Below are 57,671 nucleotides of genomic sequence, written 5' to 3'. Positions count from 1 at the left end.
ATCTTTTCCAGGGCGTACTCCAAAACCTGGTCGATCCACTTCACGGGTTTGATCACCAGGTCCTGCTGAATATTATCGGGAATATCCTTCAGGTCGCGTTCGTTGTCCGCCGGAATCAGCACAGTCTTGATCCCACCCCGGTGTGCTGCAAGCAGCTTCTCTTTCAGGCCACCGATGCGCAGGACCTCACCCCGCAGGGTAATCTCCCCGGTCATGGCGACATCTGAGCGAACCGGAATGTTGGTCAGCACCGACGCCAGAACCGTACACATGGCAATACCCGCAGAAGGGCCATCTTTAGGCGTAGCCCCTTCTGGCACGTGGATGTGGATATCACGGGTTTCATGAAAGTCCGGGGGGATACCCAACGCCTGTGCCCGGGCGCGAACCACCGTCAACGCCGCCTGAATCGACTCTTGCATCACATCACCAAGAGAGCCGGTCTTGATCACACGACCCTTGCCAGACACGGCAGAAGATTCAATTGTCAGCAGCTCACCACCCACTTCGGTCCAGGCGAGGCCCGTAACCTGACCAATCTTGTTCTCTTCCTCGGCGCGGCCGTAATCGAACTTACGCACGCCCAGTAGCTCTTCCAGCTGTTCCGGCTTGACCACCACCTTGTTGGTTGTGGCCTTCCGCACATGCTCGGTGACGACTTTGCGGCAGATCTTTGCCATCTCGCGGTCCAAACCACGAACACCCGCCTCGCGCGTGTAGTACCGAACCACATCACGCACGGTGTCATCCGCCAGCTCCAACTCTTCCGGTTTTAATCCGGCGGCCTTGCGCTGCTTCGGAATCAGGTAACGCTGCGCGATGTTCAGCTTTTCATCCTCGGTGTAACCGGGAATGCGGATGACTTCCATCCGGTCAAGCAGAGGCCCAGGGATATTCATTGAGTTGGACGTACATACGAACATCACGTCAGACAAGTCATAGTCCACTTCGAGGTAGTGATCATTGAACGACTTGTTCTGTTCGGGGTCCAGAACCTCCAGCAGTGCCGACGCAGGGTCACCGCGATGATCCATCCCCATCTTGTCGACTTCATCCAACAGGAACAGCGGGTTTTTTACCCCCACCTTGGAAATTTTCTGCACCAACTTACCAGGTAACGAACCGATGTACGTACGGCGATGGCCCCGAATCTCAGCTTCATCGCGCACACCACCAAGGGCCATGCGCACATACTTGCGATTGGTGGCACGCGCAATCGATTCACCCAGCGAGGTTTTACCCACACCGGGAGGCCCTACCAGACAGAGGATCGGACCCTTGACCTTTTTCACACGCTTCTGCACGGCGAGGTATTCGAGGATGCGTTCTTTCACCTCTTCCAGACCGTAGTGATCCTTGTTAAGAATCTCCTCAGCCTTGATCAGGTCGTGGCGCACACGGCTGGTCTTCTTCCACGGGACACTGAGCATCCAGTCGATATAGCTGCGCAGTACCGAAGCCTCGGCAGACATGGGCGACATCATTTTCAGCTTGGCGAGTTCCGCGCGGGTTTTCTTTTCCGCTTCGGCCGACATACCGGAATCGGCAATCTTCCGCTCAAGCTCTTCGATTTCGTTGGGTTCTTCGGTGATTTCCCCCAGCTCTTTCTGAATGGCCTTCATCTGCTCATTCAGATAGTACTCGCGCTGGCTCTTTTCCATCTGCTTTTTAACGCGGCCACGGATCCGCTTCTCTACCTGAATCAGGTCGATTTCTGAATCCATCAGGCCAAGAAGATGCTCCAGCCGCTCCTTTACGCTGACTGTCTCCAGCAACTCCTGCTTCTGGGGAAGGTCCAGGGACATGTGCGCGGCAATGGTATCCGCCAGGCGACCCGGCTCATCAATGCCAGACAGAGAGGTCATCACCTCGTTCGGCACCTTCTTGCTGACACTCACGTACTGCTCAAATTGCGACATGGCGGAGCGCACCAGCGCCTCCGCTTCCGCCTCAGGGAGGTCTTCGGACTCGAGCGGAGAGACACTGGCGCGGTAATGGCCGTCACCCTCCTGAATCTCCTCGACTTTCACCCGATGCCCACCTTCAACTAGCACCTTGACGGTGCCGTCAGGGAGCTTGAGCAACTGCAGTACGCTCGCGACAGTGCCCACTCGATAGACGTCATCGGCACCCGGGTCATCTTCCGATGCCTGGCGCTGAGCCACCAGAAGTACCTGCTTGTCGCTGCGCATGGCCTCTTCCAGCGCATCTATAGACTTCTCCCGCCCAACGAACAGCGGAATCACCATATGGGGATACACCACCACGTCACGCAGTGGCAAAAGGGGGTATTCGTTCAAGGTCTCGGATGGCTGGTCCATAAAACTCCTCTCGGCCTTCAAGCGGCTCTCGGCCACCAGTTTGGCGACTTATTCGTCATCGGGTGCATCCTGTGCCGGCTACCCGTGCGCGCCAGTTCAGTTCCTAACTTGGGGGCAAGCCTCAGAATAACAAGCCCGCCCTCTCCGGCGTAGCAAAATTAGTTTAATTCAAGGGGCACGTAGATGGTCATGGAACATGCATATTCCGCGGCAACCCTACCTTCTAGCACAGAAGTCTACGATCGGAGCACTCGCTTCGGATTAATGCGCGCAGGCACCATAAAGAGGCAGTTACAAAAAAAGCCCCGGAAGCGGAGCTCTCGGGGCTTTTTCGTGAAGGGTGTCTTGCGCCAGCGCAATTACTCCTCGGGGGCGGCCTTCTGGGGTTTCTCCGCCTGCTCGTAGACCAGTAGCGGGGCTGACTCGCCGTTAATCACCGCCTCATCAATCACCACTTTGGCCACATTGTCCAGGCTGGGGATATCGTACATGGTTTCCAACAACACGGACTCCATGATCGACCGCAGGCCGCGGGCACCCGTTTTACGCTCCATCGCCTTGGAAGCCACAGCGTCCAGGGCATCGGGACGGAAGTCGAGTTCTACCCCTTCCATATCAAACAGCTTTGAGTACTGTTTGGTCAGGGCGTTGCGTGGCGCGGTAAGAATCTGCACCAACGCCGCGCGATCCAGCTCCTCGAGGGTAGCGGTAACCGGCAGACGCCCCACAAACTCGGGGATGAGGCCATAGCGGACCAGATCTTCCGGTTCGAGATCCAACAAGACTTCACCGAAGTTGCTGGCACCGTCTTTGGATTTCACCTCTGCAGAGAAGCCAATACCGCCTTTCTCGGACCGGTCGCGAATCACCTTGTCCAGGCCGGCGAAGGCACCACCACAGATAAACAGGATGTTCGAGGTGTCCACCTGCAGGAATTCCTGCTGTGGATGCTTGCGGCCGCCCTGCGGAGGTACCGAGGCAACGGTCCCCTCAATCAGTTTCAGCAGCGCTTGCTGTACGCCCTCACCCGACACATCGCGAGTGATCGACGGGTTATCAGACTTGCGGGAGATTTTGTCGATCTCATCGATATACACAATCCCCTGCTGGGCTTTCTCTACATCATAATCACACTTCTGCAGAAGCTTCTGAATGATGTTTTCAACGTCTTCCCCCACATAACCTGCTTCTGTCAGGGTGGTGGCATCTGCGATGGTAAAGGGGACGTTCAGCAGTCGCGCCAGGGTTTCCGCCAGCAGTGTCTTACCGCTACCGGTCGGGCCGACCAACAGAATATTGGATTTCCCCAGCTCGACGTCATCCTTGCCTTTTACGCTCTTGCTGCTGCGCAGGCGCTTGTAGTGGTTGTAGACCGCGACTGCCAGCACTTTCTTGGCACGGGCCTGACCAATCACGTACTGGTCGAGGATTTCAGTAATTTCCTGGGGGGTGGGCAAGCGGGAATCGTCGCCATCAACGGACTCCTGAACTTCCTCGCGAATGATATCTGTGCAGAGCTCGACGCACTCGTCGCATATGTAAACTGATGGACCCGCGATCAGCTTGCGTACTTCCTGCTGGCTTTTGCCACAGAAGGAACAGTAAAGGAGCTTGCCGTTGTCTTCTCCGCTGTTCTGATCAGTCATCTATGTACTCCGTGGTCTGGCAGCCAGCCGAAATGCGGCGGCAAATTGGGTTCATAAGCAAGATGCGGCCTTTTGGCAGGTTTTTCAAGTTTTTTTATCCGTCCCGCCAGAAGTCGGGACAACGCTGTTCTGGCGCCGGGGCAATGCCTACCGATCCCGGAGAACAAGGCTCTGGGTTTATCCGGGTTCTTAGGCGAATGGTGCCCCGTTGCGGGTTTTGCGGGGTTTACTGCCCCGGAGCCTGACGACGGGCCAATACCTCATCCACCAGACCGTACTCCTTTGCCTCATCCGCGCTCAGGAATCTGTCCCGATCGGTATCCCGCTCAATGTCTGCGACACTGCGGCCAGTGTGGTGCGCCATCAGTTCGTTCAAACGGGAACGGATTTTGAGGATTTCCTGCGCCTGGATATGGATGTCCGACGCCTGCCCCTGCGCTCCACCGCTTGGCTGGTGGATCATTACCCGGGAGTTCGGGGTCGCATAGCGTTTTCCTTCAGCACCCGCGGTCAACAGGAATGCACCCATACTGCAGGCCTGACCGATACACATGGTGCTAACGTCCGGCTTGATGAACTGCATGGTGTCATAGATGGACATGCCCGCGGTCACCGAGCCACCCGGTGAATTAATATAAAGATGGATATCTTTGTCGGGGTTTTCCGCCTCAAGGAACAAGAGCTGAGCAACAACCAGGTTGGCCATGTGATCTTCCACCGGCCCCACCAAGAAAATCACGCGCTCTTTCAGAAGGCGAGAGTAGATATCAAAAGAACGCTCCCCTCTCGCGGTCTGCTCTACCACCATAGGTACCAGGCCGCCGGTGGCGAGAATTTCTTTGTTGTTCAGGGAATTATCAATATATGCCATGGATACGGTGCTTCCTTTTTCGGCGTACAGGCGACTACAAAACGGGCGTGCTCAAAAAAGGCACAACCCTGAAAAATATGGTCATTCTGAGCTTAACTGCTCAGCGAAGATAAAGCCAGTTGGGAGCAGCGGGATCAGAATGGGAAAGATTGGCAGCAGGCGAGAGAAAAAACAGGCGACTCTGGGCGGCGGTTCATCGGGAGAACATCACCCGTGTCAGAAAAACATACTGGTGAATAAAAAACGGCCACCGTAGGTGGCCGTTTTCTGCAATCAAGCCTGTTTTTGCGGCTTGATTACGTCGTCGTAGGTGCTTTCCACTTCGCTGACCTTGGCCTTGTCCAGCACAAAGTCTACTACCTGGTCTTCGAGCACAACGGACTCAACGCCTGCCAGCAGCTCGCGATTGTTGAAGTAGTATTCAACAACTTCTTCAGGCTGCTGATAGGTCGATGCCAGCTCTTCCACCTTCGCTTTTACGCGATCAGCGTCCACAGCCAGTTTGTTTTCCTTCACGATCTCGCCAACGACCAGACCGAGAACGACACGGCGCTTGGCCTGATCTTCGAACATGGTGTCCGGCAGCATTTTCGCTGCGTCTTCCGGATTGATCTGACCGCCAAACTGCTGAACCATCTGACCACGCAGAGTTTGAACTTCACCCTGAACCAGCGCCGCCGGGATTTCTACCTGGTGCTTTTCAAACAGCTGGTCCATAACCTGGGTCTTGACCTTGTTCAGGGCTGCGTTTTTCAGTTCGCGCTCCATGTTGCCACGGACTTCTTCGCGGAACTTTTCTTCGCCACCTTCTTCAACGCCATACCCTGCAAAGAACTCATCGTCCAGCTCAGGCAGCTCAGGCTTCTCGGAAGCGGTCACTTTGATGGTGAACACAGCTTCGGCGCCCGCCAGGTTTTCCGCCTGGTAGTCTTCCGGGAAGGTAACGGTCACTTCCTTTTCTTCGCCAGGCTTCATGCCAATGATGCCATCTTCGAAACCGGGAATCATGCTGCCAGAGCCCAGCACCAGCTGCTGACCTTCTGCCTTGCCACCATCAAACTCTTCGCCGTCCTTACGGCCAACGAAGTCGATAGTTACACGGTCGCCTTTCTGGGCTTTGCGCTTGGTTTCTTTCCAGCCAGACTGCTGTTTGCGCAGCACGTCGATCATGTTGTCAACGTCGGCGTCAGTCACTTCAGCCTTCGGACGTTCAACCTCAACTTCAGACAGGTCAGTCAGGGTTACTTCCGGGTAGACTTCAAACGTGGCCACGTATTCCAGGTTTTCACCCGGGGTCACGTTTTTCGCTTCAATGCTCGGCTGTCCAGCCGGCTTTACCTGCTCTTTCTGAACCGCTTCGTAGAAAGAGCGGCTCATCACTTCACCCAGGACTTCCTGACGCACACCGGCACCAAAACGCTGGCGTACCACTTTCATCGGCACCTTGCCCTTGCGGAAGCCGTTAATGCGCACGGTCTTGGACGCTTGCTGAAGGCGCTTGTCAACTTCCTTCTCGACGACTTCTGCCGGCAAATTGACCGTTAAGCGACGCTCCAGACCGGAAGTTGTTTCAATGGAAACCTGCATGATAATCCTCGTGAGACTTTTCTCTTCACAGATACCGGGCTACGGGAAGCCCCGGCACCGGCGATTAGCGTTTTGCCGGCAGTCATTCGCCGACCGCCAAATACAAACAGCCCGCGCCGCACACGTTTCCCGCCGGGAAAATGTGCGTCTGGCACGGACTGCAAAAACTTGTTTGGTGGGGACGGGGAGACTTGAACTCCCACACCTTGCGGCACCAGAACCTAAATCTGGCGTGTCTACCAATTCCACCACGTCCCCGCAACCTTGTGTGCTAAGCCGTTGATTTGCCTAAGTTTTTACGCAAAAACCAGACCGACCTGCAACAAGGGGAGCAGATTGTGCCACAGCGGACACGGGGCTTCAACAATACCGCACCGGTTATGCTGCAGCTGACCGAAAAAACAACGGGGCGCCGATCCCGGCGCCCCGTGCTCATCGAGACCAGTGGGCGTTAGACCCGCTCAACGATGGTGGTAATGCCCTGCCCCAGGCCGATACACATGGTAGAAACCCCAAGGTCTCCGCCCTCATTCTGAAGTACGGACAGCAGAGTGCCCGTAATACGGACACCGGAGCAGCCGAAGGGATGGCCGAGCGCAATGGCGCCGCCATACAGGTTGACCTTCTCGTCCATCACATCCAGCAGGTTGAGGTCCTTCAGCACCGGCAGTGCCTGCGCCGCAAAGGCTTCGTTCAGCTCGACCTTGTCGATGTCCTCGATGGTCAAGCCTGCACTTTTCAGCGCCTTCTGGGTGGATGGCACCGGGCCGTAACCCATGATGGACGGATCAACACCAGCCAGTGCCATCTCGCGCACTTTTGCAATCGGCGTCAATCCAAGGGCTTGTGCGCGCTCGGCAGACATGACCAACATCACAGATGCGCCGTCGGTAATCTGCGAAGAGGTGCCCGCAGTCACCTGACCGTGCTTCGGATCAAACGCCGGCTTCAATTTGGACAGTGCTTCCGCGGTCGTTTCCGGGCGGATGGTCTGGTCCGTTTCCACCAGCATTGGCACGCCATCTTCATCGTGACCCTCAATCGCAATAATCTCACGATTGAACTTGCCCTCTGCCGTCGCCTTGGCGGCGCGCTGGTGAGACCGGGCCCCAAACTCATCCATTTGCTGGCGCTGGATACCGTGCATCATCGCCAGGTATTCCGCAGTCATCCCCATAGAACCCGCGGCCTTCGCCATATAGCGACCAAGCATGGGGTTCGGGCTGACGTGCTCCATCATGTTCAGGTGGCCCATGTGCTCGACACCACCTACCACATAGACATCGCCAACGCCCGCCTGAATGTTCGCAGCAGCGGTGTGCAACGCTGACATGGAGGAACCACACAAGCGGTTGATGGTTTGCGCCGGGATCGTATGCGGAAGACCGGCGCGCAGCAAAATAAAGCGAGCAACATTAAAGCCCTGCTCATCGCGCTGCATGACGCAGCCCCAGATCAGGTCATCAATTTCTTTCGGGTCCAGCTTTTCGTTGCGCTGCAGGAATTTTTTCAGCAACTCTGCAGACATATCGTCCGCACGCACATTGCGATACACGCCGTTTTTGGATCGCCCCATGGCGGTACGCGCATAGTCGACGATTACGGCATCTCTAGGATTCAGACTCATGGAAACTCTCCTTACTTGTCGCCGTAGTAGGTTTTGCCGCTGGCGGCCATTTCGCGCATGCCATCGGTGGGCTTGTACAGCTCGCCCAGATCACTGTGCTTCTCAGCCATCTTCACGAAGTTATCCAGGCCGATGCTATCCAGCCAGGCGAAAATGCCACCACGGAAAGGCGGGAAGCCGATACCGTAGATCAGTGCCATATCCGCCTCAGCCGGGGAGTCGACAATACCTTCCTCCAGGCAGCGGGCCAGCTCGGTGGCCATGGGCACCATCATGCGCTCGATAATTTCGTCAGTTTCAAACTCGCAACGCTCGGCGACGTGCGGCTTAAGCAGATCGTAGACCTCTTCCGCCACCACTTTCTTCGGGCGACCTTTCTTGTCTTCTTCGTATACGTAGAAGCCTTTGCCATTTTTCTGGCCATAGCGCCCGGCTTCGTACAACACGTCGGAGGCCGCGGTAAAGGTTTTACCCATGCGCTCAGGGAAGCCTTCCGCCATGACTTTTTCTGCATGCACACCAGTATCGATGCCCACCACGTCCATCAGGTAAGCCGGCCCCATTGGCCAACCCCAGCGCTCCATCACCTTATCGACCTGCTGGAAATCCGCGCCATCACGCACCAGCATGGCAAAGCCGGCAAAATATGGGAACAACACACGGTTCACGAGGAAACCGGGGCAGTCGCGCACCACAATTGCTTTCTTACCCATTTTGTTGGCATAGGCCACAACGCGGGCAATCGCCGTTTCAGACGTTTTCTCACCGCGAATCACTTCCACCAGCGGCATTTTGTGCACCGGGTTAAAGAAGTGCATGCCGAGGAAGTTTTCCGGGCGCGACAGCGGCGCTGACAGAGTGTCGATGGAGATGGTGGAGGTATTGGAGGCGATCACCGTGTCTTCTGAGACCTTGGTTTCGACTTCTTTCAATACCGCATGCTTTACCTTGGGATTTTCGACAACCGCTTCCACCACGATATCGACATCGTTGAAGCCATCATAGCTCAGGGTGGGCTCAATTCGGTTGAGTGTCTCCGCCATTTTCGCGGGAGTCATACGACCGCGATCCACCAGCTTGGTCAGCAGCTTACCGGCCTCTTTCAGTCCCAGGTCAATACCGTCCTGGTTGATATCCTTCATCTTGATGGGCGTGCCTTTGTAGGCAGACTGATAGGCGATACCGCCACCCATGATGCCCGCGCCCAGCACTGCGGCACGTTCAATTTCCTTATCGGACCTTTTCTCCCAGCTCTTGGCGACCTTGCTGACCTTCTGATCATTCAGGAACAGTCCGACCAGAGACGCGGCGGTTTCTGTCTGGGCACTGGCAATAAACTGTTGCTGCTCGATCTTCAGCGCTTCGTCGCGATTGAGCTTGTAGCCCTGCTCGATCGAAGTCACCGCGTTAACCGGGGAAGGGTAATTGCGCCCGGCCTGCTGGCCAACGAAGGCCTTGGTGGTGAAAAAGGCCATCAGGGCTTCGGTGTCGTTCAGCGGGATCGGAGACTTCTTGGTCTCCCGGCGCTGCTTGTAGTCCAGCTCGCCATCAATAGCGCGGGCGAGCAACTTCAATGCGGCGTCTTTCAGTTGTTCCGTCGGCACCACGGCATCTACGGCATGCGCGGTCAGTGCGGCATCCGGACGCTGCTCCTTACCGGCAGCGATCCACTCCGCTGCCACATCCACGCCAACCACGCGCGGCAGGCGCACAGTGCCACCCCAGCCTGGGATCAGGCCAAGCTTCACTTCCGGTAAGCCCACTTTGGCTTTATCGCCCATCACGCGGAAGTCACAGCCGAGGCAGACTTCGAAGCCGCCACCCAGTGCATAACCATTGATGGCAACCGCTGTCGGGAAAGGGAGGTCTTCCAGGCGGTTGATGTTCTCATTATTTTTGTTCATCAGCTCGGCAATACCTTCTGGCCCGGAGGAGAAAGCTCTACCAAACTCGGTAATGTCCGCGCCAACGATAAACACACTTTTTCCGCTGGTCAGCAACAGGCCTTTGATATCACCAGCCTTTTCAATCGCATCCAGGGCCTCGGAAAACTCCGATACGGTGAGACGGTTGAATTTGTTGACGGACTCGCCTTCCAGATCGAATTTCAGTTCCGCGATGCCGTTGTCAAGCATCTGCACGGATAGCGCTTTGCCACTAAATAACATTATTGACCTCATTGATTGGTGACCGGGACGCAACAGTAGGGTTTACACCGGTCCGGGGGGTCGGGTTGTGCAAGACAGATTTCGGGTTGCCTCTCGGCCAGCATACATCGATACCATAACCAGTCGATGACGCATTCACCAAAATCGGTCAAGGCCCAAGTATAGCCAGATTAAAACGCTCGTTTGAATACCATTTCCGCCATATCCACTGGCCGGTTTGATGCTCGCCGGCCAACTACCCCAGGCACAAGATCAAAGAATGAACAAATTGCCGCAAGAAACAGCAAATGACCGGATCATCAGAACGGTGGAGCTTTGGGCGAGCGCCGCAAAAAGGAATATAGAAAAGGGCTCAGACACTCGGCGGATTATTGGCGCTTACCAGCACGCAGTCGCAATCGCCAATATTGCGAAAACGGTGCGGCCGGCGGCTGCGAAAGTAATAGCCATCACCAGGCCCGAGTATGGTGATCTCGCGGCCGACCGTCACCTCCAGTTGCCCGGACACGACTATCCCCCCCTCCTCGCCCTCATGGCTCAGGAGCTCGGGGCCGGTATCTTCGCCCGGCGGGTACACTTCATAAAGAATGGACATAGTGCGATGGGAGTTGCCGGCGCCGAGTAATCGATATTCGATCGGGCCCGGACCAACGTTGGGCATCTCGCTGGCGCGAAAAAAAACCTGAGGCTGGCTATCAAATTCGAAGGTGAAAAAGTCTGCCAGCGACATCGGGATGCCGTTCAGCACCTTTTTGAGCGATCCCACGGAGGGGCTGACACGGCCCTGTTCGATAAGGGAAATAGTGGCGTTGGTGACACCGGCGCGCTTGGCCATCTCTCGCTGGGACCAACCGTGCATTTGACGCACAGATTTCAGGCGCGCGCCCACATCGTCACCGGTGGCGCCGGTAGTGGGCGACGGCTTCTGATCCTTTTCGGTCATCCGATTCTTCCTGCTGAGGGAAACCTGCAGGAAGTCTACCGCCTGAACCTCATGCTCGAAAGTACCCCCACACCGCGAGAGGAAATCCGATCGCTTTGCGACTGTCGTGCGGTCACACCATATCGGCGAAGGGGTTTTCCTCCGGCAGCGACACAGAGCCCGCCACACCGGGCAGGGTCATGCGTCCATCCTCCAGGGAAATGCCGGTTTCGTCAATCAGCCCCTCCCCAAAGCGGTAGATCGCGTTCAGGTCTCCACGGCTGGCTCGGGCATCGTATTCGGCTGCACGCTCAGCCGGTGCTTCACTGCGCTTGCGGTAGGCTGTCATCGCCTGTTCGCCGTGGCGCTTGGCGAGCATTTTTTCGGTAATGTGCGGCGCCAGAACACTGGCGGTTGCATTGTTACCACCGAAGCCTTTGGAGTTCAGGAAGGCAACATCCAGGGACTCGGGATCACGCTCAACATGCGACATGGATAGATTGAGGTGTTCGTGGTGCACATCATCGGCCACACGATCAATGGTAGTAATGCCCGGCAGAATCCCGCGATTAAAGATACCCAGACTGGAGATCAGCTGATCACCACTGGCCGCGGCCACGGTATGGCCAACAAAGGCCTTCACCGCACACACCGGCCAGTCCTCGATGCCAAACGCACCGGCAAGCCGATCGAAAATTGCTGATTCGGTCACGCGATTCTGCGGAGTACTGGAGCCGTGCGCCTGAACGAAGCTGCGTTGCCGCAGGCTTTCCTCACCGAGAATCGCGCGCGCTTCCGACATGGCGCGGGCCACCGTGAGGTAGTTACCCGGCCCGGGCGCAGAAATCGATTTTTTCGGCCCGTCGGCGTTCACAAACACGTTCGCTACGGCGCCATGAATTGGCGCTCCAAGCTCCAGTGCCAGTTCGTCGTCCATCAGTACAGCCCACTGTGTACCTTCACCCAGGGTGAAACCACAGTTATCACCAAATGGGCGGCTGGCGCGACGGAAATCAATCTCATCGCCAAAAATTTTGCGCAGCCCATCCAGGTTGGCCAGCGCCCCCATGGTGGTATAACCATCAACCACCTCCGGAACCAGCGGCGCCTCCGCAGCGCCCACGACGGCAACCCGTGCGCGGCCACAGCGAATATCCTCCACCGCAGCCCGCAGGTTATACAGGTAGGTGGCGCAGGCGCCGGCAACAGCGCCGGTGGTGCCTACGCTGCCAAGCACATAGGCGTTCACGAAATCCGCCGGCATGCTGGTGAGCCCCAGGGCCAGCTGCTTGGAGCTGACACGCCCCCCGCGCAGCCGGGATTGCAGCAGCCCACCGTTGCCGTTGACATCCAGCTGACTCATGGCGGAGCTGGCATACACGGAAATTTTTTCCGGCCCTGCCTTTTGTGCCACCAGGTCCCAGTCGATTCCCAGGGATTGCACCGCATCGGATGCGCCGAGAATCGCCAGTTGCAAACCGCGAGGGTGGAAACGGGAGTTGTATTGCTGCCCCGGCTCAAAGCCAGTAGGAAGCTGCCCTGCAGACGCAACGGCGATTTCGCGGTGACTATCCAGCATCACGGAGAGACTGGCGGCGTGAACGCGCACGCGCCCGTTGTCGAGCGTTTCGACGGACCAATCCTGCGGCAGCGGCACCGGAAGCTGGCGCGCAGACATCTCGAAGGTAAAACCGCTATCGCTCTTGAGATCCGCGGCCTGATGAAAATGGCAACGACGGTAGTCGTAGAAACGCGACTCCAACTCGCGCACCAACGTCCCCTGCAGAACCTGCTGCTCTAGCTCTACACTCAAAGGACCTTGAGCGGCATCACCGGTGCGCAGGCCCATCAGTGCGGCGAGGTCAGACAACACATCCGTACGCTCGGATGCACCAAGGCTGTCGAGCACCAGCCGCTTGTAGCCGCGATGGAACGAACTGCGACCGGCGGGGTTAAATCCACCAAACGCGGTAATTACGGGTAGGCGCTGCATCCTGACCTCCAGCCTGATTCAGAAACGGGGCGAATTTCTTGAGTAAATCCGATGGTGCGCCAGTGTATGGGCTGGCGATTCGGCCTTGTTATGGGCATACTGGCCAGCAAATTTGATCATCTGGCCAACCAGGCCCGATACCCCATCTGTCGCCCATGACCCCTGCGGATTCAGCGGGCCGACATCGCGTCCGCGCAGCGGCCGCCAGACGTATGCAGAGAGTTACCCAATGCCCACCGTCACATTTATGCTCCTCGACCAGATGCTTTCCACCGGAACCGTGTTGCCACTGGAAATGCTGCGCGGCGCCGAGAGCCGCGCGCGAGTTGAGCGCAAGCGCAACGAAGGCTCGAAAGTAGAGAAAGTGGGCAGTACCGAAAGCAAGCCCGACAGCGGTGCTCTGAACCTGATTACCGTCAGTGTCGACGGCAAGCCGGTGAAATCCCGCTCTGGCTTTTCCCTGGCGCCGGATATGGCTCTGGCAGACGCACCCGATAGCGACATCATCTACCTGCCCGCCCTTTGGCGAAATCCCCGCCCGGCACTGCGCCGTAGCGAACAACTGCTGAAGTGGCTGTGTGAGCAGGCCGAAAAAGGCGCAGCCATCAGCGCGGTCGGCACCGGCGTCTGCTTTTTGGCGGAAGCCGGGTTGCTCGACGGCAAACCCGCCACTACGCACTGGCACTACTTCGACCAGTTTGCGGCGGATTACCCGGACGTAAAACTCAAGCGGCAGTACTTTATCACCCAGGCGAACAAGCTGTTCTGCGCCGCCAGCGTCAATGCACTGGCCGATGTTACCGTCCACCTGATACGCCAGCTGTATGGCCCTGCGATCGCCAGCCATGTAGAGCGCAACTTTTCCCATGAGATCCGCCGCCCGTTTGAGGAAATTGCCTACTCGGAAGGCGCGGTCCACCTCCATCCGGATGAGGAAGTGGTGCAGGCACAGACCTGGCTGAAGCAGCACTGCAGCGAAGATGTAAAGCTCAGCGAAGTGGCGAAATACTTTGATATGAGTGTGCGCTCATTCAACCGCCGCTTTAAACTCGCAACCGGCCAGACCCCACTGCAGTATTTGCAAAATGTCCGTATCGATGTGGCGCGCGAGCTGCTTCAGTCGAGCAACTTATCGGTTAACGAGATTGCCGAGAAGGTCGGCTATCAGGATATGGGCCACTTTACCGCGCTGTTCAAGAAATTTCTGTCGACCACTCCGAGCGAGTATCGCACCACCGTGCGTGCGAAGTTGTTCAGGGTCAACACTTAATTCAGCCAACCACCCGACTGCAGTTCGCCGCACTGATGTAACGCCGACGTCACGCTGGTCGGGTTAGAAAAATGACGTCATCGCCACTGAATTCCACTGCCGCGGACCAGTGTCCGGCAAGCCAGTGGAAAGTTTCACGGCTAAAGAAAACAATATGTGTCGGGTCGCGGATGTAATGCCAGTTAGCAAAACGCTCCTGCGAAGCAACCAGCTTGGTCATTAGTGCCAGCACACCACCTGCGTTGATACGGCCCCACAACATCTCGAGAGCCGTCATCGGATCCGCCAGATGCTCGACAACTTCCGTACTGACCACAAAATCAAAGCGATCATCCAGAACTGACGTATCCTGCTGAAAGAACAGGTCGTAGATCGCCACCTGGTGCCCCTGCTCCTCCAGTATTCTGGCAAGCAACGGCGCGGGACCACATCCGAAATCAAGCCCGCGGGACCCCGGCGCCAAGCGATTCAGTAAGGGCGTTGCACAGCGCTGCAGGAATCGCCGGTATCCGGCATCCTCGAGATTGTTTTCATGCAGTTCGTAATAGGCCTTTTCGGCCTGCGCGGAGAGGTGGAACTCGGGCGGAACAAACACCAGGGCACATCGAGTGCATTGGTAATACTCGCGAAGCTGGTCGCGGTGATAAGGCTGTGCCGCCTGGTGGCGGCACAGTGGGCATGAACCCGGTTGCCCGGACACTTCAGGTCCGGGCTTTACGGAGAACAATGGACAATCAGGCAGCTTGCTCACCTACAGGCACGCTTTTTTGACCTGAACCACGTTCGCCCGCCTGGGGTTCATCTGCCTGGGTTGACTGCAACAGGTTGCCACTGGAAATTTCGATCTTCCGCGGCTTCATCGCCTCTGGAATTTCACGCACCAGTTCGATGTGCAGCAACCCGTTGACCAACTGCGCATCGGTCACTCGGACATGATCGGCAAGCTGGAAGCGTCGCTCAAAATTACGCGCTGCAATGCCGCGATGCAGGAAATTCCGTTTTTCTTCGTCAGCAACTTTTTTACCACTGACGGTCAAGCGATTCTGCTCCATCTGAATATCAAGTTCAGACTGGTCAAAACCTGCGACGGCCATAGAAATTCGGTAGGCATCCTCGCCGGTCAATTCGATATTGTACGGGGGATACGCTGGCTGGTTCTGCTCACTGGTGGTCATGGTATCCAGCAAGCTGGCCAGACGATCGAAACCAATGGCTGAACGGTAGAGTGGAGAAAGGTCTAAGTTACGCATTGTCATATCCTCAATTCAGAGCAATATTAATAAGAGCGCCTGTACAACATGCACCAGGCTATTTTACCCCGGCGATACACGACAATCGCTCGTCGTGACTCTCCGGGCTTGGGGGAGGCATCTCTGTCGAGCCTGCCCCCCTCACACTCAGATATAGGGGCTGCACAACCGGCTTCAAGGGATCGAATTGAAAAAATGAAAAATTTTTCTGCCTGCCCAGACAAGTCCTCGGCGAACACTGCCAGTGGCACATCGGAGCGACTGTTTATTGGCATTGCGCCTGACGCGGCCACCCAGCGTTTCCTCGGTGCCACCTGTACACACCTGGCGAGCCTGCGCCTGCCACGGAATTGCCGCTGGATTGGCGACGCAAATCGACACCTGACCCTGGCGTTCCTCGGCGATACCGCGCTTGACCACATGGCGACTATCGAGCAACACCTCGAGGAAATCGCTCAATCTACACCGGCATGCACCGGGCACATCGTCAGCACGCACCCATTCCCCAGGGACAGAGCCAAAATGCTCGCCGCGGAGCTGCTGCCCAATCCGGCACTTGCGACGCTGCATGCCCATTGTCGCAACCTAATGACCGCCATCGGTAAACAACCGGAGCGCAAACAGTTTCGCCCGCATTTCACCCTGGCCCGAAGCCGCAGCGGTTTTTCCCGGATCCCCGCGGTACCGGCAGACTTCATCTGCACGCTGGACAACATCACCCTTTACCACAGCCTGCTCGCCCCCGGCGGTAGCCAGTACCAGCCGCTGCTATCACTTCGGCTGGCTGGCTAGCGTCGTAACTACCGCTAGTTTGACGATTGCCACCAGCGCAGGCTCAGGCATAAAACAGGCATAAAAAAAGCCCGCTAAGCGGGCTTTTCTAAACAACAGGAAGGCTTAGTCGAGTCTCGACAGGACATACTCCGGGTACATCACCAGACGAGGGCGAGCCAGACGCCTTGCATCAAAGATAAACACATAGCGAGCGCCATCATCGTCGGCGGGAATGGTCCGACGGAAACGCCAGGAATTGATCTTGTAAGTCTGGCGACCGGCGCTCACTGGCGCAACCAGGCGATATTGGTTTTGCCCCAGGAACTCGAATTCCATCGCATCCCCGCCGGAAGGGCGCAGGGTCAGGCTACGGAACGTCTGCTTGCCCTGATCACCCTCTTCGAGCTCACCCAGCAGCTTTTCCAGCCGATCGCGCTCACCGCGAACATAGTCCAGCAGCTCCGGATCTACTTCCGGCGCCACAGCCGTGCCCTGCGGCGCTACTGCGGCTTGCTCAGGGAGAGCAGGTGCAGAGGGTTGCAGTCCGGCAAGGCTGGGCTCAGGCATTTCCGGCGCAGACACTGGCGGCGCCAGTGCAGCGGACTTCTCCGCCGCCTTTTGCTGTTCAGCCTCAACCAGCATCGCCTTGACCAACTTGTCCACGAGGACCTGCTGATTGGCCAGACGGGATTCACCAGAGGTGACCGCGTCGCGAGCCGTCTTCAGGCGCTCCTCCAGCTCGGCGAAGGTCGACTGGACGATCTCGACCCGACGGCTGCGGCTATCCACACCGCGCTCCGCCATCGCGTGGGCGTGCTTCGCCTTGTGCAACGCGCGCTCTGTATCGGTTGATGCAGACAGCTTGTGCTCACGCTCTGCGGCCTTGAGGGCCATCAGGCTTGATTCGTAATTGGCGCGGGCCTTTGACAGTGATTCCTGAGCACGCTGAAGCTTGTAGTCATAAGCAAGCATTTCGTTCTCAACATCTTCCAGTTCGACCAACCGGTTTTCCTGAGACTGCTCCATTCGCGCCAATTTGTTTTGCTCGACCGTAAGGGATGATGCCCCCTGCACCAATCCGCACCAGCCAAACACCCCCAACACGCCCGCCAAAAACAGGGCGCAGCCACGGTTTACCGCCATAGTCAAAAGTCCGTTGTTTGATTTTTTACTTCAGAAGTCGCACGAGGCCCTATCGAAGATCGACCGATGCGCTGATTACCCCGAGGAACACCGGGAAAGCACGGGCCACATGCCAGGGGAGCCAATGTACCCCAGACGTATATGCTCAGCAATGACCATGCCAACAAGATTCATTCACCTCAGTGATCCGTGCCTCAAAACAGCACATTCTGCGCCCCGAAAAAGTTCCCCACGCATTACCAAATTTTTATGACATTTTATTGATCCAGGTGCTTGATTTTTTTTCTGAGAATCGCATTATGACCTACAGGGAGTTACTCCTGACCCAGTTGGGAAACCGGCCCGGGCGCAAAACACACTCATTGCCACCACGGCAAATATTGATACTGCGACCTCTGGTGATCCGATTTTCCTTCTGAGCAGAGACTCTCTACAGGGCGCCCTACCTTCTTTCAGCAAACCGCACTTTGCGGCCTGCATGGACCCTTTATAACCGGAGGTATGTGCCCATGAAATCTGCGCCTTACGATAACATTGTGTTCCGTGATATCGACAAATCTGCCGCTCTGGCCAACACGGTCTCCCGGAAGTTACACAAACTCGAACGTTATTGTGGCGACATCATACGTAGCCGTGTGGTCCTAGAAGCCCCCCACCAACACAAGCACAAAGGGAAGCAATACAAAGCTTCCGTGGAACTCGCCCTGAGCGGAAACCCGGTCACCATTACCAATGAAAGCGACTCCATTCATCGCGCGGTTACCGGTGCCTTCAATTCAGTGGAACGCTGCCTCAAGGAGCGTGGAGATCGCCGCAAGTCACGCCGGCACCAGATGCCGGTATTGGACAGTATCGAGGATACCGAGCTAGACCCGACCGACCAGTCCTCAATTTGAAGGATACCTGTCACTGACAGGGTCAGGAGCACCGCGGGAACCACACCCTGTGGTGCCCGATGTGGGGCAACGCCCCAACCTGAATGAGCCAACTGCCCCAGGCCACCGGGCGAGGAGACGTACAGAATACGCAAAAGGCGGTGTCGGATATTCCGACACCGCCTTTTTTAATGGCGCCTGCAGCGCCCTATCCAAACTTTGGGTTATTCCGCCACCGGCGTGCGCATGGTGACAAACTCTTCGGCTGCAGTGGGGTGGATACCAATAGTCTGGTCGAACACGCTTTTGGTTGCCCCCGCCTTCATCGCCACAGCAATCCCCTGAATAATCTCTCCCGCATCCGGGCCCACCATGTGCGCACCAATCACTTTGTCATTGCCCTTGTCGACAATCAGCTTCATCAGGGTACGCTCATCCCGACCACTGACGGAATGGCGCATGGCGCGGAAATCGGACTTGTAAATCTCCACCGGAATACCCGCCTGACGCGCTTCCTCTTCGGTCAAACCAACGGTGCCAATGTTTGGCTGGCAGAAAACTGCCGTCGGAATATTGTTGTAATCGATCTCCGCGGTCTTACCGGTTTGCCAGTGCCTGACCAGCGCCATGGCCTCTGCCAGCGCAACCGGAGTGAGCTCGGGCCCACCGGTGACGTCACCCAGCGCATAAATCGATGTGACACTGCTGCGGAAGTTGTCATCAACACCGATGGTGCCATCCTTGTGTAACACGACACCCAGCTTCTCCAGGCCAAGCCCCTGAGTGTTCGGCCTGCGCCCGGTAGCGTACAGAACGGCATCTACTTCGAGTATGCTCCCGTCCGCCCCATGTACCTTGAGCGAGCCATCCTCCTGCTTTTCGATGGAAGTCACCACATGATTAAAATGCAGGTCTACCTGCTTTTTGCCCATTTCGTCGCGCACAAACCGACGCACGTCGTTATCAAACCCGCGCAAAAAGAGTTCGCGACGGTAAGAAAGATGTGTTTCCGCGCCCAGCCCTGCAAAAATGCCCGCGAACTCCACCGCGATATAGCCGCCACCAACCACGAGCACCCGACGCGGGAACACTTCCAGCGCAAAAACCTCGTTCGACGTGATCACATACTCACTGCCCGCAAAGTCGGGCACATAAGGCCAACCACCTGTGGCCACCAGTATGCGTTCCGCGCTGTAGGTGGCGTCACCCACGGTGACCTGTTGTCGCCCGCTCAGGGTGGCTCTGCCATCAATCACCTGCACACCCGCATTGCTCAGCAGGTTCCGATAAATACCGTTCAGGCGAGTGATTTCCCGCGCATTGTTATCGCGCAGCGTCGGCCACACAAAGGTCGCACCGGTCTGACCCTCCCAGCCGAACGCTTCCGCGTCTTCAAATGCTTCCCGGTAACCACTGGCGTAGACAAAAAGTTTCTTGGGTACACACCCGACATTCACGCAGGTGCCACCCATGTAACGATCTTCGGCCACGGCAACCCGCATACCAGTGGCAGCCGCCATACGTGCAGCACGTACCCCACCGGAACCGGCACCAATGACAAATAGATCAAAATCAAATTCAAATTCAGACAAAACTCTCTCCTTTCGCTGGCAGCAAACGACCATCCCCGTTCGCACCAGATTCATACTGCGCCAAAGCGCTCAAAAAACCCGCACTCAACCTGTTCATAACGGCCAGAACAGGTCATGCCTACACCCAAGTCGTCCGAAAAAAAGCGTACTGTTTCCGCAATTGGACCATTAGTGACAAATCATACTTAAAAGCCGTTGACAGAAGATTGGCGTTTCGTTATTCATGTGATGTTTATCACAATAACAAGCCTGATAGCGAAAACAACACTAGGGCATTCAACAATGAAAACCCAGAAAACTTCAAAACTACGGTTAGTAAAAACAACTTTTCTTCGTAAGGCTTTTGGCATGGATGTGGATGTGTATTTGTCATCGCTCAGGGCGACCCTGTTAACAGGCCTGTTCGCCATCTTCGCGACCACCACTGCAACCGCCAAAACCCATCCCTCCTATCTCACCGACAGCTATTGCAATTCCCTGGTCGAGCAATTTGTCGACTCCGGTATGCGGAGCCTGGGCAAGTACGTCAATGAGAACTTCAAGCCCCAGTACAAAGGTGGCATCCGCAATACCATCAACTTTCTGAATCAACGTGCAGAGTGGCTGGGGGAGTGCGACGCTTATTGGGCAGACACCGCCAGCTCTCGCGTGTTTCATGATGAAAAAAATACCAAGGCGATCTTTGATGCCATGCAGGCACTGGCGAAGGAACTGCAAATGGTCAGGGAGGGCGTTGAATACCCGGATGAAACCGGCGCAAACAACCCCCGCCCATTTATCAAGAGCCGATACGATACCCTCGCCCAGCTGGTCGATCAGCATCACACCCGCATGCTGATGAAGAAACAGTTCCAGTAAGTACCCGCCCCTGTCACACAGTCGCCGGGCCGCTGTTATTCTGCGCCCGGTGACGACTTCCTTTCAGCACCCACTGCATCACGCCCACCACCAGCCGCACCAGCGGACCACTGCTGCGAGTCTCGCCCAAGCAGGCGCTCCTTCAGGCTGCCCGCGATGCGCTTGGTTAGCGCCCCCAGACGTGGCCGCTGCTTCTCGGAAAACGGTATCGGGCGGCAGCTGTGCACGGCGGCGAGACCGATGCGCGCCATAAACAGGCTCGCGCCCATACCCTGCCCCAGTCGCGCAGACACCGTACTCAACATACTGTCCCCTACTAGCTCCGGCCACAGTTCACTGACCGCGTACTCACTGGCTCCACTGTAGGCCACCAGCGCGAGTATTTTCTTGAACAGCCGCCAGCGCACCACGATCGACGGGCGCACGCCATAGATCTGCGCCACATCATCGATCATACGCATGGATTGCCGCAAAGCGACAAGCACGTCGAGGGTAGTAAACGGACTCAGGCCAACCAGTGCGCCGGTAGTGGTGGCATGTCGCACAATACGACGCAGCGCCTCCTGGTCCAGCGCCTCGAAAAAATTCAGCTCGAGGTGACGGAGCAACTCGCTGTTGTCGTAGTAATCGGGGGTTTCTGCCTGCACCCGCGCTAATAGCGCCCCCTGCGGCTTACCCGCAAACAGTGCGCGCAGTTGCTGATTCAGGGGCTCTACCGCATCCGTCGCTCGGCTATCCCGCACCTCGGCAGCCAACTCCTGGGTTTTCTGGAGCTTCCGCAGCGGTTTGCCCGCGCGAAAATACTCCCACACCGCACTGGCCATGGTCGCCACCAGCGCGAGGATGATGACAGCCGCCAGCAGCCCCAGGCTCCAGTGCATATCCGACGCCCAGTAAAAGAACTGTCGCAGCTCCCAAAATACCGCACCAAAGGCCAGCGCCAGTGCCGCCAGTAACGCGGGCTTCCACATGCGCAGGCGGAACACCGGCAGCCGCAGCTCCGAGAACGATATTTTGTCCGGCAGGGATTCACCGGTGGTGATGGAGCGCGGCAGCTCCGCCGGCTCTTCCGCGAGAGACTCCACCCGGGTACTGGCCCGGTCGTGTAGCGCCGGTTCTTCCACCTCCAGGTTTTCGATCCGGGTCTGGCGGCGCGGCTTTGCCCCGCTATCGCGGGCGGGGGCCTTGTCGAATTGATTGTCAGAAGTAGCCATTACACCTTGTCTCCCAGCAACAGGTTCAATAGCGCATCCATACGGATATGCGGCAGGTACCCTTCCCGCCCTATGCCCGCAGGCGGTCGCAGCTGCGGCGGCAACCCACCCGTGTAGTGCTGCCACTCCCGATCTTGCGGCAAGTGCGCCATGATCTCGGCGTTTTCAAACCCCAGGTAACGGCCATCCATACCGTGCCCGACCAGCATGCGGCGACCATCACGCACACTTTCATTGGAGCAGCGCACGGCAGCGATAGCCTCACAATAGAGTGGCAAGCCGCGATGTCGCGCACCGGAAAATACCTGCTGCAGCTGCTGGCCCAACAATTGGCGCAGGGCGTCATGGTCAGCGGCCAACACTTGATCCACCTTGGTCGCCGCAAACAGCAGGCGGTCGATGCGGGGGCGCCACAATTTACGCAGCAGACCATTGCTGCCATAGCGGAACGTGTCCGCTATATGCCCGAACGCCTTGCGCATATCCTCCAGTGACTCCTCACCGGCAAACAGCGTGCTGATCAGGTCCACCAGCACCAGCTGGCGATCCAGGTGTCGGAAGTGGGTCTCCACGAAAGGTGCGACCTTTTCCTCCACATAGGCTCGATAACGTGCCTCCAGAACCTTGTACACGCTGTCATCCGGAAGTGCTCGTAACTCCTGCTCCGATTGATGGTGCAATGCGGGCAGCGGGAAAAAACCGTATTCGTCGTTGTCGAGTAGCGCCCTGCCTGGCTGCAGATAGCTGAGCTTTCGCTCACTGCGGCAATCCCGGAGAAACTGCCGGTAGTTCTGCCAAAGGCTGTCGAGCCGTCCTGCCTCTATCACCGCCTCCGGCGCAATACCCCGCAGCTGCCCCAGCAATTCCGGCGCCAGATCCGCACGGGGGGCGCCCTCCAGGAGGTCCCGCTGGTGGCGGCACCAGGTGGCGAAGTCCATCTGCAACAGTGGCAGGTCCATCAGCCACTCACCCGGGTAATCGCGCAGCTCCAGAATCAGCTTCTGCCGATAATCGCGCCCCAGCCGTCTGCCCCGTAGATGGACGTGTAGCTCCAGGGCGGACAGGTCGCGGGTGGACTCGGGCCAGCGCGGGGGATTGGCGGTCAGTGCTTCCAGGCAACGCGGGTACTCAAACAGCGGTAGCCCGGTATCCAGGGCGGGGTGTAGTTCCGCGCCGAGCAGGCGCCCGTTCAGCGCAGGGGCAAAACCGGGCAGCTGGGCCTGGTCCGGGTGGCTGAGCTGATAAATCAGGCTGGTGATGAGGGTAGACTTGCCGGCGCCGCTCAGGCCAGTGATGCCGATGCAGATACGCTTGTCCAGAAGGCGCTCCGCGGCCCAATGGGACTTATCCCGCGCCTCGTTACGGAATTGCTTCCAGTGTCGCCGGAGGGACCGCAAGCGGCCCTCGCTTTTCATTCGCGTATCCTGTTGGCCGTCGTCGTCCGAAGCGCTCATAGGTTCTCCCTGCACCTGCCAGCGCGCAATGCGCGGCGATCTAAGCATTGTGGAGGTCGAAATGACCGTTTCAACCCCTTAAGTCTATATCCCATTGGTTGCCATCACTGTTACTACTAACGAAAAACGCGGATCCCACTGTCTTTGAAAAACAGCGGGATCCGCGCTTTTGGGGCCTTTCGCTAGTTGCGCGTGGGGGCAACGACTACTCCACCAGAGCGACATCTCCCGAGCCCATGACGGAGAAGGACTCACTAACGGGACGCTTCAGCACGATATCACCGGAGCCCATAATCGAGCCGCCTGCGGTATTGGCCACCAGATTGCGCCCCATAAAGTCGCCAGATCCCATGACCGTCACATTCAGGCTGGCCACCTTGCCGCCGACTGCGATATCCCCGGAGCCCTTGATCTGGGCGGAAAAGTCCTCGCCGACAAAGTTCTCCATGCGGATATCACCAGAGCCAGTGATACCTGCTGATCCGTGAACCGCGAGTACGGTGCCCAGCAAGACATCCCCAGACCCGGTCACGCCGGTGGACAGCGTCTCGGCAGCGACTTTGTTCACCCGAATCATGCCAGAGCCGGTCACCCGCAGGTCGAGTTTCTCGCTCTCCAGGGTATCCGCGGTCGCGTCACCAGAGCCGGTCACCCGAAGGCTGTCGATCACCGGAAGAGTGACCCGGTATTCCACGACAGGCTCGCTGCTGACGGTAACGATCCCGAACAGGCTCTTACTTTCCTGCTCCACGGACAGCTCCAGGGTGTCGCGCTTCACCTCGGCTTTGGCGTGTATCAGGTCCGCCTCTTCACCGTGGGCCGTCACGGAGAATGTGTCTCCCTGAATAACCTGGAGGTTAGAGCCGCCTTTCAACGCAATGGCGGTAAAGCCGTTCAGCGGGAAGGTTCTGCTGCTTTGCTGGGCATGCACGGCGCTTGCCATCAGGGAAAGCGCCACCATCAGTGATACGAAAATATTCAATCTGCGAAACATGAGCCGGTTACCTGTTGTTTTGTTCAATACCAGTGAGACTGCACCAGCGGGGGGTTTGGATGCATCTGTTGATGCAGATTCTCAATAGACCCCTCGCGCCCTCAGTTGGCATCGGCACGGTAACCGAGTTCCTCCAGAGCCTGGCGTAGCTTCGCCGCCTCCGCGGCCAGCGCTTCAGGCTCCGCCGGCTTCTGCAACGCGAAGTCCAGATCGGCGATTTCATTGATCGGTACCAGATGATAATGGGTATGTGGCACCTCGATACCGGCTACCATGACCCCGACGCGCTTGGGCGAATACACCTTCTTCTGCGCCTTGGCCACTTTACTCGCCACCGCCAGCAGATGGGCAGTCACCTCCTCAGGCACATCATCCCAGTGATTGATCTCCTCCACCGGAATCACCAGGCAATGCCCGGGTTTAATGGGGGCGATGGTCATGATCGCCACGGCCACCTCGTCGCGCCAGATAAAGTGCCCCGGCAGATCGCCATTGATAATCTGGGTAAAAATACTCGCCATAATGCCCTGCCTCTGCTTGATTACTGCCTGACCTCGCCGCTGGTCATCCCGCTGGGTGGCGGGCTGCCGGGGCGGACCTGTTCATTGTTAATACTGAAAAGCCCGCTAGTCTAACAGCGCGCCTTCGATGCGCGCCAATGGTCGCGAGCTTGCCCACAAACCCGCGCCGCCCTGACCCGTAACGAGCAAAAAATGCCTCAAAAGCCGGCAGCGGAAGTAACTCGCGCCCGGTTTTGCACCTGTTTAAACCATCTCATCACAACCCGTGGAAGAGTGTGACAATTTTCTGCCGCTTCGTTGGCAGCCGTATTCCCATCCCGTAATCTTGCGGCCGATATCGCGACAGGCAGCCACACGCCCTCACCCGGGATTCCTCAGCGCACGATCGCTCCCCGGGTGACTGTTTATAAATGAGGCAATTCAGGCGCAAGCGAAATCGGGCAAACGCTATGTCAATGGGGGATCAGCAATGTCAAAACCAGTGCCTGCACGCACAAATTTCACACCCGCCAGTGGGCACCCGCCCTCTTCTGGCGCTGCTTCCGAGCTCGTAGAAGACGGGCTGCTGGCCCAGCTTGGCGGCCGTCACTTTATCCAGGAAACCGTGAGCGAGTTTTACCACGCCATCGGCAAGCACCTGGTCGCAGAAGACTGCACAGACCACGGCAAGCAGCGCACCCGCCAGGCCCAGTTCCTGAGCCACGCTCTCTCAAACCAGCCGGAGCCGTTGCGCAGCGCTCGCGCCAGCTTCCTGGCACGGGGCATGAACCCGGCGCTGTTCGAGGCGCTGCTCGAGTACTTCGAAGGGCGGCTGCTGGAACTTGGCTTCTCCGCCGCCATTTGTGACCGCCTGGTACGCACGGCCGGCAACCTGTACGACACCAGCCAGGAGCCACTGTCGATCGCCTGCTGACTTCCCACTACACCCCGCCCCGCCCTTCCCGGGTAAGCGCCGCTCAGGCCACCTGGCCCCGCGGCCGATCCCTGTGTGCAACCGAGCTGTCCCCGTCACTCGGTTGCGACGGCCGGGGCCGCCCCATACAATGCCCCCTCACACAGCCTTTATTCCCCCGTTTGCTTTTCCTTGTGTAAGCGGTAAGCGCTACAACTCACTCTCAAGATACAAGAGATTATCAATGAAAATTGCTAACCACAGTGTGGTGGAGATCAACTACACCCTGAAAGATGCCGAAGGCACCGTGATTGACTCCTCCGAAGGTGGCCAGCCGCTGAAGTACCTCCAGGGTGTAGGCAACATCATCCCCGGCCTGGAAAAGGAAATGCTGGACAAGAGCGCCGGTGACAAGTTCACCGTGGTGATCGCACCGGAAGAAGGCTACGGCCCGCAGAACCCGGAGCTGATCCAGACCCTGCCAAGCAGCGCTTTCGGCGGTGTCGAGAAGCTGGAAGTGGGCATGGCATTCCGCGCCCAGAGCACCGAAGGTCAGCCGATTGAAGTAGAGATCATCGATATCGATGGCGATCAGGTCACCATCAATGGCAACCATCCGCTGGCGGGCGTAGAGCTGCACTTTGACATCGAAGTGGTCTCCGTACGCGAAGCCACCGCTGAAGAAGTCGACCACGGCCACGTGCACTAAGTGACTAAGTGATCGACACGCGCAGGGCCGCCCGGCCCTGCCGCGCGCTAACGGCTCCCTGACCTGTTGAACCGAGAACGGTCAGGCAAGATTCAGCTCCTATTACCTCCACGCAATCATCAAACCCGACCAGTTCCCGCTCAATCACAGACCGACTTCAAGCTGCAACTCCGGATTACACCCATGCCTCTCAGCGACTCCTATCTGCAACGTTTTGGCGGAATCGCCAGACTCTATGGTGAAAAGGCGCTGCCCGTGCTGTGCGACGCCCACGTGGTCATCATTGGTATCGGCGGCGTGGGAAGCTGGACGGCAGAAGCACTGGCCCGCAGCGGCGTGGGTAAACTGACTCTGATTGATCTGGACGACATCTGTATCACCAATACCAATCGGCAGATTCATGCGCTTGCCGACACGGTGGGCGATATCAAGGTGGCGGTTATGGCGGAGCGGCTGCGCGCCATCAACCCGGAGATCACGGTCATCACCCGGGAGGACTTTATTGCCAGTGATAATTTTGGCGAGTTCCTCGACCCGGACACCGCCCGCATCGATGTGGTGATTGACGCGATCGACAACGCGCGGGTGAAGGCTGCACTGATTGCCTATTGCAAGGCGCGCAAGTTGCGTCTGATTAGCGTGGGTTCCGCCGGCGGCAAAACCAATCCTCTCGGAGTGACCTGTGCGGATCTCGGGCGCACAGTCAGTGATCCCATGCTCGCCAAGGTGCGGCAACATTTATACCGCTTCCACAATTTCCAGAAGTCCCGCAAGCGTCAGTTTGGCGTGGACGCTATCTACTCCAGTGAAGCCATGGTGTACCCCCAGCCCGACGGCCAGGTTTGCGCGCAGAAAAGCACCATGCAAAACGGCGTGAAGCTGGATTGCAGTGGCGGCTTTGGCGCTGCCACCATGATCACCGGCACCTTCGGTTTTGCCGCGGCCTCCAAAGCCATCGAACGGATACTGCAACAGGCGAGTACGCACGCTTAGCGCGTCACTCCCCCATCAGCTCCAGCGCGCGTTCCAGTAGCGCCCGGAAACCATTACTGCGGGACTCACTCAACTGCTGCGCCAGCCCCAGCTCGTCGAACATTGCCAGCACGCGCTGCCTGGCGCTGCCATCGGCAGGCCGGTCACCCAGCTGGGTGAGCAGCAGCGCGCCCAAGCCTTTTACAATCCGGCTGTCGCTATCGATGGCGAACCGGTGCACCCCGCGATCACAGCGGTGGACCAGCCAGGCGCTCGACTCGCAGCCTCGCACCAGGTTGGCCGGGGTACGGATCTCTTCCTTGCGGGAAATAGCCTTGGCCCAGCCCATCAGTATGCGATAGCGGTCTTGCCAGGTCGCGGTATCGCGCAACCGCTGGAGATCCAGATCGGCGAGATCGTCGGGCGTCCACGCATCCGCGCTCGCCCCGTGCTCCGCGACCGGCGGCGAAGACGTGCCCTCATCCGCATCCAGCTGCGCCACAAATTCCTCCACTGCCGCGACAAATCGATCAATGTCTTGCCGGGTGTTATACGCGGCCACGGATGCGCGCAGGGTCGCCACATGCCCAGCGGCCTGCAGCAGGGGCTGGGCGCAGTGGTGCCCCACGCGCACTGCGATATCGCGCCCGTCCAGCCAGTGGGCCAGGTCAATGGCCGCACAACGGGGATGGATCAACGTGGCAATACCGAGATTATTTTCCGCCGTACTCAACAGGGTAAGCTCTGGAATCGCATGCAACCGCTGGTGCAGCTCCTGCACCAGCGCCCGCTCGTGCCGGGCCATGGCGGCGCGGTCCTGCCGCCCCAGGAAATCAATACAGGCACCGAGGCCAGCAATCGACGCCAGTGAAGAAGTGCCCGCCTCAAACTTGTGCGGCAACCCCGCATATTCACTCGCCAGCAGATCAACGCTGGCAATCATTTCACCGCCCCCCTGCCATGGAGGCAGTGCGGCCAACAGATCCTCGCGCCCAAACACCAGCCCGATGCCGGTGGGGCCATAGAATTTGTGCGCGGAGCACACGAAGAAATCACAGCCCATTGCCTGCACATCGATCGGATCATGCGCGGCCAACTGTGAACCATCCAACACCCAGAACAGGTCACGCCCCGAGAGTGCGTTTCGCAACAAGTCGAGGTCGGTGCGAAACCCCAGCGCATTGGAGCCGGCGGTAACAGAAACAATTCGGGTGCGCGCGGAGAGCACCTCGTCGATACGATCAAATTGCGGCACGCCCGCTATATCCGGCACAAAGCGCAAACGCAGGTCGCGGCTCGCCGCCATCATTTGCCAGGGCACCAGGTTCGCGTGGTGCTCGGCCGTGGACAGCACGATTTCATCCCCCGGACGCAACTGGCTGCACAGGCTGTTGGCCAACAGGTTCAGCCCTTCGGTGGCACCGCGGGTAAAAATGACTTCCCTCGGCGAAGCGGCGCCGAGAAAGCCGGCCACATCACGCCGCACCTGCTCCACCATTTCCGTGGCACGCCTGGCCAGTCGATGACTGGATCGATGCGTGTTGGCATTGGTGTGCAGGTAGAAATTACGGATGGCCTCGATCACGCTCGCCGGTTTTTGTGTGGTGGCCGCATTGTCGAGGTACACCAGCTCACGATTTTCGGGTTGCGCAAACAGGGGGAATTGTTGCTTGAAGTGTTCGACAGAAAAACTCATATCGCAAACAGGGCTCGAGTATTTTTTTCAGTTTGGCAAATGACATCGTCTACGGAAATGCCACGCAGCTCTGCCAGGATTTCCGCGACCGTCGGCAAGTACTCAGGGCTGTTGCGCTCCCCCTGGCGTCCGGCGTGGGGCATATCCGGCGCATCAGACTCCAGCAGCAGATTTTCCAACCCAACGCCAGCAAGGGTGTTGCGGGTTTTCGCCGCACGCGCATAGGTAATGGTGCCACCCACCCCCAGAGAAAAGCCCAGCTCGATATACGCCTCGGCAATTTCCCGGCTACCGCTGAATGCATGGATCACACCGCCTTTCGGTGGTGTCAATTTTTTCAACATACGAATTACTTCATTATGCGCGCGCACAACGTGCACGATCAGCGGCAGGCAACGTTCCCTGGCGGCGATCAGGTGCGCCTCAAAAACGGCCAGCTGCGCCTCCATCGAGGTGTCTATGTTGGCATCCAGCCCGCATTCACCTATCGCCACGCAGCCACCGCGGCGCCGCTCCCGCTCCACCCGCTCAATCAGCGCCCGCCGCAGCTGTTGCGGCGCAAGCGCCAGATCCTTTACCCACCAGGGGTGCACTCCCACTGCGCCATACCAGTCGGGCTCGGAATCCACCAGTGCAAACAGGTGCCGCCACTGGGGGATGCTCACGCCCGGAATAATGAGCGCGCCAACACCGTTGGCGACAGAGCGCGCCCAGACTTCAGCGCGATCCGGCGCAAAGGCGTCAAAATCGAAGTGGCAGTGACTGTCGACCAGCGGCATCGCGAAAAACCCTCCGGGTCTTTGGGGGAATGCGTGGCATTGTAGGATTTTTGTCAGGCCTGTGCGCGACAAATTCGGCGGGGCAGGCATGGCCACACTGAACGCGGCCACGTTGCTTTATGGCTACGCGAGGATGACAACCCCGGAGGGGATATTGGAAGGATTATTGGCCGCCCTGCTCCGCCAGTTTGCGGCCCGCTTCAAGCTCTACGCGGAAGTTCTTGACCATCTGCCGCAGGAACAAACCTGGCGCGAGCCGGTAAAGCCAGGCTCCGAGCAGGCTTTTGTCTTTCGCGAACAGGCGTTCCTTGCCGGCGCTTTGCGCGGCCACAATACGCTCAGCCATCCAGTCTGCGCTGCGCACCACGCCAATGGTGCTCTGCGCGTGCTGGGCTCGCCCACCATTTCCGGAGAGCGCATTCGCATCGATGTTGGTGGCCACAAAGCTGGGGTACACCATCAGCACCCGGACCCCCTCCTCGCGCACCTCTTCGCGAAAGGTTTCGAAGTACTGGTGCAGCGCGCTTTTCGCTGCACAGTATCCCGCGCGCCCGAGCACGGGCATCCAGCCCGCCATGGAGCTGATATTGATCACACAACCAGCGGCCGCCCGCAACGGTGCCAGTAATCCCTGGGCCAGCTCGACCGGCGCATGGTAGTCGACCGCCATAACCCGCCGAATAACCGCGTTGGATGTCTGGCACGCGAGGCTGCGGTGGGTAATCCCCGCATTATTGATCAACAAGTGAATCGTCGGATAGCGCTCACGCAGCTGTGCGCAGAGTTCCGCCACGGCCACCTCGCTAGACAGGTCTGCCACAAACACCTCGGCGTCGATATTCTCGTGCTTCAGTTCACGGCTGCGAGCGGCCAGCGCCTCGCCATCCACATCCACCAGGGCAAAGCGCAAACGGCAACCGCCGCCATGCGCCTTGATCAACGCGCTCACCAGCGCCCAGCCGAGCCCGCCGGCGGCACCGGTCACCACAAAGGTCTTAGTAGCATCCTCCCGGCCAGTGCGCATCAGAGCTGCCCTCCGGCCAGTGCAGGCTCGGCAAAGGTGACCCTTGCCGTGTCGGCGTCAACCGGAATGTTCAGAGCCTCGCGGGCGAAATAGGCAAACGCCTCGGCGGACGTTTTCTGGGGTTGATAGCCCAGCTCGGTCTTCAAGCGGGTATTCAGCAGCACAGGCCGGTATTGCAGGAACATCAGTTGTGCCGGATGCACATTGCCAAGTCCCAGGTAGTAGCTCAGCCCCAGTAAAGTTTTCAGCAACCACACCGGCGGTCGCCGCAGGGGCTTGCCCAGCAGCCGCGCGATTTCTTCCGGTGTCAGGGCACCATCACCCGCCAGATTGTAGATGCCGCTCGCACTGCGTTTTACACCGAATTCGATAGCTCCAATGACATCCTGATCCCATACGAAGACGAATGCGGAGTTATAGCCACCGGGATCCAGAATACTGCCACCGGCGAACAGGTCACTGATCTTGCTGTTGGTGGTCGCGCCAACAATGGAGCAGGGACGGAAGATGAGCTGCTGGAGCTGGGGATGCTTCACACGATAGTCGGCGAGCATCTCTTCCACCCGCCGCTTGTGATCCGAGTATGCAAACGCCGGGTTACCGCGCAAGCGATCCTGCTCGTCGAGCCAAGCCGGGTTGTCGGCATGGTAGCCATAGGCCGCGCCGCTGCTGGTGAGAGTGAGATGCTCGACGCCCGCGGCAATACAGGCATCGAGTACGTTGCGGGTGCCCTCGACGTCAATACGGTATTCCCGCGCGCGGTCTCGCCCCGGGGAAACCACCGAGGCCAGGTGCACCACATGGGTGATACGTTCCGCGCGCATCAACTCCACCAGCGCGTCGTCACAGATATCCATGACAAACAACGGGAATGGGGTGTCCTTCCGCTGAATATCCACACCCACCACCGGCATCTGACCGCTCAGCAGAGACCCGAGCTGGCCACCCACGTAGCCGGCGGCACCGGTAATCAAAACTCTTTGTTCACGCATTTTTACACTGCTCTTATTGTTTTACGGGCCGTACACGGAGCCTAGCCGGCGCACTCGCCGGTGCTCGCACGCACCGCCTCACGACGCTGATTCAGGTTCCAGTAGCCCGCCAGGCACAGGCCGGAAACCAAGTGCCACACGCCCCAGAACCCGGCGATCACCAACATCTCCCCCGCCTCGGGGTAGAAGGTGAAAAGAATCGCCAGCGCCAGCCCCGAATTCTGAATCCCGACCTCCATGGTCACCGCGCGACGATCCCCCTGCGGCAGGCGCGCCGCGCGGCTGGCCAGATCGCCTATCAGGAAGGCGAGAGCATTGTGGGCCACCACCAGTACCAGCACCGCGCCCGCGATTTGCAGCGCCGTGTGCCAGTGCTTGCTGAATGAAATCACCACGAACAGCAGGAACACCAGCAGCGACGCGGCACGAAAAAACGGCTCGCTGCGCGCGGCAAAGCGCGGCAGCCGTGCACCGACAATCATGCCCAGCGCCATCGGTAGGGCCAGCACCAGCACCACCATCATCACCATATTTTCTGCCGGCAGCGCAATCGCCTGCAGGGCTTCACGTGTGTGGGGGTTCAGGCTTCCGTACAGAGCGAAATTGAACGGCGTCATGACCACCGCCACCACACTGGAAACAGCCGTCATACTCACGGAGGTGGCAACATTGGCGCGCCCGATCCAGGTCATCACGTTAGAAAAGGTTCCCCCGGGGCAACAGGAGACCAGGATCATGCCGAGCGCCAGCCCGGGGCTGATGTTCAATGCCCAGGTAGCCAGACACGTGATGGCGGGCAGTAACAGAAACTGTGCAACGAGCCCGGTGAGCGGCGCCACCGGGCGCCTGAGAACCCGCTCAAAGTCGGCTTTGCGGAGCCCCAGGGAGACCCCGAACATCATAAATGCCAGCACCGCATTCAGGGCGACGAGGGCGGCCGGGGACATTTGGAAGCTGTCGATCGAAGCGATGACTACCGGGTTAGATACATTCATGGGCTGGGTGGCCTCAGCGAGTCGCTGCGGCCGAACTGGTTGAAAAGTGTCCAGTATCCGCAACAGGTAGGTCCCGGAGCAAGTCTTTGGTGTGACCGGCCAGTGCCTTCAGGTAGGTGTCCTTGTGCACGTAGTACGCCATGCGCTCAAGCTCGAGGTAGTTCATCCCGCCGTCGGCGCGATTCGCGGCCTCTTCCTGCTTGGTTCGCTGGAGCTTGTGGGCAGAGGCGGCGCCGGCGGCAAGCTGTCGGATGTACAGGGCCACCATCTCCGCTTGCCGGTTGCGCCCTTCCCAGCCGAGTCCGGCCGCTTCCACCATGCCCATCAGGAACAGGTTGTCGTACTGCGGATGGAACACGTTCAGATACAGCCGCGGTGCAAACCCCTCCCAGTTCAGGTGCGCGCGGTCGATAAACGGATAGTGCAGCTTGTAGCCGGTCGCCATCAGGACCATGTCGTAGTCACCACTGGCGCCATCGGTAAAGGTCACCCTACTCCCTTCCACCTCGGCAACGTCGCTGCGCGCCTTGATATCCCCATGACCAATATGATGCAAAATCAGGGAGTTGATCACCGGGTGTGACTCAAACATCTTGTAATCTGGCTTGGGCAGGCCGTACTGCTCCGGAGAGCCCAGCATAAGCTTGGACAGCGCTGCGCTGATACGTTGCTGCACAAACCGCGGCAGCTTGATGCGCCCCCCCAGGGCATCCGTGGCCTGACCGCCGATGAACTTCGGCAAGAAGTAGTAGCCGCGGCGCAGGCTGATATCGACACTCTTGGCGCGGTGCACGGCATCCACAGCGATGTCGGCGCCACTGTTGCCGCAGCCCACCAGTAAAACACGCTTGCCCTCGAAGATCGCTGGATCGCGGTAGTCGCAGGAGTGCAGCAGCTCACCGGCAAATTCACCGGGCAGCGACGGCATATTGGGGTGATGGAGGGTACCGTTCGCAATGAGCAGGCCACCGAACACCCGTGTCTGCTCTTCACCGCCGCGGCGGGTTGTGATGTGCCATAGGTCCTCCACGCGCTCGCAGTGAACCACTTCGGTCTCGAATTCGTAGTGACGATAGAGGTCGAATTCACGGGCGTAGGCGCGGAAATATTCGCGCAATTCGCTGTGATGTGGGAACAGCGCCACATCATCCCCCATCGGAAATTCTGCAAACTCCGTCATCTTCTTGGACGAGATCAGGTGCGCCGACTCGTACATAGTGCTGGTGGGACTGTCGATATCCCACAGCCCACCCACATCACTGTGGGTCTCGAAACCGACACAGGGGATCCCATGCTTGGCCAGATTGCGTACACTGCACAACCCCATGGGGCCGGCACCGATCACAGCGAAAGGCTTCATTATTCTTCTCCGGGCTTCTTTCTCAGCTCACTGCCCGATACTCAAGCAAGGGCCAAGCGCGCTCTTTGTATATCGGCCTGTTGCCAATATGTACTGGCAATCAATATAACGTGACATTCAGAGGCGCCGTCGTCATAATCGGGCAGCATCTGGTTAATTGCGGACAGACCTAGTGAACACGAGAGACAGTAGAAGCGTAACCTTAAGCTACACGCGCGCAATTATAAGCGCTCTGGAACGGCTGCAGCTAAAACTCCCCGCTGAGGCCGAGGCCCTTCTGGCCGACATTAACGAGGAAGAGCGCGTCCCAATGCAGGTGCAGGAGGCGATCTGGCTGGCCGTCCAAGCAGCGCATCCGGACCCACTGCTGGGAATCCGGCTCGGTCAGGCCATGCAGGGCAGCCAGATGGGCCTGGTGGGCTACCTGCTGATGACACAGAAAAACCTGGGGGCCGCGCTCGACCAGCTGCTGATCTACCACCCACTGCTGGGTGAAGGCGGGCAGTTTGAAATGCGCCGCGGCAGCTTTTATGTGGATTTCTGTTACCGCCCGAATTACCTGCGCTGCGCGCGCCTGCGGGTCGAAACCGTGCTTTCCATTTGCCTGGCCCAGGCCCGGGCCATGACCGGCCGGCACTTCCAACCCCAGAGCGTCCAGTTTGCCTACCCTACCCCGTCGCTGGCGGTACAGCAGCAGTACCAGCAACTGCTGCAGGCACCAGTGCAGTTCAATGCGGAATTCTCCGGCATTCGCCTGCGCCCGCAGGATCTGGAAATTCCGCTGGTGGCCGCCGACCGCCAGGTGATGGCCCGCCTCAAGCCGGAAGCAGACGCACTGCTGAAGGCGCTGACCAGCAAAAGCCTGCAACTGCGCGTGGCGCATTTGCTGCAGCAGGAACCGCAGCTTAGCCGCGAGCAGGTCGCCGCTAGGCTATGCATCAGCCCGCGCCACCTCGGGCGCAAACTACTGGAAGAAGACGCCAGTTTCAGGGCGATTCAGGACGAAGTGCGCAGCCACTATGCCTGCCAGTGGCTGCGGGAAGGCGAAAAAACCAACGTGGATATAGCCGCGGCACTGGGCTATTGCGACGAGAGTGCCTTCGGCAAGGCGTTCCGGCGCTGGACCGGCCTGTCACCAAAAGCCTTCAAGGCAGAGCGCTCCACATGACTCAAGACGGTGCCAGGTGTGCGGCGAAAAATGCCTCCAGCTGGTGCCGGAACGGTGCAATGGACTTGTAGCGCGACTCTTGCGGTGACATGGATGCTACCGCCGCCTGCAGTTGCCGGAGCACACCCGCCATCCCCAGCAAATCCTCCAGTGGGTTAATCATCACCCGAATGGAAAACACCACCGCACCGGTTTGCGGCAGGCGCCGCAGGGACTGACGCTCGACTCGCAGGAACAGGCCTCTCTCGGTATTGTCATTATCCGCCTCGCTACTATCCACCTCGCTACTATCCGCCTCGCTACTACCCGCCTCGCTACTATCCGTCTCGCTACTATCCGCCTCGCTACTATCCGCCTCGCTACTACCCGTCTCGCTACTACCCGTCTCACTGCTCTCGCCACGATGCAGCAGCTCCGCCGAATCCACCACCGACCAGTTACCGCGCCACACCGGGAACTCCGGCAACAGGTGATCAAAAAAGCGGGAGACCTGGGCACCGATGTTTTCTGCAAACCCCGGTACCGGCCGATGGATTTCTGCCAGCGGCTGGCCAATTTTCTCCTCCAGCCGCCAGTAACTTGGCGCTGCCAGAGAAGCCGCAACCAGCGTATAGCCGCGCTCACCGGGCATCAGAATACAAAGATCATCCGCCACCCAGAGGCTCGCGTTCCACAGCGGCTCACCGCTCACAATGGCGGCCGCCGGGCCAGGCCAGCGGAGACATCCCGCCGAATGCTGCCACGCAAGATCGCCGCCCGACTGGAAATGGTACATCGGGTGGTGCTGCCGAAGGTGCTGCGCCAACAGTGCCACCAATTCCCGCTGCGCCGGCAAAGACGACGGCAGTTGCGCATACACCCTGTCCCCCAGCCTGCGCCGGGCACACAGTTTGTTGTGATGGTAGTGGGGCAAACGGGGGCAATCCTGGAGCCAGAGATCCGGGGAAAGCCGGTTCAGCCCCATATGCACGATGCGAGGATCCCGTACAAACGGGAGCACCCTGTCGGAAGAGAGAAGGTTTTGGGCGTAGCGGCGGTGATCCCGGCCCGCCACACCCTCAGGGGCAGACTGCGCCCCGGACAATAGGGCCACCCGTTAGCGGGCCGCAGTGGCCTGCTGAGCAGCGCGCGCCTGATTCAGCGCGGCCAGGTCCTGCAGCCATACGATATCAGCGGCAGCCACCGGCTGCCCGGTGTAAGCGCCCAGAGCTGCACCCACCTGCTCCAGATTGGTCGCTTCAGCACCGCCGGTCACGCTATCAAGCGGCAACTCGATCCACGCCTGTCCACTCTGATCCACTACCGGCTTCCCGCTGTCCAGCAGGCTCGCCAGTTTGCCGTTATCGTCACCCTGATCCACTGCGCTGATGTGCCGATCAATGGCAGAAGAGCCGCCCGCCGGCAGATAGATGGTGCCATTGGTGAAATCCACCGCAAAGGCAACTACCCCCGGCAAGATTCCGAACAGCAGCCCGGCACCATTCAGAATAACCACCACCGGATCGACCCGACCACCGGTTTGACCTTTCCGCTCCGGATATAAAAAGTAACCGCAGGCTGTGAGGTTCAGCATCAGGGTCAACAGACAGGAAGCAGCAATGCCCCGTTTAATCGATGTATTCATGGATTTTCATTCCTGAAAGATAAGTTCACCAGAGAGTTCAGGCTCGCAAGAATACCGATTTGTCCGCCGCCCCGAAAGTGGCGCCCATTGTATCTTTGTGCGCCAGGTCGCAGGCACACCGCTACTTCGTCGGTATTCTGGTCACAACCGTAGCAAAAAGCTGGCACACCCTGGCCGTAACGCGCCAGGGTGTCCGAAACAACCGTCTGATCACGGCTTCAATAACAACCAACAAGACCCTACCGATCAGCGCAGGCGCCACAATGGCCCTGCGGACACCAACGGAGACCACACCATGCCCATCCACTTTCGATACTGCACCCTGCTGGCACTGCTCATACAGGTGCTCCTGCTGGCCGCCTGTGCGGCACCCGGCCAGACCCGTGACGAGCAGCGGCAACACATACAGCAAACCGAACGCGAAGTGCTCGATGCGCTGTATCGGCTGAAACCCGACCTGCGTGGCGACGTAGCCAAGGCGCCCGGTTACGCCGTATTCAGCAACGTAAACGTCAACCTGCTATTGGCCAGCGCGTCCACCGGCTACGGCGTTGCGGTTAGTGGGTCCGGCGAGCGTACCTACATGAAAATGGGCGAGGTCGGCGTTGGCCTCGGCTTCGGTGTTAAGGATTTTCGTGCACTGTTTGTCTTTGACTCGCCGGCAGTGATGAATCGTTTTGTGGAGCACGGCTGGTCCTTCGGTGGCCACGCAGATGCCGCCGCCAAAGCCCAGGACAAGGGAGTGGCCGTCGGCGGCGAGGTTGTCGCGGATGGAATGCGGGTGTATCAGCTGACGGAAAGCGGCATCGCACTACAGGCCACGCTCAAGGGAACCAAATACTGGAAAGACAGTGCGCTGAATTTCGATTAACCCCGGGCGACTTGCCCGCCAGTTGCACGGCGCCCCTAGAGCTGTTCAAAAGTTAACCAACCGCACGCCAACTTTTGCCCCCGGCAGGGCGACATGCACACAGCCTGCCTAAACTTTAGACAGCACCTGCTGAGGAATGTCAGGGAGCAGTACAACGTTTCTGATGGTGCGGTTGTGGTTCGCACCGCGCATTGACCGGGCAGTGAGAAGTCGTCATTGGTCTGACGCCAGAAATTTCAAGGAGCAGTAGTCTCAGCAGGTGCCGCCATGGATTGGCAGGGGCGCGGTGTTCGCAAGAGCACCGCGCCTTTTTAATTTTCACGCCTTTATTTTCGCGCCGCCACTGGTGGTGATCGCAAAGTCGCCATAAAAATATCTGGATACTTCGCTGTTTCAATATTTTGTTCTCACAAACAAAAGCGCGACAGGTATTTCCTCCAAGCTATCCCGGGCTATCCTGAACGTTTGATTCGAATCCGTATCCTGCAGCATTATGCAAATCAAACCGTTGGATACGACAACTCTATCTGACGTGAACCCCTTTTCGTCCACGACCAATGCGGAGCATACGCATGCACATCAGCAGCGCTTTCGACAGCGGCAATATCAAAGTCATCGACAAGAACAGCAGCCCCATCGAGCTCGCCATCCGGATCGACAACCAGTCCGATTTCTACCAGTGGTTCCACTTTCGCCTCGAGGGTGAAGTCGGCAAAGAGTACGCCCTGCGTATCGGCAATGCGGGCAAGGCGGCCTACCCCGAGGGCTGGGAAAACTATCGACTCTGCGCCTCCTACGACCGCCACCACTGGTTCCGTATCGATACCCAGTACGATGGCAAAACGCTCGATTTCTCGGTTTCCCTGGAACAGCCCGCCATCTACCTGGCCTATTTCGCGCCCTACTCCTGGGAACGGCACCTGGATCTGATCGCCTGGGCGCAGTCCGACGAGCGCGTACAGGCAGAAACCCTGGGCCTGACACTGGATGGGCGGGAAATGACATTGCTGACCGTCGGCAATCCGCAAACGGCCAAGCACAAAGTATGGATGATCGCCCGCCAACATCCCGGCGAAACCATGGCCGAATGGTTTGTCGAGGGTTTCCTGGAAACCCTGCTGGACGAGTCCAACGCCGCCGCCATGCAGCTGCTGCAGGACACGGTGTTTTACGTTGTTCCAAATATGAACCCGGACGGCAGCGTGCGTGGGCACCTGCGCACCAATGCCGCCGGCGCCAACCTCAACCGGGAATGGCAGTCGCCGAGCATGGAACGCAGCCCTGAGGTCTACCTGGTGCGCGAGCGCATGCTCGCCACTGGCGGAGATATGTTCCTCGACATCCATGGCGACGAAGCCCTGCCGTTCAATTTTGTCGCCGCCTGCGAGGGCATCCCTGGCTACGACGACCAGCACGCTGCCCTGGAAAACACCTTCAAGCAGGCTTTCGAACAGGTCAGCCCGGATTTTCAGACCGAGCGCGGCTACCCCCTGGACAAGCCCGGTGAAGCCAACATGACCGTCGGCACCAACTGGTGTGGCCACCAGTTCCGCACCCTGGCACTCACCCTGGAGATGCCCTTCAAAGACAATGACAATCTCCCGGATCCTCTGGAAGGCTGGTCGCCAGCGCGCTGCCGCACTCTGGCCCGGGACATGCTCTTCCCCATCCGCCAGACCCTGGCGTTTATGGACAACAAATAACATCAACCCCTTTCCTATAACCAGAAAAAGGAATCTTTATGCACACTCCTGATCACTGGCGGCGCCTGGCGCTGCCACTGGCACTCGCCGGGCTGACCGCGATTGCCGCCTGCAGCAAAGACGGTGCAGGCACCAGCGCAGACAGCACCGCACCGGAGTCCCAGAATGCACCGGCAGAAGAACGCCAGATTTCAGCAGCAAACGATGCTGGTGCAAATACGACTGCCGAGCCGACACTCAGCGACGCCGACAAGGCCGAAGTTGCGGAAATCGCGCGAGACCTGCACAAACACATCGCCGTGCTTGCTTCCGATCAATTTGAGGGCCGCGCGCCCGCGACCAAAGGTGAAGAGCTGACGGTGAACTATCTGGCCGATGAGTTCAAAAAACTCGGCCTGAAGCCCGGCGCAGTGGATGCCGATGGCAACCCCAGCTGGTTCCAGGAAGTGCCCGTGGTCGAAATGCAGATCGAGAGCACCCCGATGGAAATCCGTGGCGAGGGTTTTGAAAAGTCGCTGCAGCCGCTCACCGACATGGTCGCCTTTACCCAGCGCCAGACACCCCAGAGCCAACTGAAAGACAGTCCACTGGTGTTTGTGGGGTACGGCATCGTCGCTCCGGAAAACAACTGGAACGATTACGCCGGCCTCGACATGCAGGGCAAAACCGCCGTGATTCTTGTCAATGACCCGGGCTACGCCACTCAGGACAACAACCTGTTCAACGGCAACGCCATGACCTACTACGGCCGCTGGAGCTACAAGTTTGAAGAGGCCGCGCGTCAGGGCGCCGCAGGTGCCATCATTGTTCACGAGACCGGCGCCGCCGGATATCCGTGGGAAGTGGTGAGCGGCAGCTGGTCCGGTGCTCAAATCAGCCTGGAGTCTGAAGACAAGAACGCCGACCGGGTTGCGGTGGAATCCTGGATCACCAGCGACGCAGCCAAGTCGCTGTTCACCGCCGCTGGCCTGGATCTGGCGAAAGAGATGGACGCTGCCAAGCAACAGGGCTTCCAGCCGAAGCCACTGAACCTGACCGCATCCGTCGACCTGAAAAGCGAAGTCCGCACGTCCAACTCGCGCAATGTGATCGCCAAAATCGAGGGCACTACCCACCCGGATGAAGCGATCATCTACACCGCTCACTGGGACCATCTCGGTGTCAATGACCACGCAGAGGGGCAGGACCACATCTTCAACGGTGCCGTCGACAATGCCACCGGTACCGCCGGCCTGCTGGCCATGGCACACCAGGTTGCCAAAATGGAAGAGGCTCCACAGCGCTCCCTGCTGTTTGTCGCCGTGACCGCAGAAGAGTCCGGACTACTGGGCTCGAAATACTATGCCGCTAACCCGGTCGTTCCCCTGGAAAATACCGTGGCCGGTATCAACTTTGACGCCATGGGCGTTCTCGGGCCCATGCGCGATGTCATCGTCGTGGGATACGGCAACAGCGAGCTGGAAAAAATGCTGGAAGATGTGGCCAGCACCCAAGGACGTTACCTGGCACCGGAGGATCACCCGGAGCGCGGCTACTTCTACCGTTCCGATCACTTCAGCCTGGCGAAGAAGGGCGTGCCCATGCTCTATTTCTCATCCGGCACCGACAGCTTTGAACACGGCCGCGACTGGGCCAAGAAGAAAGCCGACGTATACACCGCCGATCACTACCACAAGCCGGGAGACGAATATGACCCGGAGTGGAACCTGGAAGGCGCGGCACTGGATCTGGCGCTGGGTCTCGACATCGGCCTGGCACTGGCGAACAGTCGGGACTGGCCGAACTGGTACAAGGGCAACGAGTTTCGTGCAATTCGCGACAAGAGCGCGGATAGCCGGAACTGAGTCGCCTGAAGCAGTTAATCAACACGCACAAAAAAACCCGCTGCAAGCAGCGGGTTTTTTTACACCCAATTACTCGAATCAGGTGGAGAGCGGTGCCGCCTCAGGCAGCGGTCGCCTCTTCACTTTTTTTTAACTCTTCATCGCGCAGTTCACGACGCAGAATCTTGCCCACGTTGGTCTTGGGTAGATCTTCGCGGAACTCGATATTCCTCGGGACCTTGTACGCGGTCATATTTTCACGGCAGTAGGCGATGACTTCGTCCTCGGTCAGCGATTCATCGGTCTTCACTACAAACAGTTTTACCGCCTCACCACTGCGCTCATCCGGAATACCAACGGCGGCGGCTTCGGCAACCTTGGGATGCGCGGCAACAATATCTTCAATTTCGTTGGGGTACACATTGAAGCCTGACACGATGATCATGTCCTTCTTGCGGTCGACAATTTTGATATACCCGTCATCCTGGATCACCGCCATATCACCGGTTTTCAGCCAGCCCTCGGAGTCGATAGTCTCCTGTGTCGCTTCCGGGCGCTCCCAGTAACCCTTCATTACCTGTGGGCCGCGCACACAGAGCTCTCCCGGGGTATTGTTGGGCAGGTCATTGCCGTTCTCGTCAATCACCTTCACCTCGGTCTCAGGTACCGCCACACCCACAGTGCCAAGCTGCACGGCATCCGCCGGGTTGAACGACACTACCGGCGAGGTCTCGGTCATGCCGTAACCTTCGGTCACGACGCAACCGGTCATTTTTTCCCACCGCTCTGCGGTCGCACGTGTCAATGCCATACCGCCTGAACAGGTGGTATGTAGCTTGCTGAAATCCAGGTCGGCAAAATCGGGGAAGCGCATCAGGCCGTTAAACAGGGTATTCAGGCCGCAGAAACCGGTGAATCGCTTGCCCTTCAGGGTTTTGACAAAACCCGGAATATCCCGCGGATTCGGAATCAGCAAAGAGTGGTTGCCGGTGGTGAACAGGCACATACAGTGGATGGTGAACGCGTAAATGTGGTACAGCGGCAGCGGCGCCACATAGTACTCTTCACCTTCCTTCATGGAGTCACCAAGCGCTTCGCGCACCTGCTCCATATTGGCAACCAGGTTGCGGTTGGTCAGCATGGCGCCCTTGGCGACACCCGTGGTACCACCGGTGTACTGCAACACCGCAATGTCGTCTGGGGTGCGCTGCACGTCCTGATGCTGCTGCCCTGCTCCGGCAGACATGGCATCACGAAAGTTAACGCGGTTGGAGAAGCTGAACTCTGGCACCATCTTCTTGACGTACTTGGCGACACTGTTGATCAGAACGCGCTTGAGCGGCGGGTGCAGATCGGCAATCTCCGACACAATCACCTGCTCTACGCCCGTTTCCGGGATGACTTCAGAGGCCACGTCGGCAATGTTCGCCAGCACCACCAGCGCTTTGGCACCGGAATCGTTCAGCTGGTGCTTCAGCTCGCGCTTGGTGTACAGGGGATTGGTATTGACCACCGTAAGGCCCGCACGCAGGGCACCGAACACAACAACCGGGTACTGCAACACGTTCGGCAGTTGCACCGCAATACGATCACCCGGCTTGAGGTTTGTCTTGTGTTGCAGATAGGAGGCGAAGTTGGCACTGAGCCGATCGATATCACCGATGCTCAAAGTATGCCCAAGGCAGGTAAAGGCCGGTCGATCGGCGTATTTGGCCGTAGCGGTGGAAAACACGTCAAGAATGCTGCGTTCGATGTCCAACTTATTTCTCCCAATATGTTGTTTTTGTGGTGCTATCCGCCTGGTACGGTGCGCGCCTTTCCCGGGATTATCAATCAGGTTTCAGGCCGAAGATACCATGACATGCGCATTAATCGCCGCGGGGAACCGGCTGTGCTCAGCGTCTTTGTGGTACCCAAGTCCCTATATAGACGAAATCTTCAGGACAAGCCCCATTCGGGCAGATAATTATTGTAAGTTTTGATAGTTATTCGGTGAATGTTGTCAGGAGGATGCAATGCGCGCCGCGATCTCCGGACATCGCAAGGCTCCACCTCCGGGGTCTTGCGCGGTCCTCTCAGTTACGACCGCGCGGAAAAAAGATCCGCCAGTGCCGCCGCCAGCTCCCGGTTGCCGGTGTAGCGGATATCCCCCAGCAGAAACGCGTGGCGCGCGCTTAGCTGGCCATGGGTAATGTCTTTCAACGTGTGATACGACATTTCCAGTTCCAGGTCGGCATCCGCAATCAGACCTGATACCTGCTCAGCGGCAATCGCATCCACAGCTTCGCTGCCTTTCTGTACCTGCAGGTAAAAATCACTGCCGTCTGGCAATCGAAACTGTACCCGAGCGGTATTGGGCAAACAAGTCAGCTGCTGCAGCCGCTCAATGATGTGCACGGGTAATTGCATCGGAGCTCCAGATAAAACACGCCCCGCTTTTGCCGCCGTTGGCAAAAGCCAGATCCAAAAACACCGCCGATGTCTCCAGCGGCGGTGTTTTACTCACATCAAGCTCAGAAGGCGAAGTGTTCCGCGTCCAGGCTCATCAGGTTATCCGCGCCAGTCTGCATGGCGGCCGCGTGGGTAGCGGTGCGCGGCAGAATTCGGTCAAAGAAGAACCGAGCGGTCGCGAGCTTGGAGCGGTAGAAATCTTCCTCCGCTGTACCCGCTGCGATCTGCGCATTGGCCACCTTGGCCGACAGCGCCCACAGATAGGCTTGCACCGCGTAGCCGGAGTACATCAGGTAATCCACCGATGCAGCACCCACTTCGTCCGGATTCTCCATGGCTTTCACGCCGATATTCATGGTCAGCTCGCCCCACTCCTTGTTGATCTCCTGAAGTTTGGAGACGTAAGGCGCGAGCGCTTCGTTGTCCACTTCGGCCTGGCAGAACTTGTGCACGATCTTGGTGAACTTACGCAGCAACTCACCCTGACTCATCAGTACCTTGCGGCCCAACAGGTCCAGAGCCTGAATACCGGTGGTACCCTCGTAGATCGTGGCGATACGCGCGTCACGTACGTTCTGCTCCATGCCCCATTCGGCGATGTAGCCGTGACCACCGAAACACTGCAGGCCGAGGTTAGCCGACTCATAGCCGGTTTCGGTCAGGAATGCCTTGGCGATGGGCGTCAGGAATGCCAGCAGGTCGTCCGCGTCTTTGCGCTCTTCTTCCGAGCCGCTCTGAGAGCGATCCACCTGCTGTGCACACAACAGAACCAGCATGCGGCCGCCCTCGGCGAATGCCTTTTGCGTCATCAGCATGCGGCGTACATCGGGATGCACGATGATCGGGTCTGCTGCGCCTTGCGGGTTTTTCGGGCCGCTCAGGGAGCGCATCTGCAGACGATCTTTGGCATACGCCAGGGACTTCTGGAAGCCCGCTTCTGCGTGCGCCACGCCCTGCAGCGCGGTACCCAGACGCGCGGTATTCATAAAGGTGAACATGCAGTTCAGGCCCTTGTTCGGCGGACCAATCAGGAAACCCTTGGCACCATCGAAGTTCAGCACCGCGGTGGCGTTGCCGTGAATACCCATCTTGTGCTCCAGCGAGCCACAGGTCACACCGTTGCGCTCCCCCACCGATCCATCTTCGCTGGGCAGGAATTTCGGTACGATAAACAGGGATATACCCTTGGTACCCGCAGGGGCGTCAGGCAGGCGTGCCAGTACAATGTGTACGATATTTTCCGCCATGTCGTGCTCGCCGGCGGAAATGAAAATTTTGGTACCGCTAATGGAATAGGAGCCGTCGGTATTCGGTTCCGCCTTGGTGCGGAGAATGCCCAGGTCGGTACCACAGTGCGGTTCGGTGAGACACATGGTGCCGGTCCAGCTGCCTTCAACCAGCTTGGTCAGGTAAGTATCCTTCTGTGCGTCGGTACCATGGGCTTCCAGGGTGTTCATAGCGCCGTGGGAAAGCCCCGGGTACATGCCCCAGGACCAGTTGGCGGTACCCACCATTTCGCTCAGGATGGTGCCCAGCGACGGCGGCAGGCCCTGGCCACCATGTTCTTCCTTGTGCGGCAGAGACGGCCAGCCGGCCTCTACAAACTGCTGGTAAGCCTCTTTGAAGCCTTCCGGTGTTTTGACTTCGCCGTCAACCCAGGTACAGCCCTGCTGGTCACCGATCTGGTTCAGAGGCGCCAACACGTTTTCACAGAACTTGGCACCCTCTTCCAGAATGGCGTCCACTACGTCCGGGCTCGCATCCTCGTAGCCAAGCGTCGCATAGTGCTGATCCCAGCCAAACAGCTCACGCATTGCAAATCGCATGTCACGCAGCGGAATCTTGATCTCGCTCATCCTGTGTACCCTCTTTCGATATTTGTCGTCGGTGGACCGGGCATGTCATCCCGGGAGCCACAGTGGCTAGGGCAAAATCCAGCGCCTCAGCTTGTGACTCAACTTTTGGTTTTATTCATAGTAGTTCCAAATTGGCAAAACTCACTATGGCGAAAAGTGTCCAAAGCACTAACAAAATACGGCGGGCAAACAGGGGGAAAGGGCTGACGGGGCAGTCAAATATTCACAGCGCCAAGCGGCGCAATCGATGGCGGCGAACCCGTGAAAAATGACGCCACCGGGCGACATCAAAGACCGGCGGCAGTAGCGCGCGGACTTTTGCGATACTCCCCGGGGGTTACCCCAGTCCACTTTTTGAAGGCGCGGAAAAAAGCGCTGGCCTCGTCAAAACCGAGCATTTCCGCGATCTGGGTGTTCGACAGGTCCGGACAACTGAGATAGTGGAATGCCGCTTCCATCCGACATTCGTCTTTCAGTTTTTGGTAGGAGGTATTTTCCTGCTGCAGCTTACGGCGCAGGGTGGTCACCGACATGTTCAGGCGCTCGGCCACGGCTTCCGCGGCCGGCATCGACTCGCTCACGTCGCGATTGAGAATGGTCTTGACCTTGGTCTTGATACTGCTGGCACTGCCGTCACTGATCACCAGGTGATAGGGCGCCGTGCGAATGAAATCTTCCACGGTCTGCGGACTCTGGACGATGGGGTAATCCAGGTAGCGGCTCTCGTATTCCAGAGCATTGGCCGGCTGGTCAAATAGCAGTTCACCCGCCTCACTCTGCGCCAGCGACAGAAATTCTTCCGGACAGGGAAACGAAAAGTGCAACTTGGCCAGCGGAATCTCACGCCCCACCAGCCAGCAATAGAAGCGATGCCAGACCGCCAGGGTGGTGCGAATCACTCCCGGTGTGGTTTCCGCGATCAGCTGCTCAAACTCTCCCGGCGCCAGAGAGCTGATTCCCTCAATCACCACCCGATCCCTGTCACCCTCCGGGTGCAGTACGGGTTTGACACGGAAGCCGCGGCAGATTTCATTAAACTCCGCGCTGAGAGTGATGGCCTGACGCACCGTCGCGCAGTTGACCACCGTCAGGCACAACAGCCGGAAAGAGCCGGAGCGTACCCGCCCACCACTCAACATGCCAAACCACTCATCCTGGGCAAGCCACATCACACGCTGGTAGAGGCGACCGTACTTCACCGCCGAGAACGCGGCCGTATCTTCCAGATCGTTTTCGGAAATCCCTACCGAAGAGAGCAGTTCGTCGCGGTCACAACCGTGGTTGGCGGCCTCATCCAGCAGTCGCTGCACATAGGCAATGGGTATACGGATATCGTCGTTGGAATTGTCCATTCTGGGGCTGGCAGTCCGATCCGTTGAAATCACTTATTTATTGCGACGATTGCGCAACCAGTTCAGCAGCGCACCAAACCCGAAGGCCACGGCCACGATCACCACCAGAAAAACCAGCAGCAACACCAGATAGCTGAGCAGATCGGCAACCGGAAGATCCCAGCTCCAGATGGCCGCAGCGATAAATGCGATGCAGGCCAGCACACTGGTAACAAATGAGCGGCGGCGTTTTGAGGCCATAACAGACACACTTTGACTGGAAAATGGATGATTGGTCGGCGCAGCTGGACAACACTATCCTTATCAATATAGAGACTCACCTGCACTCGCGGCCACTCGAAAGACCTTGTGTACACAGGCGAGGACCTTAAGGTCGGGCGCCATACACGGCGCAGAATCGTGCAGCATCCACCGCACGCTGTCAACGAAACCGCGGTGCGAACCCGCTGATCGTCTGCCAACAAGGAGGACAGGTCATGCAAAAACGTCTGCTTTACCGTCGCGAAGACAGGGCCATTCTACGCAAGCTCGCCATCTGGGTGGAATGTATGATGCTGTTTGTCGGCAGTATCCTGCTGGGCATTCTGCTGTTTGGCTGATCCCGGTCAACGATTGCAACCCACCGGCCGACCGCTAACCACCCACAATTCCTCCCCGGCTCAGTCGCGCAGGGTCGAGCAACTGCTCCAGCTCGCTCTTCGACAGGTCCGTCATCTCCACCGCCACCTCAAGCACAGGCCGCCCACTGGTGTAGGCGGCTTTGGCAATCTCTGCCGCCTTGCCATAACCAATGACCGGATTCAGCGCAGTCACCAGAATGGGGTTTCTCGCCAGCGCTTGCTGTATGCGATCTTCATTGACACTGAATCCGGCAATGGCCTTATCCGCCAATAATCGGGTGCTGCTCGCCAGGGTCCGAATGCTTTCCAGCAGGGAAAAAGCGATAACCGGCAGCATCACGTTCAGCTGAAAATTTCCACTTTGCCCCGCTACGGTAATGGTGGTGTCGTTACCCATCACCTTCGCCGCCACCATGGCAATGGACTCCGCAATCACCGGATTGACCTTGCCGGGCATAATACTGCTGCCTGGCTGCAGTGCGGGCAATGCTATCTCACCGAAACCGGCGAGTGGGCCGCTGTTCATCCAGCGCAAATCATTGGCAATCTTCATCAGTGCGACAGCAAGGGTTTTCAGTTGTCCGGAAACCTCAACCGCCGTGTCCTGACAGGCGATGGCAGTGAACAGATTTTCTGCCGGGCGCAATGAGACACCGCATTCACTACTCAACCGGCGGGCAAACACTTCAGCAAACTCCGGGTGAGCATTGAGCCCACTGCCCACCGCGGTGCCCCCCTGTGCCAGCTGTTCAAGGCGCGGTAACGCGGCTTCAATGCGCTCCTTGCACAAACGAATCTGGGCCGCCCAAGCATGCAGCTCCTGCGACAGGGTAATCGGCACCGCATCCATCAGGTGAGTACGCCCGGTTTTAACAACCCCATCTAACGACTTCGCCTTTTCCTGGACCACATCAATAAAGTGCACCAGTGCCGGCAACAGTTTATTTTGCAGCGCCAGCAGGGCAGACAGGTGTATGGCCGTGGGAATTACGTCGTTGCTACTCTGGGACATATTGACGTGGTCGTTGGCCCCGACATTCAAACCGCTCTGCGCACAGGCGATATGGGCGAGCACCTCATTCACATTCATATTGGTGCTGGTGCCGGAGCCTGTCTGAAACACATCCACGGGAAACTGCTTGGCATAATCGGAAGCGTTGAGTCCGTCGCATGCCTGGACAATCGCCTCAGCCAGCGCTTCGTCGAGCAGGCCAAGGTACTGGTTCGACTCCGCAGCGGCTTTTTTAATCGCGACGACCGCTCGCAAAAACTCGACCGGCAACGTGTACCCACTTACTGGAAAATTATCGACCGCGCGCTGCGTCTGTGCGCCGAAATGCGCCCACTTGGGCACTGGCACTTGACCCAAGCTGTCTTTTTCGATGCGGAAATTTTGTGGTTCTTTAGATGGGCCCTCAGAGGGGCCTTCAGACGGGTTTTCAGGCAGGCTGTCGGACATGGGGCACCCCCGGTCGATCGGTAGACTGAATGGAAGGAACAGCGCTGTTCAGTATGGCCGGCCAGAATACACTCAACAGGACAGTGTCACAGGATAGTGTGCGAAACGTGCGCGTCACATGCTGACGCGGCCTTCCTGGGTCCACTCACAGCGCACCTGCATGTCGCCACAGCCCGGCTCGTGATAGAGACCGGCAGCCTCCCAGGTAAACGAATGGGTACCCGATAGCTCGGTTTCAAGATGCACCGTTGCCGACACCCAGTACATGCTTTGCAGAAGTTCTTCGAATTTCTGGATCCAGTGATTCCACTCGTATTCCACGGCGCGGTATGAGGCACCAAAATGGATCACATCGGTCTGGTATTGCGACTGCTTCATCTTGATGGTGGGGACGGCAAACATATCGCGGCAAAGAAACGGCCACTCGTCCGCACTGGGCAGAGCCAGCACGGCTTCCCGATTAACCCGACGGCGGTCACTGCCGCCGGAAAGGCTGTTACTGTCTTTGATACAGCCGTAAACAATGGATTCCTGATCGCCCTGAATCACTCTGCGCTAACCCCTACGCCGCCACCGCAACACAGTCCGGTTGCCAGCTAGCCAATTCAAAAAACTAATTCAGTCAACTGTAACGGCGCAGCAATCAGAATTCTACAGCGGGCGAGCGACAAATTCGTAATCCGATCGCATTTTCGGTATCAGCGGAACGCCAATGCCACGCGGGTCGATTCCCAGTGTCTATCCACCCAACACTTTGTGCAGAAAACAGGCGGCCGGGAAGATTAGATTTCAATGCCCTGACCGCGCAACATTTCCATAAGCCCATCCTCATCCAGCACGGGCAAATTGAGCTCCCGGGCCTTGTTCAGTTTTGAACCGGCGCCGGGTCCGGCAACCACAGTGTGTGTGTTCGCCGAAACACTGCCGGCCACTTTCGCGCCCAGGCGCTGCAAGTAGTCCTTGGCCTCACTGCGCGAGAGAGTCTCGAGCTTGCCCGTAAGCACCCAGGTCTGGCCCGCAAGAGGCTGCGAACCGGCTTCCTGGACCACCGCCTCCCAGTGCACGCCGGCCTGCTGCAAGGCTTCAATTTCTTCCAGGTTGTGCGGTTGCTGGAAAAATTCCGCTACGTAATGCGCAACCACTGGCCCCACATCTTCCACCTGCTGAAGGGCCTCTTCGTTCGCTTGCATCAGTGGCGCCAGGTCGCCGAAATGTCGCGCCAGATTGCGTGCGGTGGCCTCCCCTACTTCGCGAATTCCCAGTGCGTAGAGAAATTTGGGCAGCGTAGTGTTTTTACTCTTTTCCAGCGCATCGAGCAGGTTCTGTGCAGATTTTTCACCCATCCTCTCCAGCGCGACCAACGGCGCCAATGACAGGTGATAGAGGCCCGAGACGGAATTCAGCAATCCCTCATCCACCAGCTGCTCGACAATTTTGTCCCCCAGGCCGTCTACATCCATCGCCTTGCGCGACGCGAAGTGTTTGATGGCCTGCTTGCGCTGTGCGCTGCAAATAAGGCCACCGCTACAGCGCGCCACCGCTTCACCCGGCGTTGCTTCAACCGGCGACTCACACACCGGGCAGTGCGTCGGAAACTCGATCGCACGGGCGCTCTCCGGTCGGCGACTCTCCACCACCGAAACCACTTGCGGGATCACATCACCGGCACGCCGGATCACCACCGTGTCACCGATCTTAACGCCGAGGCGCGCGATCTCATCGCGATTGTGCAGCGTCGCGTTGGATACCGTCACACCGCCAACAAACACCGGTTCCAGCCTTGCTACCGGCGTCACAGCGCCGGTGCGCCCCACCTGGAACTCCACATCCAGCAGGCGGGTCATTTCCTCCTGCGCGGGAAATTTATACGCAGTCGCCCAGCGCGGTGCCCGCGCCACAAAACCCAAGCGCTTTTGCAGGGGAATACTGTTGACCTTGAACACAATGCCGTCAATGTCGTAGGGCAATTGCGCACGCTTCTCGCCAAGCTTGCGGTAATAGTCGAGGCACTCCCCAATGTTTTCCGCCACGGCCATTTCACTGTTTATGCGGAACCCCCATCGGTTTAGTTGCTCAAGTACCGCCGTGTGGCGATCTGGCAAATTGCCACCCTCGACAATCCCCACACTGTATACACACAGCTCCAGTGGGCGCTGCGCCGTAATCCTGGAATCGAGCTGCCGCAAACTACCCGCTGCGGCATTGCGTGGATTCACGAACCCTTTTTCGCCCGCTTCTCGGGCCTTTGCATTTAAAGCATCAAAGCCCGCCTTGGGCATATAGATTTCGCCGCGCACCTCGAGTACCGGTGGCACGTCATCCGCAAGCAACTTCAACGGCACCGAGTAAATAGTACGTACGTTCTGGGTGATATCCTCACCGACACTGCCGTCACCACGTGTCGCCGCGCGCTCAAGAATCCCGTTGCGGTATAACAGGCTTACCGCAATACCATCCAGCTTGGGTTCGCAGGCGTACTCAACCGGAGCGCTACTATTCAGACGGTCGCGGATACGGCGGTCGAAATCCTCCATTTCCTCATCACTGAACGCATTGTCCAGTGACAACATAGGCATCTCGTGGCGAATCTGGGTAAACGCCGCCAGTGGCTGGGCCCCGACGCGCTGCGTGGGTGAATCCGGGGTGATCAGCGCGGGAAAATCGCTCTCCAGCGCCTGCAGCTCTCGCAAACAGCGGTCGTATTCCGCATCGGGGAGTTCTGGCGTATCGAGCACATAGTATTCATAGTTGGCGCGATTGAGGATTTCGTGCAGCTGTTGAGCACGCTGCTGCTTTTCCTGGGGAATATTTTTTGTCATTTTCTATTCGCAAAAACAGGGAATTCTTGCCGGTGGGGAGCCAGGCCCAGCGCCGGGCGCCAGAGCCTGGGTTTCGGCTTGGGCAGGCTCAGGCCTGTGCGCGGGCCAGCGCCTTGCGCCGCTGAAATTCCATCACGCGCTGGCGATAGTGTTCCGCGGTCTGGGCGGTAAACACGCTGCGATTTTCGTCTTTCAGTTCACCGCCCAGCTGCTCCGCGATGTAACGCGCGGTCGTGAGCAGCGTGTCGAGAGCTTTCAGAGCCTCCACTTCCGCGGGTAGCGCCAGGAACAGGCTGATTCCCGGGGTGGTGAACTCCTCCATCTCGGACATGTCGAAAGTACCCGGCACGACGACATTGGCCAGGCTAAATAGCACAGGGCCCTCGCCCGCCTCGCCACAGTGGTAATGGAAAATGTTCATTTCACCAAATCGCAAACCACTGGACAGCAGCACCCGCAACAAATCATTTCCCTCAAAGCAGTCACCTGCGGGAGCCATGATGTTCAAAATCAGGACTTCTTCCACATCGCGGTCCTTGCGGCTTGCGCCTCGGGTAGTCGCTCTGTCAGTGCTGCCTGCGACAGCGTCCACTGGCTTTGCCGCGCGCGCTTCGCGAGACGGGGCAACCGCTTTTTTAAGATCGGGGAATTTCAGCTCGGGGAGCTTGAGATCTGGTGCCGACCAGCCGGTAGAGGCGGTGGTGCCTTGCTCGGCAGGCGCTGTTTCACTGCCGGAATAGTCGTCCTTTTCCGGCATGGCTTGCAGAGACTCTAGGCTCACGGTTTCGTCCAGGGAGGGCTCCCGACGGTCCGTGACAACAAGCTCCTCGGACAACGGCATCTCCGGGTCTGTCGCCTCCACCACAGGTTCGTCAGCAGCTGCTTCAGCACTGAGGTGCTCGCGAGGCTGCTCCACACCCCCCTCCAGACCGCGCTCCAGACCGCGCTCCAACGGCGCGTCGACAATGGAATCCATCAGCATCGGCACCTGCTCCTCCAAGTTGAGAGAAGCCTGTTCGGGCACGCCCGCACGCACTCCGGCATCCACCGTTGCAGACTCTTCCTCCCGGCGCTCGGGCTTACTGCCAGCCAACGGCTTGCGGGAGGACTGAAAGTTCTGCTGAACCTGACGGTTCACCTGCGTGGCGTCCTCGGGCTTGCGGCGCTGTACCACACGCACACTGCCGGGCAATTCTGCAGAAATCTGGCGTCGCTTTTCGGCCTCTTCCGGATCGATGTACTCGAGCTCGGAATCGGCGAGTTCCGTAGCGCCCCGAGTCTGGGACTTGCTGACGGTATGTGGCTCAGCCGACGGAGAGCCGGTGCCCGGCGGGGTATGCGAGGCGCGCGGGGCGGAGAGAATATCCTCGTCGCGGCCGTCCAGGTCCCGACGCATGGATCGGGTCAGATTGCGGGAAACTTTTACCGTATCGCGGTGCTTGAGGTAGGCACGGCGCGCACCATCCACCACCACCGCGAGCAGAATCAGCGCCAGCAAATTGATCAGCCAGTTATCCATTGTTGCTTCCCTCTCCCTAAGCCGACATCCGACGAATCTGCAGGCCCAGATTCCACCTGTTGTAATCCACCGGGTCCACCCGCTTAAAACAACACTGCTTGCTCATTATGCGGACGCCAGCTCCGCCGCCTCTTCCACATCGACCGACACCAGGCGAGAGACGCCCGGCTCGTGCATGGTTACACCCAGCAACTGATCGGCCATTTCCATGGCGATCTTGTTGTGGGTAATGTAGATGAACTGCACATGCGCGGACATTTCTTTCACCATGCGCGCATAGCGTCCGACGTTGGCGTCATCCAAGGGTGCATCCACCTCGTCCAGCATACAGAAAGGTGCGGGGTTGAGACGGAAGATCGAGAACACCAGAGCGATCGCCGTCAGTGCCTTTTCACCACCCGAAAGCAGATGAATGGTGCTGTTTCGCTTGCCGGGCGGCCGCGCCATGATCGCAATACCGGTATCCAGCAAATCGTCGCCGGTCAACTCCAGGTACGCATGGCCACCGCCAAACACTTTCGGAAACAGTTCCTGCAGCCCGCTATTGACCTGGTCAAAGGTCTCCTTGAAACGGGTGCGGGTTTCCTTGTCGATACGACGAATGGCGTTTTCCAGGGTCTCCAGGGCGTCGGTCAGATCCTCGTACTGGCGATCAAGATAGTTCTTGCGCTCCGATTCCTGCTTGTACTCGTCAATCGCCGCCAGGTTAATTGGCCCCAGACGGGAAATCCGTGCAGCCACCAGCTCAATATCCTGCTGCACTGCTTCGATGGTCAATTCTTCCGGGAGTTCCTCCAGCAGCGCCTCGACATCGTGATCAGTCTCGCGCAGCTGCTCTACCAGCCCATTGCGCTGGGTCTCCAGAGTTTGTGCCACCAGGCGCTGTTGCTCCAGCTGGGCGCGCACGCCCTGCAACGCGGACTCCGCCTTGTGGCGTTCCTGCTCCTGATTGCGCAGGCTGGATTCCACTTCTTCAAGTTTTTTGCGCGCGTCGCCCAGCTCATTTTCGACATCGATACGCTGAGCGAGCTTTTCTTCGAGTTCTGCCTGGAAGTCCTGCGACGGGTCCTGGGCCTCTTCCATCTGCAGTTTCAGTTGCTCGCGGCGCTCCTGCAAGCGCTCAACCTGCTCGCGCAGCACCTGCAGGGTACGCTCCAAGGACACTTTCTGGGTGCGCACCGATTGCTCGCGCATGGCCAGCTCGTGGGACCGGTCTTTGTCTTCACGGGCCCGCTGGCGTGCCGCATCCAACGCCTCACGCAGTTCTTCACGGCGCGCCAGAAGGGATTCGCGACGATCGGTATCATCACTCATCGCCTCGACGGCTTCCTGCAGTTCAATACGCGCTTCAGAGATGGCTTCAGACTCCATCTCTTTCTGTTCTTTGACTTCGCTGATTTCCGCTTCGATACGACGACGGCGCTCGTCCATCTGTTCCTGACGCGCGCGCTGGGCCGATAACTGGCTGCGCAAGTCACCGGTGCGACGGTTCAACTGTTCCGCATTATTACGGGATTGCTCGATGCCAGATTCCAACGCATCGGCGCGGCTGCGCAGCTGCTCCCGCTGCCCGGTGAGCTCTTCGATACGCCCTTCGCACTCTGCCAGGGAGACTTCCAGGCTTTCCAACTCTTGTTTGCGCGCAAGCACACCAGACTCGGCATCGGTCCCGCGGCTGACCCGCAGCCAGTTGGGGCCAACCCAGAGGCCATCGCGGGTAACGATGGATTCCCCTGCGCGCAACTGGGCGCGTTGCGTCAGAGCGGCGGTGAGATCTTCGGCGGTATAAATGCCATCGATCAGGCCAGTCAGGGAGCTGGGCCCTTCCACCACGGCGGACAGTTTCGGCAGGCTGCCATCCGCGCTTGCGTTGACGTGCTGGCCATCGACAAACACCGCCTGACCACCGTCGAGGCTGGCGAGGGATTCCTGCAGCGACTCGATCTGATCGATACATACCGCCTGCAGTTGGGCGCCGAGGACGGTTTCAACCGCGGTTTCCCAGCCGGATTGCGCACTGATCTGATCCGCCAGGCGCGGACGCTGGTGCAGCGCCTGCTGCTCCAGCCAGTTTGCCACCGACTTGCCCTGCCCCAGAGCCGCCTGCTGCAAGGCTTCCAGAGAGGCCTGCCGCCCACGGCTGGTCTGCAATTGCAGGCGCTCTTTGTCCAGCTCGGAGGCGATATCTGTTTCCTGACGGCGCAAGGCCGCCAGCTGTTCAACTTGCTCGGCAATGGATTCACGCAACTCCGCCAGCTGCATTTCCAGTTCTGCCAACTCTTCGTTCTGCTGTTCCAGCTCGCCGTCATCACCGGCGCCGGACAGACTCTCTAGTTCTGTTTGCAGCTTGCTGATGCGATCCTGCAGGCGCTGGGTGGAGGTTTCCAGGTGCTGGATCCGAGACTGCTGCACTTCGGCCTTCTGCCGGGAACCGGAGGCGCCCTGGTTGAACTGGTCCCACTCGTTCTGCCAGTCGCGCATCTGGTCTTCAGCGGTCAGCAGCATTTGCGCAGATTCTTCCTCCGCGGCCTGCACCATTTCCAGATCCGGCACGATGACCTCGAGCTCAGCATCAAACTCGACGGCCTTTTCCTGGTCCGCCGCCAGCAGGGACTGGGACTCGCTGTATTCCTGTTCGGTACGTGAGAAGTCGGTCTGTAACTGATTGTTGCGCTCGCGTGCGTGGGAAATGCTCTGCTCGAGACGCGCAATATCGGCGCCCACCGAGTAAAAACGGCCCTGTACCTCGTTAAACGCATCGGACAGATCGTGATACGCCACGCGCTGCTCTTCGATACCGGTATCGCAACTGACCTGACGAGTCACCAACTCTTCGACGGTCAGCTCCAGTTCGCCAATTTGCTGTTGCTTGGCCTTGGCCTGATCGTCCAGGTCTTTGTATTTGAGCGCCTGCAGGTGCGCCTTGTGGGTACGCTCTTCTTCCTTGAAGCGGCTGTACTTCTCTGCAGCCGCAGACTGCCGCTCCAAGCGGGACAGCTGGCGATCCAGCTCGTCGCGAATATCGGTCAATCGCTCCAGGTTTTCCTTGGTGCGGCGCATACGATTTTCCGTATCGCGGCGGCGCTCCTTGTACTTGGAGATGCCTGCGGCCTCTTCAATGAATACGCGCAGCTCTTCGGGCTTGGCCTCGATGAGCTTGGAGATCATGCCCTGCTCGATAATCGCATAGCTGCGCGGGCCGAGACCGGTCCCCAGGAACAAGTCCGTCACATCCCGGCGGCGACACTTCTCACCGTTCAGGTAGTAGTTGTTCTGCCCGTCACGGGTCACCTTGCGCTTTACGGAGATTTCGCTGAATGCCGCGTATTCACCGGTCAGTTTGCCGGCAGAATTGTCGAACACCAGTTCGATGGAGGCCTGCCCCACGGGCTTGCGGCCGCTGGAGCCATTAAAGATGACGTCAGTCATGGAGTCGCCGCGGAGGTTTTTCGCGGAGGATTCACCCATTACCCAGCGCACCGCGTCGATGGTATTGGACTTACCACAGCCGTTGGGGCCGACCACGGCGCTGAGGTTGGAGGGGAAGTAAACGGTGGTCGGATCGACAAAGGACTTGAATCCGGCCAGCTTGATGCACTTCAAACGCATGGTCTTGAAACTCGGTAATACCCGGCGTCCGTACGGTCACTTTTACCGCCGCCGAACGCTCTTCGTTGTCATCTCAGGGAGGACCAGACAGCCACGCTGCCGGATCGCCAGTTTGTTTTTGCAAACCGCCGATTGTACATGGCTGCGGGCGCGGTTTCAGCGCTATTTTTGACCGACTCCTCCCCATTGCGGGGAAAGAGCCGCGATACCTCTACACCCGTTTCGACTAGATTTTCTGGTCGATGGCGATGTGGACAGGCTTACCCCACTGGGCGCGGGACAAGGTTTTGACTTCGCC

Annotated in this window: 47 protein-coding genes and 1 tRNA gene (2 of these 48 cut by a window edge); 12 read left to right on the top strand and 36 right to left on the bottom strand. The window is 58.4% G+C overall.

Annotation, left to right across the window (positions count from 1 at the left end; all coding sequences use genetic code 11):
• The 9 genes from lon to AU182_RS08705 form a co-directional block, all read right to left on the bottom strand.
• A protein-coding gene (lon, locus tag AU182_RS08745; protein ID WP_066963785.1) for an endopeptidase La crosses the window boundary here: on the bottom strand, positions 1-2,321 show its 5' portion. 85 nt of this gene lie to the left of the window's left edge; the window shows 2,321 of its 2,406 coding nt (coding positions 1-2,321); it begins with the start codon at positions 2,319-2,321; its stop codon lies beyond the left edge, outside the window.
• A 359-nt stretch (positions 2,322-2,680) separates the two neighbouring features.
• A complete protein-coding gene (clpX, locus tag AU182_RS08740) occupies positions 2,681-3,967 on the bottom strand; it encodes an ATP-dependent Clp protease ATP-binding subunit ClpX (RefSeq protein ID WP_066963783.1) in 1,287 nt (428 codons plus the stop codon).
• A 226-nt stretch (positions 3,968-4,193) separates the two neighbouring features.
• Entirely contained in the window at positions 4,194-4,838 is a 645-nt protein-coding gene (gene clpP / locus AU182_RS08735) for an ATP-dependent Clp endopeptidase proteolytic subunit ClpP (RefSeq protein WP_066963780.1), read from the bottom strand.
• 273 nt (positions 4,839-5,111) lie between these two features.
• On the bottom strand, positions 5,112-6,425 hold the full coding sequence (gene tig / locus AU182_RS08730; RefSeq protein WP_066963778.1) for a trigger factor: 1,314 nt from the start codon (positions 6,423-6,425) through the stop codon (positions 5,112-5,114).
• Between the two features lie 173 nt (positions 6,426-6,598).
• Positions 6,599-6,683 (bottom strand) — tRNA-Leu (locus AU182_RS08725).
• 193 nt (positions 6,684-6,876) lie between these two features.
• On the bottom strand, positions 6,877-8,052 hold the full coding sequence (gene fadA / locus AU182_RS08720; RefSeq protein ID WP_066963775.1) for an acetyl-CoA C-acyltransferase FadA: 1,176 nt from the start codon (positions 8,050-8,052) through the stop codon (positions 6,877-6,879).
• A gap of 11 nt (positions 8,053-8,063) precedes the next feature.
• Entirely contained in the window at positions 8,064-10,220 is a 2,157-nt protein-coding gene (fadB, locus tag AU182_RS08715) for a fatty acid oxidation complex subunit alpha FadB (RefSeq protein WP_066963772.1), read from the bottom strand.
• A gap of 352 nt (positions 10,221-10,572) precedes the next feature.
• Complete coding sequence (locus tag AU182_RS08710) at positions 10,573-11,163, bottom strand: cupin domain-containing protein (protein WP_066963769.1); 591 nt, start codon at positions 11,161-11,163, stop codon at positions 10,573-10,575.
• Between the two features lie 112 nt (positions 11,164-11,275).
• A complete protein-coding gene (locus AU182_RS08705) occupies positions 11,276-13,135 on the bottom strand; it encodes a beta-ketoacyl synthase N-terminal-like domain-containing protein (RefSeq protein ID WP_066963766.1) in 1,860 nt (619 codons plus the stop codon).
• A 229-nt stretch (positions 13,136-13,364) separates the two neighbouring features.
• Between AU182_RS08705 and AU182_RS08700 the strand changes: the two genes are divergently transcribed.
• Positions 13,365-14,405, top strand: a complete 1,041-nt coding sequence (locus AU182_RS08700) for a GlxA family transcriptional regulator (RefSeq protein WP_066963763.1) — start codon at positions 13,365-13,367, stop codon at positions 14,403-14,405.
• A gap of 49 nt (positions 14,406-14,454) precedes the next feature.
• On the opposite strand, the gene AU182_RS08695 is transcribed toward AU182_RS08700, so the two are convergent.
• Both AU182_RS08695 and AU182_RS08690 read right to left on the bottom strand, forming a co-directional pair.
• Positions 14,455-15,000 carry a class I SAM-dependent methyltransferase gene (locus tag AU182_RS08695; protein ID WP_227718196.1) on the bottom strand — a complete coding sequence of 182 codons (546 nt, stop codon included), beginning with the start codon at positions 14,998-15,000 and terminating at the stop codon, positions 14,455-14,457.
• A 139-nt stretch (positions 15,001-15,139) separates the two neighbouring features.
• The gene (locus AU182_RS08690; RefSeq protein ID WP_066963760.1) at positions 15,140-15,655 is read right to left on the bottom strand and encodes an Hsp20 family protein; all 516 of its coding nucleotides are present in this window, start codon (positions 15,653-15,655) and stop codon (positions 15,140-15,142) included.
• 195 nt (positions 15,656-15,850) lie between these two features.
• On the opposite strand from AU182_RS08690, the gene thpR reads away from it, so the two are divergent.
• Complete coding sequence (gene thpR / locus AU182_RS08685) at positions 15,851-16,447, top strand: RNA 2',3'-cyclic phosphodiesterase (RefSeq protein ID WP_066963758.1); 597 nt, start codon at positions 15,851-15,853, stop codon at positions 16,445-16,447.
• Between the two features lie 105 nt (positions 16,448-16,552).
• On the opposite strand, the gene AU182_RS08680 is transcribed toward thpR, so the two are convergent.
• Positions 16,553-17,572, bottom strand: coding sequence for a hypothetical protein (locus AU182_RS08680; RefSeq protein WP_066963756.1), 1,020 nt, complete (start codon positions 17,570-17,572; stop codon positions 16,553-16,555).
• 509 nt (positions 17,573-18,081) lie between these two features.
• On the opposite strand from AU182_RS08680, the gene AU182_RS08675 reads away from it, so the two are divergent.
• Positions 18,082-18,468, top strand: a complete 387-nt coding sequence (locus tag AU182_RS08675) for an HPF/RaiA family ribosome-associated protein (RefSeq protein WP_066963753.1) — start codon at positions 18,082-18,084, stop codon at positions 18,466-18,468.
• Between the two features lie 203 nt (positions 18,469-18,671).
• Here the strand turns inward: AU182_RS08675 and gorA are convergent, their stop codons facing one another.
• On the bottom strand, positions 18,672-20,039 hold the full coding sequence (gene gorA / locus AU182_RS08670; protein ID WP_369802073.1) for a glutathione-disulfide reductase: 1,368 nt from the start codon (positions 20,037-20,039) through the stop codon (positions 18,672-18,674).
• 360 nt (positions 20,040-20,399) lie between these two features.
• On the opposite strand from gorA, the gene AU182_RS08665 reads away from it, so the two are divergent.
• Positions 20,400-20,897, top strand: coding sequence for a hypothetical protein (locus tag AU182_RS08665; RefSeq protein ID WP_227718195.1), 498 nt, complete (start codon positions 20,400-20,402; stop codon positions 20,895-20,897).
• A 35-nt stretch (positions 20,898-20,932) separates the two neighbouring features.
• Here AU182_RS08665 and AU182_RS08660 read toward each other — a convergent pair whose 3' ends face one another.
• From AU182_RS08660 to AU182_RS08645, 4 genes are all read right to left on the bottom strand, one after another.
• Positions 20,933-22,111 carry a TIGR01620 family protein gene (locus tag AU182_RS08660; protein ID WP_066963744.1) on the bottom strand — a complete coding sequence of 393 codons (1,179 nt, stop codon included), beginning with the start codon at positions 22,109-22,111 and terminating at the stop codon, positions 20,933-20,935.
• Entirely contained in the window at positions 22,111-23,565 is a 1,455-nt protein-coding gene (locus AU182_RS08655; protein WP_227718194.1) for a YcjX family protein, read from the bottom strand. The genes AU182_RS08660 and AU182_RS08655 overlap by 1 nt, the downstream gene beginning before the upstream one ends.
• 205 nt (positions 23,566-23,770) lie before the next feature.
• Positions 23,771-24,559, bottom strand: coding sequence for a GIN domain-containing protein (locus AU182_RS08650; protein WP_066963741.1), 789 nt, complete (start codon positions 24,557-24,559; stop codon positions 23,771-23,773).
• A gap of 101 nt (positions 24,560-24,660) precedes the next feature.
• Positions 24,661-25,080 (bottom strand): HIT family protein, encoded by a 420-nt coding sequence (locus AU182_RS08645; protein WP_066963739.1) that lies wholly within the window; start codon positions 25,078-25,080, stop codon positions 24,661-24,663.
• 469 nt (positions 25,081-25,549) lie between these two features.
• Between AU182_RS08645 and AU182_RS08640 the strand changes: the two genes are divergently transcribed.
• The 3 genes from AU182_RS08640 (at position 25,550) to tcdA (ending at position 27,674) form a co-directional block, all read left to right on the top strand.
• Complete coding sequence (locus AU182_RS08640) at positions 25,550-25,993, top strand: hypothetical protein (protein WP_066963736.1); 444 nt, start codon at positions 25,550-25,552, stop codon at positions 25,991-25,993.
• A 223-nt stretch (positions 25,994-26,216) separates the two neighbouring features.
• The gene (locus AU182_RS08635; RefSeq protein WP_066963733.1) at positions 26,217-26,681 is read left to right on the top strand and encodes a peptidylprolyl isomerase; all 465 of its coding nucleotides are present in this window, start codon (positions 26,217-26,219) and stop codon (positions 26,679-26,681) included.
• Positions 26,682-26,864: 183 nt separating this feature from the next.
• Positions 26,865-27,674: a tRNA cyclic N6-threonylcarbamoyladenosine(37) synthase TcdA gene (tcdA, locus tag AU182_RS08630; protein WP_066963730.1), complete on the top strand. Its 810-nt coding sequence runs from the start codon at positions 26,865-26,867 to the stop codon at positions 27,672-27,674.
• A 4-nt stretch (positions 27,675-27,678) separates the two neighbouring features.
• On the opposite strand, the gene AU182_RS08625 is transcribed toward tcdA, so the two are convergent.
• The 6 genes from AU182_RS08625 to AU182_RS08600 all read right to left on the bottom strand — a co-directional run bounded on the left by AU182_RS08625 (position 27,679) and on the right by AU182_RS08600 (position 34,499).
• Complete coding sequence (locus AU182_RS08625) at positions 27,679-29,349, bottom strand: aminotransferase class V-fold PLP-dependent enzyme (RefSeq protein ID WP_066963727.1); 1,671 nt, start codon at positions 29,347-29,349, stop codon at positions 27,679-27,681.
• A complete protein-coding gene (locus tag AU182_RS08620) occupies positions 29,346-30,128 on the bottom strand; it encodes a TatD family hydrolase (RefSeq protein ID WP_066963724.1) in 783 nt (260 codons plus the stop codon). Before AU182_RS08620 ends, AU182_RS08625 begins: the two co-directional genes overlap by 4 nt.
• Before the next feature lie 163 nt (positions 30,129-30,291).
• Positions 30,292-31,152 (bottom strand): SDR family oxidoreductase, encoded by an 861-nt coding sequence (locus AU182_RS08615; protein ID WP_066963721.1) that lies wholly within the window; start codon positions 31,150-31,152, stop codon positions 30,292-30,294.
• Positions 31,152-32,144 (bottom strand): SDR family oxidoreductase, encoded by a 993-nt coding sequence (locus AU182_RS08610; protein ID WP_082859317.1) that lies wholly within the window; start codon positions 32,142-32,144, stop codon positions 31,152-31,154. Before AU182_RS08610 ends, AU182_RS08615 begins: the two co-directional genes overlap by 1 nt.
• Positions 32,145-32,185: 41 nt before the next feature.
• A complete protein-coding gene (locus AU182_RS08605; protein ID WP_227718193.1) occupies positions 32,186-33,139 on the bottom strand; it encodes a bile acid:sodium symporter family protein in 954 nt (317 codons plus the stop codon).
• A 13-nt stretch (positions 33,140-33,152) separates the two neighbouring features.
• Positions 33,153-34,499 carry an NAD(P)/FAD-dependent oxidoreductase gene (locus AU182_RS08600; RefSeq protein ID WP_066963718.1) on the bottom strand — a complete coding sequence of 449 codons (1,347 nt, stop codon included), beginning with the start codon at positions 34,497-34,499 and terminating at the stop codon, positions 33,153-33,155.
• Between the two features lie 172 nt (positions 34,500-34,671).
• Between AU182_RS08600 and AU182_RS08595 the strand changes: the two genes are divergently transcribed.
• Positions 34,672-35,667: an AraC family transcriptional regulator gene (locus tag AU182_RS08595; RefSeq protein WP_082859316.1), complete on the top strand. Its 996-nt coding sequence runs from the start codon at positions 34,672-34,674 to the stop codon at positions 35,665-35,667.
• A gap of 1 nt (position 35,668) precedes the next feature.
• Here AU182_RS08595 and AU182_RS08590 read toward each other — a convergent pair whose 3' ends face one another.
• Together AU182_RS08590 and AU182_RS08585 are read right to left on the bottom strand one after the other, a co-directional pair.
• Complete coding sequence (locus tag AU182_RS08590) at positions 35,669-36,631, bottom strand: DUF3445 domain-containing protein (protein WP_082859315.1); 963 nt, start codon at positions 36,629-36,631, stop codon at positions 35,669-35,671.
• A 132-nt stretch (positions 36,632-36,763) separates the two neighbouring features.
• Positions 36,764-37,291, bottom strand: coding sequence for a hypothetical protein (locus AU182_RS08585; protein WP_066963709.1), 528 nt, complete (start codon positions 37,289-37,291; stop codon positions 36,764-36,766).
• 295 nt (positions 37,292-37,586) lie between these two features.
• Between AU182_RS08585 and AU182_RS08580 the strand changes: the two genes are divergently transcribed.
• From AU182_RS08580 to AU182_RS08570, 3 genes are all read left to right on the top strand, one after another.
• Positions 37,587-38,162: a hypothetical protein gene (locus tag AU182_RS08580; protein ID WP_066963706.1), complete on the top strand. Its 576-nt coding sequence runs from the start codon at positions 37,587-37,589 to the stop codon at positions 38,160-38,162.
• Between the two features lie 572 nt (positions 38,163-38,734).
• Positions 38,735-39,865, top strand: a complete 1,131-nt coding sequence (locus AU182_RS08575; RefSeq protein ID WP_066963703.1) for a M14-type cytosolic carboxypeptidase — start codon at positions 38,735-38,737, stop codon at positions 39,863-39,865.
• A gap of 38 nt (positions 39,866-39,903) precedes the next feature.
• Positions 39,904-41,709, top strand: coding sequence for a M28 family metallopeptidase (locus tag AU182_RS08570; protein ID WP_066963700.1), 1,806 nt, complete (start codon positions 39,904-39,906; stop codon positions 41,707-41,709).
• Positions 41,710-41,809: 100 nt separating this feature from the next.
• On the opposite strand, the gene AU182_RS08565 is transcribed toward AU182_RS08570, so the two are convergent.
• The 5 genes from AU182_RS08565 to AU182_RS08545 form a co-directional block, all read right to left on the bottom strand.
• Positions 41,810-43,447 (bottom strand): AMP-binding protein, encoded by a 1,638-nt coding sequence (locus AU182_RS08565; RefSeq protein WP_066963697.1) that lies wholly within the window; start codon positions 43,445-43,447, stop codon positions 41,810-41,812.
• 320 nt (positions 43,448-43,767) lie between these two features.
• Positions 43,768-44,097 carry an SCP2 sterol-binding domain-containing protein gene (locus tag AU182_RS08560; RefSeq protein ID WP_066963694.1) on the bottom strand — a complete coding sequence of 110 codons (330 nt, stop codon included), beginning with the start codon at positions 44,095-44,097 and terminating at the stop codon, positions 43,768-43,770.
• A 104-nt stretch (positions 44,098-44,201) separates the two neighbouring features.
• The gene (locus AU182_RS08555; RefSeq protein WP_066963691.1) at positions 44,202-45,995 is read right to left on the bottom strand and encodes an acyl-CoA dehydrogenase C-terminal domain-containing protein; all 1,794 of its coding nucleotides are present in this window, start codon (positions 45,993-45,995) and stop codon (positions 44,202-44,204) included.
• Between the two features lie 287 nt (positions 45,996-46,282).
• Positions 46,283-47,347: an AraC family transcriptional regulator gene (locus AU182_RS08550; RefSeq protein ID WP_066963689.1), complete on the bottom strand. Its 1,065-nt coding sequence runs from the start codon at positions 47,345-47,347 to the stop codon at positions 46,283-46,285.
• A gap of 33 nt (positions 47,348-47,380) precedes the next feature.
• Positions 47,381-47,587 (bottom strand): hypothetical protein, encoded by a 207-nt coding sequence (locus AU182_RS08545; protein WP_066963686.1) that lies wholly within the window; start codon positions 47,585-47,587, stop codon positions 47,381-47,383.
• 236 nt (positions 47,588-47,823) lie between these two features.
• Between AU182_RS08545 and AU182_RS16860 the strand changes: the two genes are divergently transcribed.
• On the top strand, positions 47,824-47,946 hold the full coding sequence (locus tag AU182_RS16860) for a hypothetical protein (RefSeq protein ID WP_255359341.1): 123 nt from the start codon (positions 47,824-47,826) through the stop codon (positions 47,944-47,946).
• A gap of 34 nt (positions 47,947-47,980) precedes the next feature.
• On the opposite strand, the gene AU182_RS08540 is transcribed toward AU182_RS16860, so the two are convergent.
• The 6 genes from AU182_RS08540 to ccmI all read right to left on the bottom strand — a co-directional run.
• Positions 47,981-49,426: an aspartate ammonia-lyase gene (locus AU182_RS08540; protein WP_082859314.1), complete on the bottom strand. Its 1,446-nt coding sequence runs from the start codon at positions 49,424-49,426 to the stop codon at positions 47,981-47,983.
• A gap of 114 nt (positions 49,427-49,540) precedes the next feature.
• Entirely contained in the window at positions 49,541-49,975 is a 435-nt protein-coding gene (locus AU182_RS08535) for a hypothetical protein (protein ID WP_066963682.1), read from the bottom strand.
• 233 nt (positions 49,976-50,208) lie between these two features.
• A complete protein-coding gene (gene ligA, locus AU182_RS08530; protein WP_066963679.1) occupies positions 50,209-52,245 on the bottom strand; it encodes an NAD-dependent DNA ligase LigA in 2,037 nt (678 codons plus the stop codon).
• An 88-nt stretch (positions 52,246-52,333) separates the two neighbouring features.
• Positions 52,334-53,764, bottom strand: coding sequence for a cell division protein ZipA (zipA, locus tag AU182_RS08525; RefSeq protein WP_066963676.1), 1,431 nt, complete (start codon positions 53,762-53,764; stop codon positions 52,334-52,336).
• Positions 53,765-53,869: 105 nt separating this feature from the next.
• The gene (gene smc / locus AU182_RS08520; RefSeq protein ID WP_066963674.1) at positions 53,870-57,373 is read right to left on the bottom strand and encodes a chromosome segregation protein SMC; all 3,504 of its coding nucleotides are present in this window, start codon (positions 57,371-57,373) and stop codon (positions 53,870-53,872) included.
• Positions 57,374-57,599: 226 nt separating this feature from the next.
• Positions 57,600-57,671: the end of a c-type cytochrome biogenesis protein CcmI gene (gene ccmI, locus AU182_RS08515; protein ID WP_066963671.1), read on the bottom strand. Its footprint extends 1,200 nt past the window's final position; 72 of the gene's 1,272 nt are visible here — the last part of the coding sequence; its start codon lies beyond the right edge, outside the window; its stop codon occupies positions 57,600-57,602.

This window comes from Microbulbifer sp. Q7 (assembly GCF_001639145.1).
In the GTDB taxonomy this organism is placed as follows: domain Bacteria; phylum Pseudomonadota; class Gammaproteobacteria; order Pseudomonadales; family Cellvibrionaceae; genus Microbulbifer.
The sequence above is the reverse complement of the archived record's forward strand: the minus strand, read 5'-3'. Positions and strand labels throughout refer to the sequence as shown.

What these genes read in the sequence shown, in the direction of transcription:
- clpX (WP_066963783.1), bottom strand. Translation starts at nt 3,967, where the DNA reads ATGACTGATCAGAACAGCGGAGAAGACAACGGCAAGCTCCTTTACTGT.
- clpP (WP_066963780.1), bottom strand. Translation starts at nt 4,838, where the DNA reads ATGGCATATATTGATAATTCCCTGAACAACAAAGAAATTCTCGCCACC.
- tig (WP_066963778.1), bottom strand. Translation starts at nt 6,425, where the DNA reads ATGCAGGTTTCCATTGAAACAACTTCCGGTCTGGAGCGTCGCTTAACG.
- fadA (WP_066963775.1), bottom strand. Translation starts at nt 8,052, where the DNA reads ATGAGTCTGAATCCTAGAGATGCCGTAATCGTCGACTATGCGCGTACC.
- fadB (WP_066963772.1), bottom strand. Translation starts at nt 10,220, where the DNA reads ATGTTATTTAGTGGCAAAGCGCTATCCGTGCAGATGCTTGACAACGGC.
- AU182_RS08710 (WP_066963769.1), bottom strand. Translation starts at nt 11,163, where the DNA reads ATGACCGAAAAGGATCAGAAGCCGTCGCCCACTACCGGCGCCACCGGT.
- AU182_RS08705 (WP_066963766.1), bottom strand. Translation starts at nt 13,135, where the DNA reads ATGCAGCGCCTACCCGTAATTACCGCGTTTGGTGGATTTAACCCCGCC.
- AU182_RS08700 (WP_066963763.1), top strand. Translation starts at nt 13,365, where the DNA reads ATGCCCACCGTCACATTTATGCTCCTCGACCAGATGCTTTCCACCGGA.
- AU182_RS08690 (WP_066963760.1), bottom strand. Translation starts at nt 15,655, where the DNA reads ATGCGTAACTTAGACCTTTCTCCACTCTACCGTTCAGCCATTGGTTTC.
- thpR (WP_066963758.1), top strand. Translation starts at nt 15,851, where the DNA reads ATGAAAAATTTTTCTGCCTGCCCAGACAAGTCCTCGGCGAACACTGCC.
- AU182_RS08680 (WP_066963756.1), bottom strand. Translation starts at nt 17,572, where the DNA reads ATGGCGGTAAACCGTGGCTGCGCCCTGTTTTTGGCGGGCGTGTTGGGG.
- AU182_RS08675 (WP_066963753.1), top strand. Translation starts at nt 18,082, where the DNA reads ATGAAATCTGCGCCTTACGATAACATTGTGTTCCGTGATATCGACAAA.
- AU182_RS08660 (WP_066963744.1), bottom strand. Translation starts at nt 22,111, where the DNA reads ATGGCTACTTCTGACAATCAATTCGACAAGGCCCCCGCCCGCGATAGC.
- AU182_RS08655 (WP_227718194.1), bottom strand. Translation starts at nt 23,565, where the DNA reads ATGAGCGCTTCGGACGACGACGGCCAACAGGATACGCGAATGAAAAGC.
- AU182_RS08650 (WP_066963741.1), bottom strand. Translation starts at nt 24,559, where the DNA reads ATGTTTCGCAGATTGAATATTTTCGTATCACTGATGGTGGCGCTTTCC.
- AU182_RS08645 (WP_066963739.1), bottom strand. Translation starts at nt 25,080, where the DNA reads ATGGCGAGTATTTTTACCCAGATTATCAATGGCGATCTGCCGGGGCAC.
- AU182_RS08640 (WP_066963736.1), top strand. Translation starts at nt 25,550, where the DNA reads ATGTCAAAACCAGTGCCTGCACGCACAAATTTCACACCCGCCAGTGGG.
- AU182_RS08635 (WP_066963733.1), top strand. Translation starts at nt 26,217, where the DNA reads ATGAAAATTGCTAACCACAGTGTGGTGGAGATCAACTACACCCTGAAA.
- tcdA (WP_066963730.1), top strand. Translation starts at nt 26,865, where the DNA reads ATGCCTCTCAGCGACTCCTATCTGCAACGTTTTGGCGGAATCGCCAGA.
- AU182_RS08625 (WP_066963727.1), bottom strand. Translation starts at nt 29,349, where the DNA reads ATGAGTTTTTCTGTCGAACACTTCAAGCAACAATTCCCCCTGTTTGCG.
- AU182_RS08620 (WP_066963724.1), bottom strand. Translation starts at nt 30,128, where the DNA reads ATGCCGCTGGTCGACAGTCACTGCCACTTCGATTTTGACGCCTTTGCG.
- AU182_RS08615 (WP_066963721.1), bottom strand. Translation starts at nt 31,152, where the DNA reads ATGCGCACTGGCCGGGAGGATGCTACTAAGACCTTTGTGGTGACCGGT.
- AU182_RS08610 (WP_082859317.1), bottom strand. Translation starts at nt 32,144, where the DNA reads ATGCGTGAACAAAGAGTTTTGATTACCGGTGCCGCCGGCTACGTGGGT.
- AU182_RS08605 (WP_227718193.1), bottom strand. Translation starts at nt 33,139, where the DNA reads ATGAATGTATCTAACCCGGTAGTCATCGCTTCGATCGACAGCTTCCAA.
- AU182_RS08600 (WP_066963718.1), bottom strand. Translation starts at nt 34,499, where the DNA reads ATGAAGCCTTTCGCTGTGATCGGTGCCGGCCCCATGGGGTTGTGCAGT.
- AU182_RS08590 (WP_082859315.1), bottom strand. Translation starts at nt 36,631, where the DNA reads ATGGGGCTGAACCGGCTTTCCCCGGATCTCTGGCTCCAGGATTGCCCC.
- AU182_RS08585 (WP_066963709.1), bottom strand. Translation starts at nt 37,291, where the DNA reads ATGAATACATCGATTAAACGGGGCATTGCTGCTTCCTGTCTGTTGACC.
- AU182_RS08580 (WP_066963706.1), top strand. Translation starts at nt 37,587, where the DNA reads ATGCCCATCCACTTTCGATACTGCACCCTGCTGGCACTGCTCATACAG.
- AU182_RS08575 (WP_066963703.1), top strand. Translation starts at nt 38,735, where the DNA reads ATGCACATCAGCAGCGCTTTCGACAGCGGCAATATCAAAGTCATCGAC.
- AU182_RS08570 (WP_066963700.1), top strand. Translation starts at nt 39,904, where the DNA reads ATGCACACTCCTGATCACTGGCGGCGCCTGGCGCTGCCACTGGCACTC.
- AU182_RS08560 (WP_066963694.1), bottom strand. Translation starts at nt 44,097, where the DNA reads ATGCAATTACCCGTGCACATCATTGAGCGGCTGCAGCAGCTGACTTGT.
- AU182_RS08555 (WP_066963691.1), bottom strand. Translation starts at nt 45,995, where the DNA reads ATGAGCGAGATCAAGATTCCGCTGCGTGACATGCGATTTGCAATGCGT.
- AU182_RS08550 (WP_066963689.1), bottom strand. Translation starts at nt 47,347, where the DNA reads ATGGACAATTCCAACGACGATATCCGTATACCCATTGCCTATGTGCAG.
- AU182_RS08545 (WP_066963686.1), bottom strand. Translation starts at nt 47,587, where the DNA reads ATGGCCTCAAAACGCCGCCGCTCATTTGTTACCAGTGTGCTGGCCTGC.
- AU182_RS16860 (WP_255359341.1), top strand. Translation starts at nt 47,824, where the DNA reads ATGCAAAAACGTCTGCTTTACCGTCGCGAAGACAGGGCCATTCTACGC.
- AU182_RS08540 (WP_082859314.1), bottom strand. Translation starts at nt 49,426, where the DNA reads ATGTCCGACAGCCTGCCTGAAAACCCGTCTGAAGGCCCCTCTGAGGGC.
- ligA (WP_066963679.1), bottom strand. Translation starts at nt 52,245, where the DNA reads ATGACAAAAAATATTCCCCAGGAAAAGCAGCAGCGTGCTCAACAGCTG.
- zipA (WP_066963676.1), bottom strand. Translation starts at nt 53,764, where the DNA reads ATGGATAACTGGCTGATCAATTTGCTGGCGCTGATTCTGCTCGCGGTG.
- smc (WP_066963674.1), bottom strand. Translation starts at nt 57,373, where the DNA reads ATGCGTTTGAAGTGCATCAAGCTGGCCGGATTCAAGTCCTTTGTCGAT.